The 48,293-nt window shown below is 47.3% G+C and carries 42 protein-coding genes and 2 tRNA genes (1 of these 44 only partly in view); 21 read left to right on the top strand and 23 right to left on the bottom strand.

What is annotated here, in order from left to right; translation table 11 throughout:
- Positions 1-240 precede the first annotated feature (240 nt).
- Both V7051_RS07070 and V7051_RS07065 read left to right on the top strand, forming a co-directional pair.
- A complete protein-coding gene (locus tag V7051_RS07070) occupies positions 241-465 on the top strand; it encodes an addiction module protein (protein WP_333874238.1) in 225 nt (74 codons plus the stop codon).
- Positions 466-994: 529 nt separating this feature from the next.
- Positions 995-1,471, top strand: coding sequence for an REP-associated tyrosine transposase (locus V7051_RS07065; protein WP_333874237.1), 477 nt, complete (start codon positions 995-997; stop codon positions 1,469-1,471).
- A 220-nt stretch (positions 1,472-1,691) separates the two neighbouring features.
- Here V7051_RS07065 and V7051_RS07060 read toward each other — a convergent pair whose 3' ends face one another.
- Both V7051_RS07060 and V7051_RS07055 read right to left on the bottom strand, forming a co-directional pair.
- Entirely contained in the window at positions 1,692-3,263 is a 1,572-nt protein-coding gene (locus V7051_RS07060; RefSeq protein ID WP_333874236.1) for an LTA synthase family protein, read from the bottom strand.
- A 484-nt stretch (positions 3,264-3,747) separates the two neighbouring features.
- Positions 3,748-3,957 carry a hypothetical protein gene (locus V7051_RS07055; protein ID WP_333874235.1) on the bottom strand — a complete coding sequence of 70 codons (210 nt, stop codon included), beginning with the start codon at positions 3,955-3,957 and terminating at the stop codon, positions 3,748-3,750.
- A gap of 295 nt (positions 3,958-4,252) precedes the next feature.
- On the opposite strand from V7051_RS07055, the gene V7051_RS07050 reads away from it, so the two are divergent.
- The 4 genes from V7051_RS07050 (at position 4,253) to V7051_RS07035 (ending at position 6,291) form a co-directional block, all read left to right on the top strand.
- A complete protein-coding gene (locus V7051_RS07050; RefSeq protein ID WP_333874234.1) occupies positions 4,253-5,077 on the top strand; it encodes a helix-turn-helix transcriptional regulator in 825 nt (274 codons plus the stop codon).
- Between the two features lie 181 nt (positions 5,078-5,258).
- Entirely contained in the window at positions 5,259-5,618 is a 360-nt protein-coding gene (locus tag V7051_RS07045) for an SRPBCC family protein (RefSeq protein WP_334181129.1), read from the top strand.
- A gap of 194 nt (positions 5,619-5,812) precedes the next feature.
- The gene (locus V7051_RS07040; RefSeq protein WP_333874232.1) at positions 5,813-5,986 is read left to right on the top strand and encodes a hypothetical protein; all 174 of its coding nucleotides are present in this window, start codon (positions 5,813-5,815) and stop codon (positions 5,984-5,986) included.
- Positions 5,987-6,096: 110 nt separating this feature from the next.
- On the top strand, positions 6,097-6,291 hold the full coding sequence (locus tag V7051_RS07035) for a hypothetical protein (RefSeq protein WP_333874231.1): 195 nt from the start codon (positions 6,097-6,099) through the stop codon (positions 6,289-6,291).
- 176 nt (positions 6,292-6,467) lie between these two features.
- Here the strand turns inward: V7051_RS07035 and V7051_RS07030 are convergent, their stop codons facing one another.
- Both V7051_RS07030 and V7051_RS07025 read right to left on the bottom strand, forming a co-directional pair.
- On the bottom strand, positions 6,468-6,881 hold the full coding sequence (locus V7051_RS07030; RefSeq protein WP_333874230.1) for a hypothetical protein: 414 nt from the start codon (positions 6,879-6,881) through the stop codon (positions 6,468-6,470).
- Positions 6,882-7,426: 545 nt separating this feature from the next.
- Positions 7,427-7,912 (bottom strand): septal ring lytic transglycosylase RlpA family protein, encoded by a 486-nt coding sequence (locus V7051_RS07025; RefSeq protein ID WP_333874229.1) that lies wholly within the window; start codon positions 7,910-7,912, stop codon positions 7,427-7,429.
- A 660-nt stretch (positions 7,913-8,572) separates the two neighbouring features.
- On the opposite strand from V7051_RS07025, the gene V7051_RS07020 reads away from it, so the two are divergent.
- From V7051_RS07020 to V7051_RS07005, 4 genes are all read left to right on the top strand, one after another.
- Positions 8,573-9,343: an EF-hand domain-containing protein gene (locus V7051_RS07020; RefSeq protein ID WP_333874228.1), complete on the top strand. Its 771-nt coding sequence runs from the start codon at positions 8,573-8,575 to the stop codon at positions 9,341-9,343.
- A 373-nt stretch (positions 9,344-9,716) separates the two neighbouring features.
- Positions 9,717-11,513, top strand: a complete 1,797-nt coding sequence (locus V7051_RS07015; RefSeq protein WP_333874227.1) for a GGDEF domain-containing protein — start codon at positions 9,717-9,719, stop codon at positions 11,511-11,513.
- Positions 11,514-11,596: 83 nt separating this feature from the next.
- Complete coding sequence (locus V7051_RS07010; RefSeq protein ID WP_333874226.1) at positions 11,597-13,975, top strand: methyl-accepting chemotaxis protein; 2,379 nt, start codon at positions 11,597-11,599, stop codon at positions 13,973-13,975.
- A 97-nt stretch (positions 13,976-14,072) separates the two neighbouring features.
- Entirely contained in the window at positions 14,073-14,594 is a 522-nt protein-coding gene (locus V7051_RS07005) for a hypothetical protein (protein ID WP_333874225.1), read from the top strand.
- Positions 14,595-14,725: 131 nt separating this feature from the next.
- Here V7051_RS07005 and V7051_RS07000 read toward each other — a convergent pair whose 3' ends face one another.
- From V7051_RS07000 to V7051_RS06930, 15 genes are all read right to left on the bottom strand, one after another.
- A complete protein-coding gene (locus V7051_RS07000; RefSeq protein ID WP_333874224.1) occupies positions 14,726-16,534 on the bottom strand; it encodes a c-type cytochrome in 1,809 nt (602 codons plus the stop codon).
- A 557-nt stretch (positions 16,535-17,091) separates the two neighbouring features.
- Positions 17,092-17,736, bottom strand: coding sequence for a response regulator transcription factor (locus V7051_RS06995; RefSeq protein ID WP_333874223.1), 645 nt, complete (start codon positions 17,734-17,736; stop codon positions 17,092-17,094).
- Positions 17,733-19,073: a sensor histidine kinase gene (locus V7051_RS06990; protein ID WP_333874222.1), complete on the bottom strand. Its 1,341-nt coding sequence runs from the start codon at positions 19,071-19,073 to the stop codon at positions 17,733-17,735. The genes V7051_RS06995 and V7051_RS06990 overlap by 4 nt, the downstream gene beginning before the upstream one ends.
- A gap of 166 nt (positions 19,074-19,239) precedes the next feature.
- Positions 19,240-20,196: an ABC transporter substrate-binding protein gene (locus V7051_RS06985; RefSeq protein ID WP_333874221.1), complete on the bottom strand. Its 957-nt coding sequence runs from the start codon at positions 20,194-20,196 to the stop codon at positions 19,240-19,242.
- A gap of 274 nt (positions 20,197-20,470) precedes the next feature.
- On the bottom strand, positions 20,471-20,980 hold the full coding sequence (locus tag V7051_RS06980) for a hypothetical protein (protein ID WP_333874220.1): 510 nt from the start codon (positions 20,978-20,980) through the stop codon (positions 20,471-20,473).
- A 186-nt stretch (positions 20,981-21,166) separates the two neighbouring features.
- Positions 21,167-22,147 carry a vWA domain-containing protein gene (locus V7051_RS06975; protein ID WP_333874219.1) on the bottom strand — a complete coding sequence of 327 codons (981 nt, stop codon included), beginning with the start codon at positions 22,145-22,147 and terminating at the stop codon, positions 21,167-21,169.
- Between the two features lie 159 nt (positions 22,148-22,306).
- Positions 22,307-22,867, bottom strand: a complete 561-nt coding sequence (locus V7051_RS06970; protein ID WP_442919635.1) for an MxaK protein — start codon at positions 22,865-22,867, stop codon at positions 22,307-22,309.
- Positions 22,864-23,844: a vWA domain-containing protein gene (locus V7051_RS06965; protein ID WP_333874217.1), complete on the bottom strand. Its 981-nt coding sequence runs from the start codon at positions 23,842-23,844 to the stop codon at positions 22,864-22,866. Before V7051_RS06965 ends, V7051_RS06970 begins: the two co-directional genes overlap by 4 nt.
- Positions 23,841-24,716, bottom strand: coding sequence for a nonribosomal peptide synthetase MxaA (locus tag V7051_RS06960; protein ID WP_333874216.1), 876 nt, complete (start codon positions 24,714-24,716; stop codon positions 23,841-23,843). The genes V7051_RS06965 and V7051_RS06960 overlap by 4 nt, the downstream gene beginning before the upstream one ends.
- The gene (locus tag V7051_RS06955) at positions 24,713-25,549 is read right to left on the bottom strand and encodes a DUF58 domain-containing protein (RefSeq protein ID WP_333874215.1); all 837 of its coding nucleotides are present in this window, start codon (positions 25,547-25,549) and stop codon (positions 24,713-24,715) included. The genes V7051_RS06960 and V7051_RS06955 overlap by 4 nt, the downstream gene beginning before the upstream one ends.
- A gap of 325 nt (positions 25,550-25,874) precedes the next feature.
- The gene (locus tag V7051_RS06950) at positions 25,875-26,891 is read right to left on the bottom strand and encodes an AAA family ATPase (RefSeq protein ID WP_333874214.1); all 1,017 of its coding nucleotides are present in this window, start codon (positions 26,889-26,891) and stop codon (positions 25,875-25,877) included.
- A 210-nt stretch (positions 26,892-27,101) separates the two neighbouring features.
- Positions 27,102-27,386: a methanol dehydrogenase [cytochrome c] subunit gene (locus V7051_RS06945; RefSeq protein WP_333874213.1), complete on the bottom strand. Its 285-nt coding sequence runs from the start codon at positions 27,384-27,386 to the stop codon at positions 27,102-27,104.
- A gap of 13 nt (positions 27,387-27,399) precedes the next feature.
- Positions 27,400-27,876, bottom strand: coding sequence for a cytochrome c(L), periplasmic (gene moxG, locus V7051_RS06940; protein WP_333874212.1), 477 nt, complete (start codon positions 27,874-27,876; stop codon positions 27,400-27,402).
- A gap of 15 nt (positions 27,877-27,891) precedes the next feature.
- Positions 27,892-28,740 carry a methanol oxidation system protein MoxJ gene (moxJ, locus tag V7051_RS06935; protein WP_333874211.1) on the bottom strand — a complete coding sequence of 283 codons (849 nt, stop codon included), beginning with the start codon at positions 28,738-28,740 and terminating at the stop codon, positions 27,892-27,894.
- 60 nt (positions 28,741-28,800) lie between these two features.
- Positions 28,801-30,615 (bottom strand): methanol/ethanol family PQQ-dependent dehydrogenase, encoded by a 1,815-nt coding sequence (locus V7051_RS06930; RefSeq protein ID WP_333874210.1) that lies wholly within the window; start codon positions 30,613-30,615, stop codon positions 28,801-28,803.
- Positions 30,616-30,935: 320 nt separating this feature from the next.
- Here V7051_RS06930 and V7051_RS06925 point away from each other — a divergent pair, with 320 nt between their 5' ends.
- Positions 30,936-31,592, top strand: coding sequence for a response regulator transcription factor (locus tag V7051_RS06925; protein ID WP_333874209.1), 657 nt, complete (start codon positions 30,936-30,938; stop codon positions 31,590-31,592).
- A gap of 464 nt (positions 31,593-32,056) precedes the next feature.
- Here the strand turns inward: V7051_RS06925 and V7051_RS06920 are convergent, their stop codons facing one another.
- Complete coding sequence (locus V7051_RS06920; protein WP_333874208.1) at positions 32,057-32,587, bottom strand: SRPBCC family protein; 531 nt, start codon at positions 32,585-32,587, stop codon at positions 32,057-32,059.
- A 234-nt stretch (positions 32,588-32,821) separates the two neighbouring features.
- On the opposite strand from V7051_RS06920, the gene V7051_RS06915 reads away from it, so the two are divergent.
- Together V7051_RS06915 and V7051_RS06910 are read left to right on the top strand one after the other, a co-directional pair.
- Positions 32,822-32,898, top strand: a tRNA-Arg gene (locus tag V7051_RS06915).
- A 15-nt stretch (positions 32,899-32,913) separates the two neighbouring features.
- Positions 32,914-32,989, top strand: a tRNA-Asn gene (locus V7051_RS06910).
- A 171-nt stretch (positions 32,990-33,160) separates the two neighbouring features.
- Here V7051_RS06910 and V7051_RS06905 read toward each other — a convergent pair.
- Complete coding sequence (locus V7051_RS06905) at positions 33,161-33,988, bottom strand: undecaprenyl-diphosphate phosphatase (protein WP_333874207.1); 828 nt, start codon at positions 33,986-33,988, stop codon at positions 33,161-33,163.
- Positions 33,989-34,469: 481 nt separating this feature from the next.
- On the opposite strand from V7051_RS06905, the gene aceE reads away from it, so the two are divergent.
- The 4 genes from aceE to V7051_RS06885 all read left to right on the top strand — a co-directional run bounded on the left by aceE (position 34,470) and on the right by V7051_RS06885 (position 43,013).
- Positions 34,470-37,199 (top strand): pyruvate dehydrogenase (acetyl-transferring), homodimeric type, encoded by a 2,730-nt coding sequence (gene aceE / locus V7051_RS06900; RefSeq protein ID WP_333874206.1) that lies wholly within the window; start codon positions 34,470-34,472, stop codon positions 37,197-37,199.
- Positions 37,200-37,213: 14 nt separating this feature from the next.
- A complete protein-coding gene (gene aceF / locus V7051_RS06895) occupies positions 37,214-38,518 on the top strand; it encodes a dihydrolipoyllysine-residue acetyltransferase (protein WP_333874205.1) in 1,305 nt (434 codons plus the stop codon).
- Between the two features lie 13 nt (positions 38,519-38,531).
- Positions 38,532-39,965 carry a dihydrolipoyl dehydrogenase gene (gene lpdA / locus V7051_RS06890; protein WP_333874204.1) on the top strand — a complete coding sequence of 478 codons (1,434 nt, stop codon included), beginning with the start codon at positions 38,532-38,534 and terminating at the stop codon, positions 39,963-39,965.
- Between the two features lie 414 nt (positions 39,966-40,379).
- Entirely contained in the window at positions 40,380-43,013 is a 2,634-nt protein-coding gene (locus V7051_RS06885; protein ID WP_333874203.1) for a glycosyltransferase, read from the top strand.
- 137 nt (positions 43,014-43,150) lie between these two features.
- Here V7051_RS06885 and V7051_RS06880 read toward each other — a convergent pair whose 3' ends face one another.
- Positions 43,151-43,762 carry an SOS response-associated peptidase gene (locus V7051_RS06880; RefSeq protein WP_442919634.1) on the bottom strand — a complete coding sequence of 204 codons (612 nt, stop codon included), beginning with the start codon at positions 43,760-43,762 and terminating at the stop codon, positions 43,151-43,153.
- 44 nt (positions 43,763-43,806) lie between these two features.
- Here V7051_RS06880 and V7051_RS06875 point away from each other — a divergent pair, with 44 nt between their 5' ends.
- The 4 genes from V7051_RS06875 to infA all read left to right on the top strand — a co-directional run bounded on the left by V7051_RS06875 (position 43,807) and on the right by infA (position 47,753).
- Entirely contained in the window at positions 43,807-44,709 is a 903-nt protein-coding gene (locus V7051_RS06875; RefSeq protein WP_333874201.1) for a 1-aminocyclopropane-1-carboxylate deaminase/D-cysteine desulfhydrase, read from the top strand.
- Positions 44,710-44,754: 45 nt separating this feature from the next.
- Positions 44,755-46,845: a polyphosphate kinase 1 gene (gene ppk1, locus V7051_RS06870; RefSeq protein ID WP_333874200.1), complete on the top strand. Its 2,091-nt coding sequence runs from the start codon at positions 44,755-44,757 to the stop codon at positions 46,843-46,845.
- Positions 46,842-47,378, top strand: a complete 537-nt coding sequence (gene def / locus V7051_RS06865) for a peptide deformylase (protein WP_333874199.1) — start codon at positions 46,842-46,844, stop codon at positions 47,376-47,378. Before ppk1 ends, def begins: the two co-directional genes overlap by 4 nt.
- 156 nt (positions 47,379-47,534) lie before the next feature.
- A complete protein-coding gene (gene infA, locus V7051_RS06860; protein WP_006889822.1) occupies positions 47,535-47,753 on the top strand; it encodes a translation initiation factor IF-1 in 219 nt (72 codons plus the stop codon).
- An 89-nt stretch (positions 47,754-47,842) separates the two neighbouring features.
- Here the strand turns inward: infA and clpA are convergent, their stop codons facing one another.
- Positions 47,843-48,293, bottom strand: partial view of an ATP-dependent Clp protease ATP-binding subunit ClpA gene (clpA, locus tag V7051_RS06855; protein WP_333874198.1) — the 3' end only. Its footprint extends 1,823 nt past the window's final position; the window shows 451 of its 2,274 coding nt (coding positions 1,824-2,274); the start codon falls outside the window, past its right edge; the stop codon is at positions 47,843-47,845.

Raw genomic sequence — 48,293 nt, 5'->3', positions numbered from 1 at the left:
TTGTCAAACTTTGTGAGTCCCCCAGCAGAGCTGGGGGTTTACCTTTGATTAATTAGTTTAAAAACCTATTCACCACGAAGGCACGAAGATCACGAAGAAAAAATAATTATTTAAACTCAATGTATTGAAAACTTCGTGTCCTTAGTGCCTTCGTGGTGAATGCTTTTGCTTTTATTCTAAAATGAATACTTTCACAGTCTCTGGAGCTTGGGAACCAGCGCATAAGATAGAGTTTCTACAATGAATCTTGCACAACTTGAATCTGAAATCTTTTCCCTGTCTATACAAGATAGAGCCTTGCTGGCGAAGCGGCTTTTATTAAGCCTTGAAGAAATATCCGAGTCGGAATTTGACAGATTGTGGGCTGATGTATCCGCGCACCGTGCTGCCGAATTTGATGCAGGCAGGGTGCAGGCCATTCCCGGCGAGGAAGTGGCAAAAAAAGTGCGCGCATTGATCCGCTGAACTATAGCTTCCTACCCGAGGCGGAAGCCGAATACATAGAAGCGGTTCGTTTTTATGAAGAGCAGCAAGCCAAACTTGGGGAATCGCTTATTCATGAGTTTGAACGAATTATCGCTTTAATTATTGAGAGGCCGGAAGCTTGGCGCTTAATTCATCCATCAGGAATTCGTAGTGTCGGGTTATTGCGTTTTCCTTATTCAGTGTTTTATCGGGTGATTCCTGATGGAGTGCAGATTACGGCGTTTGCGCATCATCGACGGCGTCCGGGATATTGGCTTACGAGGGTTGGATAAGTTGGGTTTGTATCCGAATTTTCATACATGATGAAAGCCTGGTAGGGGGCGCATCGCGCCCCATTTCGGAGTTCAATCGTACTGGAAATTTTGATCTCAAAAATGGCTGGTCTGTTGAAATGCTTAAAATAACCGGGGCATTTTAATATTTGTAAATGGGGCGCGATGCGCCCCCTACATCTGTCTCGATTATTCTGTATTTGGATTTGTCTAAAACTACATTGGGGGGCTGAATCATGTCGAATTACCGGCGATGTTATGTTCCTGGCGGCTCTTATTTCTTCACTGTGGTGACTGAACGGCGGGCGAAGATTTTGGGTAACGATCTTGCGATGGATTTATTACGCGCGGCGTTTCAGGACTGTTTTCAACGTTGGCCGCCGTTTCGTGTGGATGCGATGGTGATGCTGCATGACCACATGCACGCCATATGGATGCTGCCTCCAGATGATGCCGATTATCCAAAACGCTGGGCTGCGATTAAAAAACATTTCACTCAATCCTGGCTTGCGCTGGGCGGCTCGGAAAAACCCCGCTCGTCGTCCCGCATCGCCCATCGTCGGCGAGGTGTCTGGCAACGTTACTACGCAGAACATACTTTACGCGATGAAAGAGACTACCAACGGCATTTCGACTACATCCATTACAATCCTATAAAACATGGTTTGGTGGAAAGCCCCCGCGATTGGCCTTATTCGACTTTCCACCGCTGAATAAAACGTGGTGTGTATAATTCCGATTGGGGATGCCCACGACAAGAGATTCTGGATTTTTCTGACATAAACTCGACCGCAAGTGAAGATAGTAAGTTCCGGTATTCAGCTCTACAGCTACGCGTCGGGACGGCATGGCGCTTCGACTTTTTAATTGAATTGTGAGCAATTGTATCAAGAAGCATCAAAAGAGCCGGAGGCTATTAATCCATAGAAACTTCTAATAACCTCCCCCAAGCCTTAAGCGATGTAATTCTTTAAGTAAGGCGGAAGGCCTTGGTTTGGCTCCAATATATTGGGAATGATCCCCGTTTAAGTTAATGGTGTAATCTTCGACACCGCAATGGATGAATATATTGTCAGTGTTGTAACTGCGCTGAGTAAAAATACAACCAGGAACGTGAACGGCGGTCGGCAGGAAGATTCCTTGATCGGAACTAACACATTGCGCCCCCCTGCCCAGCCAATGGCGTAAAGACGGAAGCAAGTCAGATTGAGAAAAACTTGCCAGCTCCTCTTCACCGTTTAATCCATGACCGATGATCGTCAATGGAGTCCTGGCGTAAGCCCTGTCACCGTAGCGTGCTTTCTCGCTGTTACTCATGGGTACCATCGCACGGTGGTCACCCACGATTATCAAGTAGCCTTTGTCGAAGAAGCCGCTGGATTTCAGGTCATTTACAAACACGCCCAATTGATGGTCGGCATAGCGGAAAGTCAGCTTCTGTGAATGAATGCCGCTTGCAGGGTCAATATACGGATGATGAGTGGTGACAGTTTCCAAGGTCATGAAGATGGGGCGCCCTTTTTTGCGCTGCAGTTCCTGAAGTGCTCTTCCATAGAGCGCGTCGTCCGGCGCCGCATCGAAATTGAAACGCTTCATGCCTTGGTAATAAGGTGCATCGTGGCCTTCTGTATAGTCAAAGCCAATATCTTTGAGCCAATTCCCTTTGCCGAGGAAGCTTAGATTGCCAGTGGTGAGAAAGAGGCTATCGTATCCAAATTCATGAAGCATTTTCGGAACGGATTGCTTAGTGTCACGAAACTGTTCAAAGACAGTGATCGCTTGTTCGGTTGCCTTTGCAATCGGCGGTTCCCCGGTTAATAATGCGATTAATCCCTGCTCCGTGGTAACGCCGTTAGCATAGAAATTAGTGAATCGACGTCCTTTTTGACTAATGCTGTCAAACTCCGGCATCCAGTCGTTGATGCCGGAGAAGAGCGCACTCTGGTACAACGACAAAGACTCAACGACTAACAGGATCAGGTCCGGACGTGCGTCTTTCCCCTCATAGCAATAGTTTTTTTCAGTTACACCGGCCAGAATGGCTTCCTTGAATTTCTCAGTATAAGGGCGATTTTTGGTCTGCGAGTAAAGAAAAGCTTCCAGAGAATTTTGCAGATAAAGTGTGTGAAATTCGATGGGTTTCAGAAAAGTGGTTGCGATCAAGCCGGCACCGACGCAGGTAAACAATATCGGAGAAAACGAGGCGACGCGGTCGTGTCTCAGATAACGACTGAAAGTTAGCAGTGTCGACATCAGGGCCGCTACGGCAACTAGCGAATACCAGAAGCCGGAAATCGTCATATGCAAAAAATCTTTTAGCGCACTGAATTCGCCGCTAAATTTAATAAATTTCCGCATTGTGAAACGCACTAAGAATTGCTGAGTTATTACTATGTCAATAGCCATAACCATTAGCGCAGTAATTACTGCAAATCGCAGGGCAAAACGTAGCACGCGCCAACGGGGAAGCTCTGCCAATAAATGCAGGGCACCAAGCAGCATCATGAATTGTAATTCGTGAACTATTGCCTTATTCGTTAAACACCATTGGCAATCCAAAATAGATCTGGAGCTTATTTCCAGAAAATAGAGTTTGTAGAAGAAGAGTACAATATAAAATAGCAGCAATTGTAAGCTAGGCGAGAACCGAATATTCTTAAAAGATAAAATGAAATTCATGCGATTAAGGATAGAGTATTTATTACAAATAATTAGGGAGTATTCTCAATCAAATTTAACCGAGTGCTTCAACTGGCGTATTGTATCAGCAATTCAAAAACCTATCCGAACTCCGAATTGAGAGGAGGAACGGCTTGGCTTTTCTGTCCATGCGACCAACCTTTCAATATAAAATCGAGCAACTGCTCCCCACTATCAAACTAAACCAGCATCAGCAAACGCGAAAGCCATTGCCGAATTTGTAACATTGGAATGTCGGACATAAACAGCATGCCCGACCGGATTCGTTTTTGTAAGAAAAAACTTTAAATCAGAATGTTTGGTACGCAGGCGTACAATGAGAACAACCGGTAGCCTGCTTTCTCAATATTTCAGCGGCTTTTTTCACAGCGCTTTTAGTATTGCTGATCGAGCCTAAATATTGCATTGTTTCTTTGGAAGGAAGCAAAGAGCATTCAGAGATATGAACCACATGCTCATCATTGTCCTGAGCGTTTATTTCAACGTAAAACTCTGCCATAGTAATTACCTCGCTGTTAGAAGATTAGTTTAAAACCCAGTTCATCTGCAATACGATTCATTCTCTGTCAGCCATCAAACATTGAGTGTTAACGATGTAGTGAAAACGACAGAAACAACGCTGAATTCGCGTTACTTTTGAGCTTATCGAAATAGCAGCAAAACTTATACCAACTGGTCAAGTAGGAAATGCATGGGATAAAGCGGTGAGTTGTGCCGGTCATTGAGCATAGCGGAATAACGCAACCCGGTCATCGAAAGCCTGTCGATCGTTCAAAGAGTTGAGGAAGGTCATTTTGAGTTTGAGAACTTTTGCCCCCTGCAAGTTATTGGCGCCCTACGTTACTGCCATTTGGGATTATGACGATTTAACGGGCAGCGCTAATTCGGCGCTTTCGATCCTACCGGACACCGCAACGTATTTATGTTTTTTGTATGCGGATCTGCTTCAGACCACCCACAAAGACGCTATTTATACCACTCGCAGCGGACTCGCCGGTTTCCAAAGTTACCGAAGCGATCTGGGAGGTATAGGAAATATATCGGGCGTTTCTGCACGGCTGACTCCTTGGGGACTCAATGTTTTCCGTAGCGGTATAGTCAGGGATTGTGCTGAAAGGCGAGTAGATTGCAGGGATATTTTTCCCCGTTACGCGATAGAAAAAATCGAAGATAGTTTGTCGCGTAAGAGGACAGCCCAAGAGCGTGTTCAATGCGTAGAGAATTTTTTACTTACGCTATTGAACCGGAACAATGAGGATCTGCTAATTCAAAAAGCTTGCAGGGATTTAAGTCGTTCTAATGGAAATTATCCTATTGGGATGCTTGCTCGAAATCTCGGTTTAGCTGAACGTACCCTGGAGCGGCGTTTCCTGGCTCATGTGGGCGCTACGCCTAAAAAATATGCCCGCGTTGTGCGTTTGCGGAGCGCTATTTTCCAACGTAAAACACTATCTACCTGGGCCGATGTCGCCCATGCAGTGGGATACTATGATCAAAGCCACATGATTCGCGACTTTCAAGAACTTTATGGCATTTCACCGGAATCCCTGTACCCTCAAATTGATGTATCCCAAACGATACAGTTTTCCGGGTTGTTGAATTTATCTCAAACAGCGTAAATTCATCATTCGATGACAATCCCCTAAAATCATATCAATTCAAATTGTCGGTTTTTTCCAATACAACGGATAGACGTATTGTTAAAGTGAACTTAACAGTTCATTTGAAAACCTGTTAACGATTAAAACTTTTATTAATCAAGCTTCTATAAAAGCTTAAATTCTGAGTTAGGAGATACCGATGTTGACTAAGCAAGCGATTACAAAAAAATTAAATGTACCCTCAGACAAGGTATGGGACGCAATCAGCAAAATAGGAAGGCTCGATGTATGGTTTCCGTTTATCGAGACTTGTAAGGTGGAAGGTAATGGGCCGGGGGCATTGCGGTATATGACCATAGCTGATGGCGGTGGCGAAATAAAAGATACCATGAAGGAGTACAGGAAGCGTAACGTTAGTGGAGCGGCGTACGACGACCCCCGCGTAGCCGTAGCGGTCGGGCGTTTTGACGAAGTTGTAGCGATAGCGGAAGCGCAGTCAAAATGCAAGGCCATCCGACACGGCGTCAAGTCATTACGGGAGTCATGGCGCACAGCGTAGCAACGCGAAGTTGTGCGTCGTGACGGACGGAGGACGAACGCGGGCCGCCGAAGGCATTAATTGCCAGGTCATTTTTCGCTGCTAAAATCGGATGGATCCATTTTAGCTTTCGCGAAAAATCCTGGCGCGCTTATGAAGAAATCGATTCAAAAAACAAGAAGTTGGTATATCTTCGGCCAGTATCGCCATTCCCTGTGACTTATTACAAAGGCACAGTCGAAGTGTTTACCTCTTATGATGGTTTGGGCGTTGTTGTCTGGACAATTGATTTCGAGTCAAAGCCGGAAGATACTGCTTCAGTAGCGGAACTGGTACAAAGCGCTATCAGCTCAGGTATTGATGGTATGGAAACAGATTTAATGAAATAAACAGGAGGCTCCCTACGATTTATTACCGGCGGCTTTTCATGACTGTTTTCATCCTGGCCGCCGTTTCGCATGGATGCGATGGCGATGCTGCATAACCATATGCACATCATATGGACGCTGTCTATTCAAAACGCTGGGGTACTGTTAAAAAAACATTTTACCAATCCTGGCTTACTCTGGGTGGCGCGGAACAATTCCTGCTCGTTGGCGGCGAGGTGTCTGGCAAGGCCACTATGCAGAACCTAATCTATGCGATGAAAGAGACTACCGGCGGCATTGTGATGTCATCCATTACGATCCGGTAAAACAGGATTGATTCGATGGCATTGTCTGGCCATATTCTTTATTCTTTGGTTCTATGAATATGGCTACCACAGTTTACAGTCGCTTGAATGGGCTACCGTTATCACGAACATCAAAGTAATAACGGCGAATCGGGATAATCAATGGGTAAGGCATAACCCATGGCTTTAAGGCCAATCTAATGGTTATCCCCATTTTCTGAATCATCTTCCTGTTTTGGACTTTCGGCTTCGAACAACTCGGAGATAAGTTTAATTTCAGTTGCAAATTGAGGCATCGCTGGAATTTTCCAAGCTTTTCCGGTGATGCGGGATAATAAATTATTCAGCCAGATCCGGTTCGATCGTGCTTGTTGAATGATCAATTTATAGGCTTCCGCATCGCTAACAACGGCAAAGTCTTCCAGCCAAACTTCAATTGTTTCAGATTCACCGAGGAGCTGGATTTGAACGTATACTTTCCGCGCTTCAAGGTCGAAATTAAAATCTGTTAATTCTGCAATGTCTTTAAGCACTATATTAGCCGCCCATATAATCATCTTATTGGGTGTCAATTTTATTGCCATTTTGATTAAACCGGTTTTAAAACTCATTTTTAGCCTTTATCAGTTGTTAGGGTAAGTTCTTTAATTTAATTGTTTTTCTTATTAACTGATGTTACGCACGGACCGTATTTCTCCCGTTTGCCGCGCCGAGCACCGGAGCTTTTATCGAGAACAGCCCGTTAGGGGTGCGGCAGGGAGGCCGCACGTCAGCAGAGGGGCAGGAGCCCCTTCTGCTGACCCTCGATAAAAGCGAGGAGCGCAGGAAGCAAGCGGCAACCGGGCCGCCTTTTCTTTGGTTACTTTCTTTTGGCGGAGCAAAAGAAAGTAACTCGCCTTCGGGTGCGACAAACCCGATTCAAATAACCGTCGCGCTAGCGACACTTTTAATAAAATTGTTAGTACAGTCTTCTAAATTCGAATAACTGCGTAACATCAGTTATTAAACATAGCAAACTTCTAACATTTTTTACGATGTTCAAGTTAAGGCTATATTTGCCAACGATTATATCAGCCAAATAGATAATACCAACGTTGTACGGCTATGTGTGAGGACGGCATGGCGCTTCTTTAATCGAGTCATATTTCAGGGCCATTTATCTATTGGACAATACTTCTTTTTTACGGGTAGTTTTCGGCTTGCGTTTAGCAACTACTTTAACTCGCGCTTTACCTTTCTTTGTCATACCCAGTTTTTTGGCCGCTCCATGAGAAAGATCGAGGATTCGCTCGTTGGTATAGGGGCCTCGGTCATTAATACGTACTTCCGTTTTTTTGCCGTTATCCAGATTGGTTACCTCGGCTTTTGATCCTAACGGCAAATCAGGGGAAGCGGCGACCATTTTTTCGGGCTTGAAGGCCTCGCCGCTAGCCGTTTTCTGGTCTTCGAAGCCCGGTCCATACCAGGATGCCTCGCCGACTTTCTTAATCTCTTTGCCGGATGAGTCGGTGCCTGAGCTTTCTTTACTTGTCGATTTTGATGGTTGATTGGATTTGTCTGGTGAACATGCGCTCAAACCGCTAAAAGCTATTAGCGAAATCATAAAGAATCTAATAAAGAGGAAGTTTTTTAAGCTGTTCATGGTCAAATCCTCCGCTTTCAATGGAGTTAATCAGCTTGAATACTTGTCGGCAGCTAACGTCAAAATTAGTTGGCCGAATTACTAATAGTGTTTTAGCGAATATTTGCAAAGCAGGCCGCTGGGTATAGAGAATGCGAAACCGCCGATACAAATTAAGAGGTTTAACTTCTCCCATCAATAAGTACTGTTACCTATCAGATGGTTTCGCAAGAGGATAAATAAAACCCTATAAATAGGGCTAGCTCAGTCTGACCGTATGAGCCTCATTTTGGCTTTCGCCAAATCCTGGCGCTTTTACCCTATTGATATGCATTGATTATCTATCTTCGGCAATGCTATGCAGTAACCGGAGCCGACTGCTTGGTTTTAATATTCCGGCTATTGTGTGATACCGCACCGACTTAACGCATGTGTGGAATATATGCTTAATGTGGTTTGAATCCACCCTATTTTGGATTCGTGATTAAGCCGAACTCAGTTGAACATGGCTACGATGTCGTTTTCTATCTTAGTTGATGATCGCATGCCATTTTAATATTCATAAGTTTTGGGCGTGTATTAACAGTTAGCTCACAAGCGGACAATCAAGCAGGCATTACTGTTGAAATCAGTCTTGCGATGAAACTGATCCTTTAACTATACAGATACAAGGAAACAATTATGAAAACCAAAAAAGTCATACATGAGATATCTGACACCATCAATATGGACTCATTAGTTCCGATAAACTTTCATTTGTTTAAACTTTTCAGTTTGCCCATTTGGCTGGTTATTATAACTATTAGCCTTAGTTTCGTTACCAAGTCTGTAAGAGCCGGGACTGAAGATATGCATCAATATTTTCGATATGTCCCTTATGAAGGCCCAAAAAGTACAACGGGAACTGACAGCCAGCGGTCTAAGCAATCCTCAGGAGCGAATGATGCCGATGCTAAAAAAGCTAATGCCGCTGAACAGGCTACAAGTGGCGGTACACGAAACGAGGAAGCCCAAAAAACAAGTCCAAGCGAACCGGCTAAAAAAACCGATGAAAGTACCGGTCAAACATCTAAAGAACCATCTGCTGCAACTGGAAGTAGCGGCCAAGCACCAGCCTCAGGCAGCCAACCCACCAATACCCAGCAATCAGCTTCTAAGCATCCGGAGACTGAATGTCCAATGGCTGGTAACCAAAAATCCACCACGGATCAAAAAATTCCTCCTGTCAAGAGACCTGAAAAGGATACGGGCGAGTTCCCTTCAGGAGGATTTCCTTCATTTTGTCACGTTGATGTAAATGGCGACCATTATGTTACAAAAGATGAATTGCAGAACTTCCCTGAACTGCTAAAAGTTTTTGACAAGGTAGACGCCGGAAAAGATGGCAAGCTGGAACAACATGAATTCCAGAATTTGGAAATGGAAACCACACGGGAAGGAGAGATCTCATAATCGGGACTATCCGGAATGTGCATTCAATGCATCCGATAAACCTGCGAGGATTACAGGTTGCAACCGAATTAGCATTCTTTACACAAACTAAAACCACGAAGAGCACGAAGCTTTTGCCTTGATTTTTCTTTATGTTCTATTGCATTGGTGTAGCCGCTCGTGCCTTTGTGGTTTTACATCTTAAATGGATGGCCGCTATGCTGATGGAGGCCGGTTTTCATGACTGCGGAGCCGGATTTTGATACTGAACAATGTTACAAAACAACACCGGTATTTCCCTGATTGTCACATTACAATAATAAACTTGTCACATTGATGTAATAATTTTGTCATATTCTGGTCGGAATACTTATGAGAGTAGCCGGAATATTACATGTCAATCTTATACGATGAGCTAACAAAAATTCTTAATGGCAAGCAATTAACGCCTCATTTTCAGCCTATTGTTTCCTTATATAAAAAGGAAATCATGGGCTACGAAGCCTTAATCCGCGGTCCTTCCGATAGCCCTCTGCACAGTCCGTTTAATTTGTTTGATACGGCTGAACGTTTTGATTTAAGTACAAAGCTCGAATATATCTGCCGCGAAGTCACTATAAAACGCTACGCGAGCTTGAATGTTAAAGAGAAGCTGTTTATCAACGTCAGTCCTTCGGTACTGTTGCAACCGGATTTTAAAAAAGGGGAAACGCTTAAACTCCTAAGTCGATTTGGTGTTGATCCCCGTTCTGTCGTTATCGAGTTAACAGAACACCAACCGACGGATGATTTTCAATTAATGCGCGAAGCGATTATCCACTACCGAAGGATGGGTTTTGAAATAGCAATTGATGATCTCGGTGCAGGCTACTCAGGATTGAGGCTATGGTCTGAATTACAACCGGAATATGTAAAAATAGACATGCATTTTATACAAGGCATTCATAACGATCCGATCAAACTTAATTTTGTCCGGTCCATTCAAAACATTGCCAGCTCTCTTAATTGCAATGTTATAGCCGAAGGCATCGAAACAGAAGATGAGTTTAAAGTCGTAGAGCAATTGGGTATTACGCATGCGCAAGGCTATTACTTTGCCAGGCCAACGGCCATTCCTTTAGAAAAAGTCGATAAATCGTTATTTATCATCAGCGTTCAAGCCAATCAATTTAACGCTACCAAAGCAGCTCATATCGCTAAATTTATAATGCCGGTTTCATCGGAAACCGCAATCAGTGAAGTTATGCGTTTGTTTCATAGCGACAGTAACTTAACCATTCTGCCTTTGGTTGATGATAATGTGGCATCAGGCATTATTTTTCGCGACCATTTTCTGTTCAAGCTGTTTTCCAGCCGCTATGGTATTGAACTTTATGGCAAGAAACCGATAAAAACATTCATCGATAAAGCCCCGTTAAGCTTCGATCAAAACACACCGATTGAATCGGTTAGTAAACAACTGACCTCGACAATGCGCAATGATCAGGCTTTTATTATTACCAATGACGGGGCTTATATAGGCATAGGCACGATACTGAAACTGCTTGAAGAAATCACCCTTCAGCAAATTCACAATGCCAAACACTCTAATCCTCTAACCTTATTGCCGGGCAGCGTACCGATCAATGAGCAGATTGACCAATTACTGGCGGCCAAGGTGCTTTTCAGTTTCGGCTATTTCGACCTGGATCACTTCAAGCCTTTTAATGACGTTTACGGTTACAGTGCGGGCGACGATATTATCAAGGCCGTTGCCAATACGCTGACTCAACACATTCCTGCAGAGAGCGGTCTGGTCGGTCATGTTGGTGGCGATGATTTTATAGTTATTTTTACCGGTAATGACTGGTTACAGTGTTGTGAAAATATTTTACATAACTTTGAAAAAATCGTTCCAAGCTATTACAAGGATGAAGATATAAAAACGGGCGGTATCCATACTGAAAACAGAAAGGGAGAAAAATGTTTTTTTCCGTTGATAAGTCTGTCGGTCGGCTTGGTGGATTCAGCTTCAACCAGTCAGTGTCAATCCCATGTTGATTTAGCCGATTTAGCATCCGAAGCAAAAAAACAGGCCAAAAAAATTGAAGGGAACAGTTTCTTTATTAAACATCGAATAGCGGCAAAAAGTCAGGAAGACTTTCAACCTTTTGCTTATGGACCGGTTGCAAAACTGCACGCGGTTAATTAACGCTTAAAAACAGATACGCCATTTCTTTTTATTTCGATACGAAAGTCCGGGAACCAGGAAATAACATCTAAAAGGTTTTAAAAATGTTTGGTTATATAAGCTTCAAAATACGCATACTGTCCGGTTTTCTTGCCATTATAAGTTTGATGATAGGCATTGTTGCTGTGGTTTTGTTTAATTTTTCGCAGACTCAACGCGACGTGGCGAAAGTAGACGATACTTTCCTGCCCAATGCGCTGTTAGCGGAACGAATGGCGACTTATACCTTGCATATACAACAACTTTTTACCCAGGTTTCGCTTAACCGGGACCCGGATGGCTATCAGGATGCGGAAAGAGCCGCCGAAGATTTTAAACAGGGCATCGCACAGTTTCGCGCGCGTTTGGGTGGAGATAACCTGGAACAAACAGCAGAATTACCCGCGACCAAGAGTGGCAGTGTTACTTCGGTGAATAACACCAATTCGTCTTCGGCAAAACTGAAAGAATTGGCGGCTCTTGAAACCGGTTTTGACTGGTATTACAGCGAAGGCAAGCGCATGACCACCGTTTATGCGACCGAGGGCGTCGAGGCGGGCAACCTGGTCATGAAAGATTTTAATAAATTGGCGAAAAACTTACGGACACAACTAAATAGAATTAAAAACCAGCAAGTCAATGACGCAAAAAATAACACCCACGCGATCACGGAATCAACCCGTCATGCATCCAAGATCATGCTGGCCATATCGTTGACCGGCATTGGCTTGGGATTAGGCATCGCGATTTATTTAACGCGTTATCTAAGCAGACAATTGGGTATTGATCCTTACTTTGCAAAAGGAATTGCGATGGAAATTGCCGGAGGCAATTTAACCCAGGATATTCAGGTTAATCAAAAAGACAGCAGCAGTTTGTTATATGCGATGAAACATATGCAGCAACAATTGCTTGAGCGCATAACGGCGGAACGCAAAGCGGCGGACGAAACCCTGCGCGTCAAGATTGCGCTGGATAATGTCAGTACCGGCGTCATGATTGCCGATAACGACCGCAACATTATTTACGCCAATCAAAGGGTGACCAACATACTTGATAAGACCGACACGGAAACCAGCCGTCAATTGTCAAAGTTCTCGGCCGATAACCTGCTTGGCGCCAAGATGGATGATTTCCATCAAAACCCCGCGCATCAGGCAAACATACTCGCCGCTTTAAGCGGTAATTATGAGGCCGAGATGACAGTCGGAGGGCGTTCGATGGTAGTGATCGCCAGCCCGGTCATCAACGAGCAAGGCCAGCGCTTGGGCACCGTGGCCGAATGGCACGACCGTACCGACGAGGTCATCGCGGAGAATGAAGTCGCTACGATTGTGGAAGCCGCTGCCAGAGGCAACTTTAGTATGCGTTTGGATATGGAAGGCAAGGACGGCTTTTTGCGTCATCTGGGAGGCGATATCAACCGGCTTATGCAGACCAGCGAAGCCGGTCTCAATGAAGTTGCGCGCGTACTGAATGCACTGTCCCGCGGCGACCTGACCGAAACCATCACCAACGATTATTCCGGTACCTTCGGGCAGCTCAAGGATGACTCTAACACTACGGTGGAAAAGCTAAAAGATATTGTCAACCAAATCAAGCATGCGACTGATGGTATTAACACAGGGACTAAAGAAATCGCTTCCGGCAATAATGACCTGTCGCACCGCACCGAACAACAAGCGGCCAGCCTGGAGCAAACCGCCGCCAGCATGGAACAACTGACTTCCGCGGTGCAGCATAATGCCGCAAACGCCCAACAGGCCAACAAGCTCGCCGTTGACGCATCCGACATAGCGGGTAAGGGTGTTGAAGCGGTCGGTCAAGTCGTCATGACCATGGATGATATCAGCGAATCTTCAAGAAAAATCGGGGATATTATTTCGGTGATAGACGATATCGCTTTCCAGACCAACATACTTGCGCTCAATGCGGCGGTAGAAGCGGCCCGCGCCGGTGAACAAGGCAGGGGTTTTGCCGTTGTAGCGATAGAAGTGCGCAATCTTGCGCAGCGCGCCGCGACGGCGGCCGGGGAAATCAAAGGCCTGATCAGTGAGTCGGTGATCAAGGTCGCCGAAGGCAGTAAGCTGGTTACCCAGGCAGGGCTAACCATGGAGGAAATCGTGGCTTCGATCCGCGGCGTTACAACCATGATGGCCGAAATAACCGCCGCCTCCGCAGAACAAAGTTCCGGTATCGAACAGGTTAATCTGGCTATCGCTCAAATGGATGATGTAACCCAACAAAATGCGGCTCTGGTAGAACAAGCCGCAGCTGCTGCGGAATCGCTGGAAGAGCAGGCGCAAAATCTGGTAGTTACGGTAGGCAGTTTTAAAGTCGATGGTAGCTTAAACAGTTCTTACAGCCTTATCACTCATACAACGCTACCTGTAACCAGACATAAAACTTCATTGGTAAGTGCTGATCATTGGGACGAATTTTAAAAAAAACCGTGAAAATTCAACTTTTATCTGGGATAGCTTGAACGCCATAATCCAGTATACTTTGTAGTAACAACACTATGAATAGCTGGGAGGTTTTATGAATCGCACAAGTTTGTTTACGCTACTGCTGATTTTGAGCGGTTTTGCAGTGACCGGCTGCGAACAAGAGAAAAAAACGGCTAAGGTAAGTCAAGCCGTGGTAAAAAAATATACGCAGGCTACTACCTTAGAGGGGACGGTCAGCAATAACAAAGGTGTGGTTAAAACCGGCACGGTAGAAGCGACCGATGAAAACGGTCATGTTATTACTCATGCAGCTGTGGACAATGGTCATTACAGCGTGGAAATTCCAGCCAATACGGTTTTACCGATTCTGTTGTCGTTTGCTTCCGATGCGGGCGCGGAGAAATTAGTGGTCGCAGTCATTCATGACACAATTACGAAATACGAAATAAATCCGTCAACGACGGCGGTCGCTAAAGCCGCAAAAGCGATGGGTGGCTATACGCATGCCAATATGACCCGTGCGGCGGCAGATACCGTACATACTCCCGATGCCAATAAAACCACAACCGGTTGGCGCGGTGATCCGACTACGCAATACGGCGGTTGGCATTAAGTTCTTCATTATTTCCGTAACCGGCTCAATATGTGCCGGTTCGGCGACAGTTTTATCTGCAGGCTAAGGCCTTTTTTCTGGCGAGTCGCGCATGGATAAACCATGCGCGACTCGCCAAGCTTCATTGAAATCTACAAAGTCTTCAAATATTCGATAATCGCCATTGCTCCGGCTTTATCATTAGACCAATCCAGTTTGAAAGTCTTGTCGCCATCCTGGATATTCCGGTCATGGCCGGTATTGCTGAGGGCGGCGGACAAAGCTGTGTTTAACAGATAGCCTTCTTTTCGGTCGGGGCTGGGTTCGATATTCGGATCCCAGGAAAATCCGACTTTTTCCTTGTCGAAATCCAGGCGGCTCTTGACGAAATGAGCGGGGCGTTCACTGGGCACCAGCATATGGTACAGGGTTGGTATGGAGCCGTTATGCAGATAAGGCCCTTGCGCCCAGATGCCGATCAATGGCAGCGCATTGTAGCCATCATGCTGCCTGGGGGATGTCATGGACAGTTCCTTTTTACCCTCCAAGGAAACGCCTTTATAGTCGGCGCAAGGCTGTTCGGGGGTACCATTCATATCCACTGTCAGGGTTGGGGAGCAAACCTTGGTAAAGCTGTTTTGAGCGCCTAGAGTAATCAAAGTGCCGGCTATTTTGGCGCGGCCTAAATGGGTGCCGATATTTCTATAGACTTTGCCGTTATTAGGTTGGTGACACGCAGCGCAGTTATCGGCAAACAGTGCTTTGCCTTTGTTGGCCAATTCCACGTCAACAGAAAAGGGATAGGCGGGGGCGGGGAGCTTGTCCAGTAATTGGTCGGAAAAAGCGGAGACGCGAACATCGATATTTTCAAAACCGATGGTTAGTTGCGCGGCAATATTTTTATAGATCGGCAAAGGAATATGCCCGTTCCATTGACCACCGCCGTTGATCAGGTCGGTTTTGTCCGGATTCCAGCGAGGATTGCGGGTATCCTGGTTCCATACCGCCATAATGTCGGTCACCCCTGCATGGGAGGGCAATGCGAGAGGGGCAAACAGCGTGGTTAACGGACTATTCTTCAGCGAAAAGTAGGCGTTCGCCGCATTGAACGCGATGGCGTCTTCGGTGCCGGGATAGCCTTGCATGATTTCCTTTTTAATTTCGGGATAGACTTTGTCAACGACTATGCCCCAGCCGCGGTAGACTTGTTCGGCGGTGTGGATGAATTTGGGGATGACGGTATCGGCTTGCTTTTTGAACAGGTCGATCTGGGCTTGTTCGTAAGCGGCGTCAAACTTCCGGTTTTCGTAACTGTAATTACTGTAGAAAAAGTTGGCGTCTTTCCGGTGGGCGGCATCCAATGCGGCAAGAAAGGTATCGATGACCCGTTTTTGTTGCTTGGCCGGATCTGTTTCACCTTGGTAGATTTTTGCCAAGGTTTGGGTAACTCTCTTGCGGAAGCCGATAACATTGAATTCCGCGTTGATGCCGCCATCCAGGTATTTAATGCTGCCGTCATCCAGTCGCACCCGGCCTATATGGCAACCGCCGCAGGTAAAAGAGGCAAAGTCGATATTGCCTTGCAGATCTTTCCGGGATAAGCCGCTAAATCCTATTCCACGCGGCACCGGATAGCCTGCCAGTCGCGTATCGTTGAATAAGCCGATTACATCAAGGAAGTTTTCTTTACTGCCCCAGAATTCCGGTGCTACCTCTGGGAATAGCTTGAGAATAATAAAAGGAATGCCATCGGTTTCACTGACGGGGAAATTGGCAAACCGGTCATAGGCGACTTGGTGCTGTTGAATATGTGCGTCAATGGCTTGGGTTCTTTCCTGCTGCGCCACTTGCCAGTCGGCCGGCACGTCATGAACGAGAGCAGGGGGTTTTGGCGCTTCCAGTTCGGCGCCGTCGCAAGCGGTGAGCAAACCGGTCAGAGTAAAAATATACAGGTATTTCATATGCACTCTCTTTTTATTATTGATGAAGAACTATGGAGTCTTGAATTAAAGCCGTCTGTTCGAATTTGCCTATGTGCCGGTGCTTAAGCGTCCTGAAGGCATCATTTCAGTAGCGTCAATGGTGTAGCTGCATACAAAACCGGTATTCATTTGGGCTGGGCCGGCTCAATCCTGCAAGCCTTGTTTTATGCGCAAATTTTATTATGTAGGCGTAGCCATTCATGCATTCAGGACGCGGGGTCGACAGAAACCGGATTGCAAAAATGATGGAGATTTGAAGACGTTTGCTTAAGTTTACCTTTCCTTTTCATTAGAAAGCAAATGATAGCCGTTAAACTTGACGCTTGTTACAAGTTTATATGCTTAAATAAATCGCTATTAAAAATAAAGACGTCTGTTATTTCAGGCTCTATTAATGACGACTTAAGGGCAATAATCGTCATTAATAACCTACAAGTTAAACTCAGCGTGCAGGACGGCTAGGATTTTGATCGCGCATTTTTTCTGGATTGAGCGGCCGTTTATAAATGCGCTTTAGATGATGTGGCGGTAAATGCTCAATTTTTCATAATTCCCAAAACCATCGCAATATGCGCCAACTCGGCGACGGTCGAAACTTTAAGCTTGCTTCTTATTTGCGTGCCGTAATTGGCGACGGTTTTATAGCCCAGACACAGTTCGTCGGCGATTTTATGGACGGTTAAACCTTTTGCCAGCAGCAGGAAAACGTCGAATTCCCTGGGAGACAGGGTATCGACAATGTTTTGGTAATCGGCCTCGCTGTTTTGCGGGGGCATGTTTTTCATCAGGCCCTGTTCTATATAAATCTTGCCTGCGGCTATTTTTTGTATTGCTTCCACCAGAATGCCGGGGGCGCTGTTTTTGGTGATGTAGCCTTTTGCACCGGCATTCATGGCCCTGTCCACATAAACCATTTCGTCGTGAACGCTAAACACCAGTATCTTGGCGTTACTGTCGCGGTTGCAGATGCGACGTATGCTTTCCAGTCCGCCGATGCCGGGCATGGATAAGTCCAGCACCACCACATCAGGCTGCTGGTCGAGGTACAGCTGACAGGCCGCTTCGCCCCGCTCGGCTTCGGCGATTACGTCAATATCGGCTTCGGCCGATAACAGCATCCGGAAACCGGCGCGCACCACGGCATGGTCGTCGACCAGTATGACTTTTATCTTGTCTTTCATGGCAGTGGAATCGTTGCGATGATGCTCATGCCTTGCTGCGGCCGGGTTTGTATGGTGAATTCGCCGCCCAGGCTATTGATCCGTTCCCTCATGCCCAATAAGCCGAAACCGGTCTTAATCTTGTCGACAGCGCAGCCTTGGCCGTCGTCGCTGACCTGTAGCCGCAGCGTTTTTTTAGGCTGATGCTCGACTTCCAGGCTGATGTCCGCTTGCCTGGCCTGCGCATGACGAACAATATTGGTCAGGCATTCCTGTACGATTCTGAATATTTGAATGGTGATTTTTTGTTCCAGACTATCGACTTCGTCGGGGCAGGCGATGGTAAGCTTTAATTCCGGGTTCCTGACCGACCAGTGGTTTAACAGGTCTTCCATCGTGGCTTTCAGGCCCAGTTCGGTTAATACGAGCGGGTGCAGTTGATGCATCATCGAGCGCACCACAGCCATTAAATGATCGCAGATGGCGACAATGGAATCGGTGGTTTGCTTGATGTCGACTTTCGCGCCCACAGCTCCGGCTTGGGCGCGCCCGGCAGTTACCGCCATGACTTTAATCGCAGTCAGTGATTGGCCCAGTTCGTCATGCAACTCCTGCGACAGTCGTTGCCTTTCGTCTTCCTGTATCTCCAGCGTGTGCTGGGTTAATGCCCGGTTTTCCTGCCGGCTTTTATCCAGCTCGCCGGTCATGTGATTGATCGCTTTGGCGATGCTGTCATATTCCTGAATCGAAAAATAGGGCAATTTTTGCTGATACTGACCGGTTTCAATGAGTTTCAGCGCGTCAACAATGATTGCAATGGATTTGAGCGCCTTATTAAAAGCCAGGTTAACGGCCAAAAAGGTAAACAGCGTCAACAGGAAAATCGAACTGAAAAAGGAAATGCTTTCTTGCCAGACTTCGGTAATTTCATCCAAGGGGTTGGCCTGGATGATCAGGGTGATTTGTTCGCCGCTGGAACCGGTAATTTGATGTTCAACTTTGGGGTAATGCACTGTCACCAGATTGATAAACCATTGCGGCGGTTTTTCGTCAGTATCGGTTTGCTGGTTTTTGTGGGGAAAGCTGATGATTTGCCCTGAAGGCTCTTTCAGTTGAATACTTAAATGGCGGGTTTGATTCAGCGAGTTAAGCTTCGGCAGCCAGTCGGTCTCATGAAACGGGGTCTTGGATGCTTGCGAGAAGCCGAACGTTATCAACTGCACCGCCAGGTTGATCGACGAATCGACTTCTTTGCTGACTGCGTCACGCGCTTGCCAGATGGCTATCGAACCGCCCAGTACCAGAATGCACAGGGAAGAAATCAAGATTCGCAGGTTGATTTGGTAACGCAGGCTCATAGATTTTGAAAATTCGGATTACTGGCAACATCGGGCTGATGGTATGCAAAACCCCGTCATTATTCATCTATGGAGATTTAATCGCTATAGGAAAAATTCTTTTTTTGTAATGCCCGTATTTTTTATTAAAAACAACTTGTAAAAAAATACGGGCGCGAATGCCCGGTTAGCGGAAGAAAGTACCCGCTTGCAGTTGTTCCGACTTGCCTGTCAGGGCTTGTTTGCTCTGCTTATGCAACAGTAAATAAACTTTCCCTGCGGCTTTTTGTTCGGCCTCTCCCCAATGCTCAATATTGCCGGCACAATAGTTTTGGTGCAGATGCTTCCGGGTTGTTTCGTCGTCTATCTTGGTTAATGGAATGATTTTTTGCCACGCAGCATCGGAACTGCACAACGTTTGCTTGGCTTGTCTGCCGGCGTCTAAAAACTGTTTGAGCGCCTGTTGATGCCGGTCCGCCCAACTTTGTTTAAATACATAACCCAGATTTGCGACAGATTCTGAAATGCCCAAGCCCTGTAAAATACTGCGGCCGTCAATCAGCGTCCGATAGCCTTCGGCCTCAAGCCTTGCCGCAAAATGCCAATAATTAAGCACCGCATCGATCCGGCCTTGCTTAAGTTGCTCGTTAAGCAGCGAAGGCGCGCCGAATACTTTTTCCACCGACGCATCAAGATCGATATCCTGCTGTTGTTTAGCCAAGGCTTGCAGCAACAGCCAGTTTTTATCCAGCTCGCCACCGGCAATGCCCAGGCGTTTGCCTTTAAGATCCTGTAGGGAATGAATGCCGCTATCGCTCGGCACTATCAAAGCCCCCGAAATATCGGAATAAGGATAAAAGGTAAAATCAGCCCCTTGTTCGCGCAAGCCGGACACCCAAATCCAGTCGGAAACGATGATGTCTACCTCTCCGGATTGCAAGGCGATCTTGCCGGCTTCAGCATTGGCAACATGCCGAATGTCCAGCTGAAAATCGGCATGTCCGGCTTTTAGCGCATCCTGCAACGCGGGCAACTCCCACTCCACTGTGCCGCCCGACTGAACGCCGATACGGATAAAGGTTGGTTCCGCCGCAAAGCTGCCGGTAGACAGCCATAGGCTTAACAGTAAGATTTTAAATTTCATGATTACAATCCTGCTTAAACAAAAATAATAGGTGACTGGCGTTCATTTTTATGTCGGTTACCAAGGTCCTCATTTAGTAACCGGAACGTGGGTTGTTAATGATCCGTAACTACTCCGCGCGAAGCACAAATTCCCTCTCCAGTGGGAGAGGGTAGGGTGAGGGGGAATCAAAAAAGGTCTTTTTGCTTATCTAATTCTCCTCTCCCCAGCCCTCTCCATCAGGAGAAGGAGTGAGTTCTCCGCGATTTTCGATTCGCTGAATAGTTACAATGATTCAAACCGTACCGGTTTGGCTATCAGCGGATTGCCGGTAATGGCTGTAAACAAGAGCAGCTGCGGCAAACGCGCTTAACTGCCAGAGATAACTGTCGAAAAAAGCGACGCAGACGGTTATCAGGCCGAGAAATATTCCGGTGAAAATACAGCGCCATCCTCTTTGGACGCCATCCAGGTAAGTCGTTAACGCCACTATTAACAGCACGATCAAGCCGGTTTCTTCGTGGAAGATTCTGCCCGAACTGTGATAGGCGTAAACCACAATACCGGCACATAAACCGCCGCTCCAATGCATGATGTCCCGGGTCAGTTCCTTGAGGTTATCGCGATGCTGCCTGAATCGATAATAGCCGGGCGCGATTGCGATAACGGTAAACAAAAACATCATAACCAGCCAATAATCGTGGCTCACATCCCGATAGCTAGTGCCAATGTAGGCGCCGAGAAGCGACAACAATAAGCGCAGCGTAAAAAGATTATGAGTTGACAGCAGTTTTTGTTTATTCATGGATGATTTCTCAAAAAAATAGATAACGAAAGGGAGTTACCGACACCCAAATCGGAGAGACTGTGAAAGTATTCATGTGGGAGGGGCTTTAGCCTCGACCTTCGGGGCTAAAGCCCCTCCCACGATCAATAAAACAATGACTGACAAGTCACTAAAATATTATGTGTCATATTTTCAAGAATACTTTCACAGTCTCCGGAGCTTGGGAATCAGCGAAAAAAATCGACGGAATAGATAGGCTATTGGCAGATAGGCAAGGCTTATCAGCAGCAATGCCGACAGTGCAGGTTGCCAACGAATATCGGTTTGCACCAGTTTTTCAGTCGCCAGTTTCGGGTTTTGTAATGCCTTATTCAGGTTTTGCAGGTCGGTCAACCGGGAGTAAGCCAAGCCGGATTCCGCGGCCAGTTTTTCCAAATAGCTTTCGTGCAAAGCGGTCAAATGTTCGTTGCCGACGGCGGCTTCGCTGCCGAACGGGGCGTTACGCGCGTTGTAGCCTTTGATTTGCGACGGGTCCAAATTGGATTGTCCGAACGAAGAGCGGTGCGGCACATCGTCCTGGTTATAAAAGCCGGTTTGTTTGCCTTGACTGTCGAACTTGGGGATAGGCACGGCCTGCAAGCCGCCAACGCCGACAATCATGCCTTTGGCTTGGCCTTTTATCGATGAAAAATCGCTTCGATAGTTGGGATTAACAGGCGGTGCCTCCTGTCCGTCGGTTATGAAAATAACTGAACTGTCGCTTTTTTTCAGCATGTCCAGCGTGCTCAACAAGCCTTTGGCGATATTGCTGTCTGCGGCCCAAGCCATGCGCCAGTCGACTTTACTGATGGCGGTGTCTATTTCCGTATAAGCGGAGCAAACCTCCAGCGGCTCGAATAACAAGGTCGAACGCCTTTCAGTAAACAGGCCTAGCCCGACTTTGGATTCGCAAGGTAGTTTTTGCAACAGTTCGCGCAAGGTTTCCTTGACAAAATTCAGGCGGCTGACGGCCTGATTATCTTGCTGGTAGTCGGTTGCATTCATGCTGCGGGTAATGTCGATAATAAAGGTGTAGTTATAGGTCGGGCTTTTTTGCAGCTTGCTGGGGTAGATGAACAGCACCAGCATCGCTAAAGCCGCCAACAGCAGGCACCAGGATCGATAATCTTTTAATGTATGGCTCATTGTTTTTTCGTTTATGTTTTATTTGTTCCCAAGCAACGTGTCACGGGTTGTAGGAGCGGGCCGCGCCCGCGATGAAGTAGTTATTGCTTTGCAATCGCTGCTCAAATGTCGCGGGCGCGGCCCGCTCCTACAGTGTCTTCGCGGTAAAAGTGTCTAAACTCAAGGCAAACCACGCGGAAACCCCGGCACCGTTGTCCACAACTGCGATTTCTGGTTTGTGGGTTCATCATCGGGCATGTCGACCCTGTCCATTTCCGGCAGTAAGCGCATCGCGACTTCAAGGTTGTATTTGGCGTCCCAGTTGCCGCTGCCCAATGCCAACGATTGCCGGTAGGCCTGTTTCGCCAAACCCAGCAAGGGCAGGGCCTCATTGATATGCGTGGCTTTTACCTGCTGTATGGCTTGCTCCAGATATAGGTTGCCGAGGTTATAGCGGGCTTTGGCCTGGAATTTTTGATCGCCTTTATCCATAACCAGGCTGAGGGTCGATAACGCTTCATCGTAACGGTGTTTTTGCTTGAAATAAAAAGCCCGCGCCAGCCGTAATTCCGGTTCTCCGCTGATCACTTTATTAACGGCCACGTCCTTTCCCGAGGTTAATTGCCTGATTAACTCATTGTCTTGGTGAATGCCGTACAGCATAGCCGCGCTATACACGAAAACCGTTAAAGCAAGCGCCAATAGGGCCCACAATGTCATATGCCTGATTGTTCTTATCATCGTTTGATCTCACAAAATTTTGCGCCCAGCAGAAGCAGCAACAATAGCGTCGCTACGCTGTAGCAGGCCGCCGATAAGTCCTGCTTGGGGATGCGTTCGACATAGTGCATGGGCAGGTTTTCCAGCCGGTTGATGTCGGCAATCGCCTGTTTTAACGCGTCCGGGCTTTCCGCTTCATAAGCTTGATAGGGACTGCCCAGTCCTTGAAAAAACTTGTGCAGATACAGTTCGGGCATGGCCCCAGCGTTGTCGTCCCGGCTGTCTTCAGGCTGATCGAAAATGCCGGGGCTGCCCGCAGTGCGCAGGAAAATCCAGTACAGCCGGACTTGTTGTTTTCTAAACCATTCACGCAATTTCAGTCCGCTGTCGTGATCGATCGCCGCCGCACCGTCGGAAACCAGCAGCACAATGCGCGAGCCGGTGACGGGTTGTTGTTCAAAAAACGAGATGGCTAGCCCTAAGCCTTTGCTGACATGGGTAAAACCCAGCGCCGGTGTCGCGGTCGCTGCAATCGCTGCCTGCACCGCGTTTTTGTTTTCGGTCAGCGGCATTACAAACAAGGGCGAGGTGCTGTATTCCGCGACTCCGATCAAATCGGTTTGCCGATGCTCGACAAAATCGGTCAATAAGCGCCGCGCCGCGGTAGCCTTGGACTCTTCTACACCGTTCGGTGCACGTCCGGCAAAGCTGTTATCCATGCTGCTGCTGCGATCGAGCAATAATACGATATGCGCGCCGTGGCCTATCCTTTCCCGGCTTTGTTCGGTGCGATGCAGGCCCGCCATGCCCAGCACCAGCCCGGCGATTGCCGCGACGGCGCATACCCGCAAACAACAGACGATAAAAACCGATAGCGTATCGGCGGGTATCAAGCTCAGCCACGGAGCGGGGCTTGGGCGCATACCGCTGTTGAACAGCGGCAACAGGGCGAATAGCAGGCCTGACAAGAACCACGGGGTATCGACCGTCAAATTCATCGGCTGCCCCGTTCGATTTTCCGGCAGCACTCGCAGAAGTCTTTTAGTTGTTGCAAATCTTGGGTTACCGCAATCATACCGTCGGAAAAAAAATAGCGGTTGGAGTAGTTGAAAAACCAAGCCAATTGGGAACTTACCTGAAGATACTGCGGATTACGCCGGTAAAAATCGCTCAAGCGGTTAGCAAACAGCGGCTGCCCGTTCAGGCTGTTCAAGGCCTGATGGACAAGGGTCAAGGCTTGCTCCATGTCGGCTTTGGACAAGCTCACCAATTTTCGCAACGCCCGCTTGAACACGGTACGTCGCGACATGCCGGGAAAGCAAGCGTATAAATAACCCAGGTATGCCGCTATCGGCGCAGCAACGCTCAGACTGGCGGCCAATCCATACAACGCCCAGTCATTCGCCAATAACGACGGCGGACTGTCGGGGCGCATGTACTCGCCCTGTTCGGTTTGGCGTACGACCAGCTCCCTTAAAGGGGACAGGGTAAAAGACCAGGCCGGTATGCTTTTGCCGACGCTTTTTTCACCCTGGCTGAGCTGCACGGTGAAGCCGGGCAGGGTTAATGATTTAACCTCCAGCGGGGCGTAAAAAACCTGGTAGCGCAAGTCGATTTGATAACGCTGTCCGCTTTGCTTAACCGTAATCTGGTTCAGGTTAAGCCAGCGGTTGATTTGTCCTTTGGCCGGTAAGCTGCCGGTTTGTAATGTGATACCTGAACGGGTCTCGATAATGATGCGCTGGGGAATTTCATCGCCGTTAACGTAACCGAACGGGCGGGGCGTTTCGACGTTAAAGTAGCTGACCGGCTCGTCAATCGAGCCGGAACAGCCCAGCAGCGAAAATATCAGGATTAATGCGATTCTCATGCGACCCTCTGCTGTAAATGACGATTAATAGTTTGGGTGCTGTAGCGTTCGGTAATAAACAAAGGCTCAGTGCCAAAAGCCCTGAAGCTGTTTTTCAAGTCGCGTTGGCGCTGTTGGTAGGCGGCCATTATTTTTTGTCGTAATGACGGGCGCATGAACAGCGTGCGGTTCGCATTGTTTTCCATATCCTGGAAGGAAATCAGGCCCCAGTTGGGCAGGGTGGCGTATTCATCCTGATTCCATAGTACAAGCGGAATCACATCGTGACCTTGCAACGAACCCAGCACGGCACGCAATTGAGCGAGCGGGAAATGGCAGTCGGATAACAAAAATACCAGCGAACGTTCGGCAGGCAGAAAGGCGGCGGCGTTTTGCAGCCCGTTTGCGCTGCCGCTAAAGGTCAGGCCTTGTAGTTGTTTTGCCAGTGCCGATACCCGTCCCAAGTGCTGGCCGGCGGGAAGCAGCCAGCGGTGTTCAATACGCTCGCTGCAGCCGATAAAGCCGAATTTGTCGCCGTAATCGAAAGCAGAATTGGCGGCGGTCAACAAAAACCGAATCAAGGTTTGTTGTTTATCGGCGTAGCCCATCGATGCCGACATATCGGCAAGCAGATAGACGTTGACGGTGCTTTGCTGCTGATAGACGCGCACCCGATAGCCTGAAAACGGGTCGAGTACACTGGCGCGCAAGTCTATGCGTCTGGGGTCGGGACTGGCAATTAGCGGTTCATGGCGTTTGAACAATTGTCCTGCACCGACCATTTGTCCGGGATGCGCTCCCGGATAAACGGAGCTTGATTGCCAGGGTAAGCGGTAATGTAGCGTTTCGGTCATGGGTTGGTTTTTTACGATTTGATGTTTTTATGTTGTCCACGAAAACCACGAAATAAAGCAATGGATGTTGTATTTTCTGGTTCCCAAGCTTCAGAGACTGTGAAAGTATTCATGTGGGAGGGGCTTTAGCCCCGAAAGTCGGGGCTAAAGCCCCTCCCACGATCAATAAAACAATGACTGACAAGTCACTAAAATAGTATGCGTCATATTTTCAAGAATACTTTCACAGTCTCTGAAGCTTGGGAACCAGCAAAAATATTTTCGTGTCTTTCGTGCTTTTCGTGGACTATCTGTGTAGGCCTTCCTAAAGAAGATGGAGCACGTTTCAAGGCGCAGCCACCTGGTCCAAAATTCCCTTGATCAATTCGGGCAGCAGCTGCTCTTTCCTATAGGCATACATCGGGTTTAAAAACAGCCGGTGCGTCATACAAACCGCGAAAACCGCTTGCAAATCTTCAGGCAATACATGATCCCGGTTTTCCAGCCAGGCGCGGGTTTTGGCCGCGCGGATTAAATAACTCATCGCGCGCGGGCTGGCTCCGGCCATTAATAATTGCGGCATTTCGACATCGGTCAGTTGAACGCCGTAGTGTTGCGGCCGATGCGTGGCTTTCCATAAACTCAGCGCGTAAGCATGGAGTTTTGGACTGGTTTGTATATGCTGTTGCAGTGACTGCGCCAGTTCATTGAGCCGGTAATAAATGCCGCTGTTACTGATGCCGCTGATGAGCTGGTCGGTATCGTGAAAGCGCGGGTTAAACATCAGCTCATCCAACACCGTATCCGAATCGGGCATATCGATGTGGATTTCCATCATGAAGCGGTCTTTGGCGGCCGCGGGCAACTCGAAGGTTTCTTCTTTTTCGACGCGGTTGCGGTCGGCAAAAACCTGGATATGAGGCAGTGCATAGTCGCGGTTAAACGCGTTGATGTTGCGTTCGGCCATTGCCCTTAACAGCAGGGCATGGACTTGCGGGCGGGCGCGATTGATTTCGTTAAAGAAGAAGGTGGCGAGTGTGTCGCCGTGTTTCAGCAAAGGCCCCGGATCGACGCACGGACGGCCTTGGTCGTTTAAATAGGTGTAATAGATCAAGTCGGCGGGCATCAGGTCAATGGTACCTTCAATCCGTTGATAGTCACCGCCCAAGCCTTGCGCAACCGCTCTTAACAGCGTGGTTTTGCCGACGCCGACATTGCCTTCCAGCAAGACATGGCCTCTGGCGAAAACGGCCAGGACGATATTCCTGACCGCAGGTTGCAGGCCGATAACGGTTTGGTTGATTTGCTGTTCAAACTGTAACGCTTGGTTACGCCAGTCGGTGAGTTGGGTGTCTGTGTTCATTGGCTATATAAAAAATCTGAATTTATCTGTGCGGCGAGATTGTGTAGGAGCGGGCCATGCCCGCGACCGATGCCTGAACCCCACAACTGTTTCCAGAATATCGCGGGCGCGGCCCGTTCCTACATGGCTGCAAAGAAAAAAGGGCATAAAATACAAACAGACTCATAAGGGGACGGAAGGGGTTGGAATGTATTTATGCCCAAACAATGATTACTCGATATCGTCTACGTCATAAACAAACTTGCCGGTTTTGGCCAAATGTTCCTGGCGTTTTTTGTTGCGCTCTTCCATTTCTATAACCGATTGAGCTTGTTTATTCAGTTCATTGACATCATGTTTCGGGTCGTACTTGCTGCCCGCCACTTTTTCCGGGTAACCCGGTTTGGGTTCCCAGCAAACACCCGGTTCGCTGCAATTTTGACCGTCGTAAGCGATGGCCGAATAGGACAACGCCGCCAACACGACGCCTGCATTCATTAAAAGCATTTTTTTCATGAGTTTTTCCTCTCTATTTTTTTAACCATTTGGCTTTTTTTGGATCGCCTTTGTAGATGTCCCGTATCCAGGACATAATCAACAGCATTTCATCGGTCGATAAATTGACATACTGCGGCCCCATCATGCCGTTAGCACCGCCGAACAGCACTTCGAACAACCCCTGATCGGTAGCGGCCGATGGATAGGTCCAGTAATCGTCAGCCAGTCCCGGCCCTAATTTACCTTCGGCTTCATGACCGTGACAGCCGGAGCAAGCGGGCATAAACAGATCGTGGCCTTTTTGTATGGCTTCTTTATCGCCGTTGTAGGGGTTCTTGCCTGTCTCCTTAAATTGATTGAAAACAGCCTCGTTACCGCCCGATTTGGCGACGCTCATATCCAGCGGTGCGCCGGTAATGGTATTGCGAAAGGTTATTTCCGCTAAAGCCGCCGTACTGATCAACGCAATGCTGACAGCCGATACGACGAGTAATTTATTTTTCTTCATGTTAAAACCTATTTTTTATGATTTCTCAGGCGCATTGGGCTCAGGAACTAAAGGGATGCCTTCTGCTTTCAGCAGCTCTGTTATTTCATCTTGATGATCTTCAATAACCTTATTCAGCTGAGCCAGTAAGGCCGGATCGTTTTTTCGAACGCCCATTGAAGTACTGTAATGAGAGCCGACTTTTTGACCATCCGCACGAACGCTATCGTCTGGGATCATTGTCATCACCAGCGGTGTTGACGATGCTTTAACATAACGCGCGGCAGACGGCCCCCAAAGGGCGGCAACCTCGGCATGGCCCGATGAAATTTCAGAGACCAGTTTCGATGTTTCATATTTGATGTACTGGTTGCGTGCAGATTTAAAACCCACCAGCTCCTGAGAATAATTGAACATATCGTTGTAACGCCCGATAGCCTTCATCATCACTTCCGGCGGTGTGCCGGGTACAAAAGCGATGCGTTTTACCTTGCGTAAAGCTTCGCTATCCCAATTAAGCAAATCCAGATGATCGGCTTCGCGCGAGATAAAAACATAGCCGGAACGGTAATAAGGCTGGGTGGTTAAAACCCTGGGATCGCCTTTATCGACGCCTATCGCCACATCGCACAGTCCTTTATCCAGCGTGTCCCGTATGTAGTAACGCGGATCACTCCAAGTAAGGTATTTGACTTTTTTGCCCAGTGCTTTGCCGACCAATTCCGCCAATTTATTCTCGAAGCCTTCGCCTGCCTTATTGGAATAAGGCATTTCGTTTTCCGCAGCGCAGACCTTTAACGGTTTGTTTTCTTCAGCGCTGGCTTGGGTTACGGCTAAGCTTGTCCCCAGACATAAGGCTGTTATGAAAAACTTGTTTTTATGCATATTTACTCTCATTAATGCCGGTTTAAATAGGTGCGGATAAATCCGCACCTATATGTGGTTTTAATAGCCCAATGCAAAGACCATCACACCACCGCCTTGTTGCGTGTAGTGAGCCAGTTCTTTAAACGCACCGACTGCGCCCAAACCTGCGGTAGGATCTTGCAAGTCGAACACTAAACCAACGCCGGGCCAGCCGCCGACACCGTAGTAAATCGCCACATATTGTTTGCCTTTGTGTCCGAAGGTAATCGGGTGACCGATAACGCCGGAGGGTAGTTTGAATTTCCACAATTCTTTGCCATTGCGTGAATCCAAGGCTTTGATGTAACCGTCCAAAGTACCGTAGAAAACCAGGTCGCCCGCGGTTGCGGTGGTGCCGCCCCAGACTGCGAATTTTTCCTTGATTTCCCATTCGAATTTGCCGGTCACGGAGTTCATCGCTTTAACTTGTCCCAAGGTGCCTTTAGGTCCCGGATACATGTTCAGCGTCGCGCCGACAAAGAACTGGCCTGCGCGGTAAGGCAGCATGAACGGTTCCCAGTCCATGCAGATATGGTTGGTGCCCATGAAGAACAGTTTCTTGTTCGGATCGTACGATTCGATGCCCTGGTTGTGGTAACCCATCGCGGACGGACAAATGCCTTTGGCTTCGTGATCCATGTGCGTGGAAAACTCGGGATCGCGAACCGGCAGGCCGGTTTTCAGGTCGACTTTTTTAACCCAGTTGACGGTATCGTCGATTTTAAACGCGTTGACCAAGTTGCCGTTTTCACGGTTCAGCGTATAAACCAAGCCGTTGCGGTCGGGGTGGGTCAGCAGTTTGGTCATTTTACCGTCAACCAGCTGCTCCGATAAGCCCATGTAGTTGACGCCGGCGTAATCCCATTCGTCATGCGGCGTTTTTTGGTAACCGAATTTGGCTTCGCCGGTATTGACGTCGCGGCCCCAGATGGTCATTGTCCATTTGTTGTCGCCGGGGCGCATGGTTTCATTCCACGGCGCCGGGTTGCCTGAGCCGTAATAGAGCATGTCCAGGTCGGGATCGAACGCATACCAGCCCCAGTTGGTGCCGCCGCCGATTTTCCAGGCATCGCCTTCCCAGGTTTTAAGGCCCAGGCCGAATTGGCCGTAATGCGGGTTGGCGCTGTTAAAATCCTTGGCCAGTTTGATGTCGGCGTCAGGGCCGGTGGCGTAAACGCGCCATGCCTGTTTGCCGTCTTTGATGTTATAGGCGGTGGCATAGCCTCTTACGCCCAATTCCGCGCCTGAGCTACCGACAATGACTTTATCTTTAGCGACAAAAGGCGCGACGGTCAGTGTGGAGCCCATCGCGATGTCGGAGTTTTCCATTTTCCACAACAACTCGCCTGTTTTCGCATTTAACGCAACGATATGGCCGTCCAGTTGATTTTGGAAAATAGTGGCCGGATAACCGTCACCGGCGGGCGCGTAGGCCAAGCCCCTGTTGACTACGTCGCAACAGGCTACGGCACGGGCAGCGGGATTTTGTTTAGGCTTGTGCTCCCATAAAATTTTGTCCGGCTGATCCAGGTCGATTGCGAAAATATTGTTAGGGAACGGCGTATGCACATACATAATGCCGTCAACGACCAGCGGCCCGCCTTCATGCCCGTTCAGAACACCTGTAGAAAACGACCAGACCGGTTGTAGATGCTGGACGTTGTGCGCGTTAATCTGGGTCATTTCACTAAAGTGGGTTGCACCGTAGTCTTTGGTCTGCATGACCCAGTTAGTATCTTCTTTTGACAGTCTATCCAGGGCTTTGTTGGCTTGTGCCGGTATCGAAACCGATAATAAGGCGCCGCTACAAACAGCGGATGCGACAGCAGTGCGGGTGAATTTGGAAATCCGCATAGTTCCTCCAGGGGTTATGATTGTTGTACTTATATGAAGCCAGCCCGTGCGCATCAATAAAGTTTAAGTAAGGTAACCAGCTTTCTTGATCAAAACGTTTGCAATGCTTTATTGAGATGCAGGGCTGAACAGGCGGTCATGGTACGGGAGCGGTTGCTTACAGCGTTACGGAATAAGCCCGGAAAAATACGGGAAAAATACCCGAAATAAACCAAGAAAACTTCCTTGTCTATTCGTGGTATAGAACAGGAAAAGCTCCTATCGATTTAGCGTTTATAAACAGGCATGATGTCTGTTTTGACACGTTATGGGATAAAGTAATGACGGGGAAGATTAGTGTTTTATTGGTGGATGATCATGCCGTGGTTAGAACGGGTTACAAAGCCTATCTTGCCTTATCCGAAAAAATCGGCCAGATTTATGAGGCGGATCGCGGGGAAGTCGCCTGCCAAATTTACAATCAGCATCAACCCGATATTGTGGTGATGGATTTATCGATGCCGGGCATAGGCGGTTTTGAGAGTATCAGAAGGCTGATTAATCGTAATCCGCATTGTAAAATTTTGGTATTCAGCATTCACAATGAACTGGTGTATGTGACGCGCGCGCTGATGGCCGGAGCCAAAGGTTATATCACCAAAAACAGCGCGCCTGAAACGCTGGTTACGGCGGTCTATAAAATTGCCAAGGGCGGTACTTATGTCGATCCTGATATTGCCCAACAACTGGCTGTTTCTATGGTTGGCGAACAGGACGAATCGGAAAAAATAAAAACGCTTTCTCCGAGGGAGTTCGATGTATTCTGTTTGCTGGCGAATGGCTATACGGTCCGCAAGGCGGCGGAAAAGCTGTGTTTAAGTTACAAAACGGTATGCAATCACGGTACCGTGATTAAGGAAAAAATGGGCGCGGAGACACTGGCCGAACTGACCTTGCTGGCAAGCAGGCAAGGTCTTATTGAAGCGCACGAAAATTAAAGGGGAGAAGAATCTCTTGCGCTTCATATCCACACTGTAAATGTATTGATTAATTCACCACGAAGACAAGCGCGCCAGGATTTTTCGCGAAAGCTAAAATGGATCCGTCCGATTTTAGCAGCGAAAAATGACCTGACCATTAATGTCTGCGGTGGCCCGCGTTCGTCCTCCTACCGTCACGGCACACAACTTCGCGTTGCTACGCTGTGCGCCATGACTCCCGTAATGACTTGGCACCGTATCGGATGGCCTTGTATTTTGACTACGCTTACTCTAACGCTACAACTTCGTCAAAACGCCCGGCCGCTACGGCTACGCGGGGGTCGTCGTACACCGCTCCACTAGCGTTACGCTTCCTGTACTCCTTCCACGAAGTTCACGAAGAAAAAACAAGATAAAAACTTCGTGAACTTCGTGTCTTCGTGGTGATGTCTAAAGTTGACGCCTGTGAGAGGCAATCAGTCTTATTTTTCCAGTTTTTGCTTCAGTCCAGCCAGACCGGTCTTGAAAAACTCATTCATCGCTTTAACTGCCGCCGCATCATTCAGGGATTCAGGCGGTGTATTGCCGGTGTCGCCGCGGTAGAAGCGGCTTTTTAGCGTAACCACGCTGGTATTGGCATCGGCTCCGGCTGTCACTTGAATATTGATGGTGTAGGAGCTGGCCGGAAACGCGGTTACATTTTCTGTTTTAAGGCGGTAGTTATATTCATGATCCTTGTCGCTGTAAAAATCCAGGTTTTCCACCAGTTGACCGCCATTTTTCAGGGTAATGGTCCGGGTGCCGTCGGAGGCGTTTTTTCCGTCGCCCGAGCTGGCTTTGACATCGGGGTGCCAGCTTGCAATATCGTCGAATTGCTTGATTGCGTTCCAGGTCGTATCGACCGGTGCATTGATAGTGATGCTTTCTTTGGCTTTTTGCGGGGTAGGGCCGTGAGCAATTGACGCAATGGGGAATAATAGGAAGCTCAATAATGTTAAGGTTAAACGGTTCATGTCATTAAATATCATTAGTTAAATAATCCATTATTCATAAATCCAGGCGAAAGGTATTGGGTAACTTTCCTGATAACGGCAGGGAAATTTCCGTTTTTTAAGACTTTGATTTTTTGCTGAATACTGAATAAAAATTAATAATCTAAAATACTCGTTCATCTGAATATTTACAGACTGTTTAAATTTACGCTTGACATGAATGGAAGAGGTGAGCATAATACGCCTCTCAGTACGGCGCCCGTAGCTCAGCTGGATAGAGTACTCGGCTACGAACCGAGCGGTCGGGAGTTCGAATCTCTCCGGGCGCGCCATACTGAAAAAATTATTCCCCTGTAGCTCAGTCGGTAGAGCGGATGACTGTTAATCATTAGGTCGGCGGTTCGAGCCCGTCCGGGGGAGCCAAATAAAAGAAAGCCTTACATGCAAATGTAGGGCTTTTTTTATGCCTGCTGTTTTTTATGTCAATAACATCAGCGTGTTTTGCTAAATGCCCTTTGTTGGCACTTCGATCAATCAATTCCAGTTGGTAATGCGGTAATATCTTTTTTGGTCGGTTATTTTGGATAACCGGTATTAATCAACAGTCCATTGCACCAAACCGCTATATGAAGTCGCAATAACAATCAGGCCGAAGACGATACGGTACCAGGCAAAAACAATGAAATCATGATGACTGATATAGCGTAATAACGCCTTGATTGCCAACAGTGCGCTGAGAAATGCGGCAACCAGTCCTGCGGCAAAATAGGGGGCGTCGGTTGCCAAGTCTAATAAATCACGATGTTTATATAAGTCATAAAGACTGGCAACAATCAACGTGGGGATCGCCAGAAAAAAAGAGAATTCAGTTGCGGCTTTGCGTGAAAGCCCGAATAACAAACCGCCTATAATAGTAGCGCCGGAACGAGAAGTTCCCGGAATCAACGCGAAAGCTTGTGCGATACCGAGTTTTAAAGCATCTAATGGGGTCAAGTCTTCAACTTCCTGGATGCGGATTTTATGTTCCCGTTTTTCCGCCCAGATAATCACCAAAGCACCGACGATAAATGCCAAGGCCACAGGAATGGGCTTGAACAACACGGCTTTGATGTATTTGCCGAACAGTAAACCCAAGCTTGCCAATGGAATGAAGGCAATAATCAGGTTATAGGTGAATTTTTGTGCCTGCTTTTGGCTTGGTAAGCCGATAACAACGGCGGCGATTTTGGCTCGGTATTCCCAGCACACCGCCAGGATAGCGCCAACCTGAATAACAATTTCAAATAACTTGCCCTTGTCATCATTAAAATTCAGCAAGTCGCCAACCAGGATTAAGTGCCCGGTACTGGAAACCGGCAAAAATTCGGTCAAGCCTTCAACAATGCCCAAAATGATAGTTTTAATTAATAATATAAAATCCATATTTTATTTAGTAAGGTGAGTGATTCGGTGGGTGAAAGTGCATCCTGCTGTGACGTGGAGCAGCTCACCTATAATAAACCGCCATCTTATAAAAAAACAGACATCCGCTCAGTAAAACTCGAATTCGTCGTCGCGTTTTCAGTAGTAATATGACTAAAACGGGTGTATTGCTCTCTTCGCATTGTTTATACTATGCGCAATAATTAGAGCATTTCTGGCCTTGCTTTCACTATTTCAGTAAAATATTGAGTTTATGACGGCTGGACAGATCAATTTCTGCATTCTTCGCATCCATCTGGAGTATGTAGAACATAGAGTGCCGAAATAGGCGCTTTACGACTGCATGGACGCAGGAGTTGGAGCAATGCAGGAGCTATTGCCGAGGCGACGCAAGACGCAATTGCGATGCTACGCTCTTTTGCCCTATGGGCCCCAACCTACATTTTTAATCCATGCATATTCGCCGTAACAGGATCAATCAATGACCAATAGCTTAATCTCAAAAATCACCGGACAGAATGACATCGATCCAGCAGAAACCAGGGAGTGGATTGAAGCACTGCAAGCCGTGCTGGAACACGACGGCAGCGAACGTGTGCATTTCCTGATTGAGCAATTGGTTTCGGTAACCCGAAAAGCGGGATTCGATATCCCTTTCAGCGCCAATACCCCTTATGTTAATACCATTCCTGTCGCACAACAGGCGCAGTTTCCGGGTGACGTTACCATAGAGCACAATATCCGCGCTTATGTGCGCTGGAATGCAATGATGATGGTGTTAAGGGCGAATAAGCACACCAACGTCGGCGGTCATATCGCCAGTTTTGCATCGGCGGCTACTTTATATGATGTCGGCTATAACCATTTCTGGCGTGCGCCTTCAGAGCAACATGACGGCGATCTTATTTTTACCCAAGGCCACTTAACACCGGGAGATTATGCCCGTGCATTTTTGTTGGGACGATTAACGCTGGAACAGATGGATAACTTTCGTCAGGAAGTGGACGGTAATGGTTTGCCGTCTTATCCTCATCCCTGGCTGATGCCGGAGTTCTGGCAGTTTCCGACGGTTTCTATGGGGCTTGGGCCGATTATGGCTATTTATCAGGCACGTTTCATGCGCTATTTAGATGGGCGTGGCCTTGCTGATACTTCGGGTCGTAAGGTCTGGAGCTTTCTAGGCGATGGCGAAACTGATGAACCCGAATCGTTGGGCGCCATCGGCATGGCCGGACGGGAGAAACTGGATAATCTTATTTTTGTTATCAATTGCAACCTGCAACGTCTGGATGGGCCGGTGCGCGGCAACGGCAAGATTATTCAGGAACTGGAAAGTGAATTTCGCGGTGCCGGTTGGAATGTGATCAAACTGGTTTGGGGGCAGCGCTGGGATGCGTTGCTGGCTCGTGATAAAGATGGACTGCTGGCGGCTCGCATGATGTCCTGCGTCGATGGCGATTACCAAACCTTCAAGGCTAAAGACGGCGCTTATGTGCGCGAACATTTCTTTAATACTCCTGAATTAAAAGCCATGGTGTCCGACTGGTCCGATCGCGACATCTGGGAACTTAACCGCGGCGGACATGATTCAGTTAAAGTTTTTGCCGCTTTCCATGCAGCGGTACATCATAAAGGGCAGCCCACCGTCATTTTGGCTAAAACCATTAAAGGTTACGGCATGGGTGCATCGGGAGAAGCCCAGAATATTTCTCATCAACAGAAAAAAATGAGTGCCAGTTCGCTAAGTAACTTTCGCGATCGCTATGCATTGCCTGTTAATGATGAAGAGCTACAAAATTTGCCTTATCTCAGCTTTGCTGAAGGTTCAAAGGAACTGGCCTATATGCAGCAGCGGCGCACTGAGCTGGGCGGCCACCTGCCTGCCAGAAGAACAAAATCTTATGCGTTGGATGTTCCTATATTGAGCGATTTCAAAGCGTTGTTGGAAGCCAGCGGTGAAGGCCGCGAGATCTCCACGACTATGGCTTTCGTGCGACTGCTTAATATTTTGGCCAAAGATAAAAATATCGGCAAACGTATCGTGCCGATTGTTCCTGACGAATCAAGAACTTTCGGTATGGAAGGCATGTTCCGGCAGCTGGGCATCTGGTCACAAGTTGGACAGCTTTATACGCCGCAAGATGCCGACCAATTAATGTTTTATAAGGAAGACAAGCACGGACAAGTTCTACAGGAAGGCATTAATGAGGCGGGCGGTTTGTGCGATTGGATTGCAGCAGGCACCTCGTACTCAACCCATAACGTACCGATGATTCCGTTTTTTATTTATTATTCGATGTTCGGTTTTCAGCGGGTTGGCGATTTAATCTGGGCAGCTGCCGATCAACGCACCCGGGGCTTTTTAATGGGCGGCACGGCAGGCAGGACTACGCTGAACGGCGAAGGGCTGCAGCATGAAGACGGGCACAGCCACTTGATGGCGGCGACGGTACCTAACTGCGTATCTTATGATCCGACCTATGCCTATGAGCTGGCAGTGATTATTCAAGACGGTTTACGGCGAATGTATGTCGAACAGGAAGATGTTTTTTATTACATCACCGTGATGAACGAAAACTATGCCCATCCTGCGATGCCTAAAGGCATGGAGCTGGATATATTGAAAGGCATGTACAGTTTCAAGAAAGGCGCTAACGCCGCACCTGTTCCCGACAGTCCGGCGGCATACACTCCGTCCGTGGAGATAAAGAAAGCCCCTCGCGTACAATTATTGGGGTCGGGAACAATTTTCCGTGAAGTCGAAGCGGCGGCTGAATTACTGCGCAACGACTGGGGCGTTGAAGCCGATTTATGGGGCTGCACCAGTTTCACCGAACTGGCCAGAAACGGTCAGTTTTGCGAGCGCTGGAATCGTCTCCATCCGACCGAAACCCCCAAACAATCTCATGTCGCGCATTGCTTAGCCAATGCGGAAGGACCGGTAATCGCCGCCAGCGATTATACCCGTGCCTTTGCCGAGCAGATCCGTAGCCTTATTTCCGCTCCTTATACAGTGCTGGGCACCGATGGTTTCGGCCGTTCCGATACGCGCGAAAATCTGCGCCGGTTTTTTGAGGTAGACCGCTACCATGTAACGATTGCAGCGTTAAAGAGCTTGGCAGACTTAGGTCAGTTCGATGCCGCTAAAGTGGATGTGGCTATTGCCAAATACGGTATAAACCCTGATATAGCAGCTCCCTGGCTAATTTAACGGAAGGACACAAAATGGCGTTATTAATTGAAATCAAGGTTCCTGATGTCGGCAATGTTGCTGATATCGATGTAGTAGACGTATTGGTTAAACCGGGTGATGAGGTAAAACTGGAACAAACCCTGGCTGTGCTTGAAACCGATAAAGCCAGCATGGATTTACCTTCCAGTGCGGCAGGTACGGTGCAGGAATTATTTATCAAGCCCGGCGATAAAGTTTCTGAAGGGACCTTGATTGCGACGGTATTGGCAAGCGCCGAAGCGGATAGCGCTGAACAACCGGAACAGCCGGCAGTAGAAGCATCTGCGCCGGTGGAAAAAGCACCGGAGCCGGTCAGTGAACCCGTTGCTGTTAAACCTGAACCGGTGGCTGCCAAACCTGAGCCCATATCGGAAACCCCAGCTGGCAATATCTCTGATCATGCTGCTCACGCGACTCCCGCTGTGCGCCTCTATGCTCGTGAGCTGGGCGTTGAAATACACAAAATAACAGCCGGTAGCGGCCGCAAGGGACGTATTTTAAAAGACGATGTGAAAAACTTCGTCAAGAAAGTTATGGCTGAAGGCGTAGCGCAAAGCGGTTCCGGGATTCCGGCAATGCCGACCGTCGATTTTTCGCAATTCGGTGAAATAGAAGAGCAGAAGCTTAATAAAATCAAGCGTCTGACCGGACAAAACCTGAGTCGCGTATGGCTGAACCTGCCGATGGTCACGTACCATGAGGAAGCGGATATTACTGAAATGGAAGCGTTCCGCAATGCGCTGAATGCGGAGAAGTCCAAAGATGACATAAAAATCACCGGTTTGATATTTATTATCAAGGCGCTGGTTGCCGCGTTGGAACAGTTCCCGCAGTTTAACGCGTCGCTGTCTGCCGATGGCGAAAAATTGATATTAAAGAAGTATTTTAATATTGGTATCGCAGTCGATACGCCTAATGGCTTGGTAGTGCCGGTGTTACGCAATGTTAACCGCAAAGGCATCAATGAATTATCTGCCGAATTGGCTGAAACAAGTAACAGAGCCCGCCTGGGAAAGTTGATGCCTGCTGAAATGCAAGGCGGATGCATCACTATTTCCAGTCTCGGCGGTATCGGCGGTACGGCTTTTACACCTATCGTCAACGCTCCTGAAGTGGCGATACTCGGCGTTACCCGGGCCAAAATGCAACCGGTATGGAACGGCAATGAGTTTGTGCCGCGGCTGATGTTACCGCTTGATCTGACATACGACCATCGGGTCATTGACGGTGTGGAAGGCGCTCGTTTCATGGCCGCCATCAAACAATATTTGGGCGATATCCGCCGATTGTTACTTTAATCAGGAACATAATATGGAAGCTAATCCAGCGATTAATGAGTCTACGATACATGCGAAAGTTCTGGTATTAGGCGGTGGTCCCGGCGGATATACGGCGGCATTCCGTGCTGCCGATTTAGGCAAGCAAGTGGTATTGGTCGAACGCTATCCGGTTCTTGGCGGAGTCTGTCTTAATGTCGGTTGTATTCCGTCCAAGGCTCTGCTGCATGTCGCACAAATTATTCACGAAGTTGATGAGTTCGAACAACACGGTCTTAATTACGGTAAACCGAGCTTTGATATAGACAAGATTCGGGCCTGGAAAGAGAGCGTTACCAAAACATTGGTTGGCGGTTTGGCCCAATTGGTAAAACAGCGCAAAATAACCTTAATCCAGGGCACCGGGCAGTTTACCTCGCCTAATACGCTTGAGGTGCAAACCGAAAACGGTATAAAAACCGTCAGCTTCGACCAAGCGATTATTGCTGCCGGTTCGCAGGCTACCAAAATCCCGGTTTTCCCGAATGATGATCCGCGCTTATGGGATTCGACCAATGCGTTGGAATTAAAAGAAATTCCCAAAAAACTGTTGATCGTCGGCGGCGGCATCATAGGTCTGGAAATGGCCACGGTTTATCATGCGTTTGGCTCTGAAATCAGCGTGGTTGAGTTGATGGAGCAGATTATTCCCGGCTGCGATAATGATTTGGTTACCCCTTTATTCCGGCGTATCAAAAAGCAATATAAAAATATCTGGCTGGAAACACGGGTTACTTCCATTGAAAAACAAGACGACGGCCTGAAAGTGTCTTTCGAAGGTAAAAGTGCACCGGGGGCGGCGGTATTCGATGCAGTCTTGGTTGCTGTTGGACGTAAACCTAACGGTAAGTTGATCGGTGCCGAGCTGGCAGGCGTTAATGTCGATGACCTCGGTTTTATTGCTGTCGATAAGCAGCAGCGCACCAATGTTCCTCATATTTTTGCGATAGGCGATATAGCCGGTAATCCGATGCTGGCTCACAAGGCTTCACATGAAGGCAAAGTTGCCGCCGAAGTTGCGTCCGGGTTAAAAGCAGGCTTTGATGCGCTGACTATTCCAGCTGTTGCTTATACTGATCCTGAAGTAACCTGGATGGGCCTGACTGAAAATCAGGCTAAACAACAAGGCATAGAATATGATAAAGCTGCATTTCCTTGGGCGGCCAGTGGACGCTCCTTAAGTTTGGGGCGCAAGGAAGGCCTGACAAAGATACTCTGCGAAAAGGGAACCGGCAGAATTCTCGGTGCAGGCATGGTCGGTCCCAACGCCGGTGAGTTAATCGCCGAAGCGGTGCTGGCCCTGGAAATGGGTGCCGATGCCGAAGATATCGGTTTGACTGTCCACCCACATCCAATGTTATCGGAGACTTTCGCCTTTGCCGCCGAAATGATCACAGGTTCAATTACTGATCTTTATATTAAAAAATAAGACTTAAAAGTATTAACTCCTGTTATTGTTTCTGTGTCGCGTACTGTTAAGTATTCTACTATAGACGATCCGGCCTTATGCAATATCAGCATTGACCTCCATGGATGGAGGAAATGCCGCAAGATTGCATGGAGCAATTGCGGACACCATATCCATGCTGGCATGTAATTAGGGTGTTGGTGCTTTTAAATGTTGACTTTTGCTTTAGCAAATAGCTGAATTTTCAACGGCCTTGACCGGATAAATAAATTCTTATTGGTTTTAGAACCTGTGTAAAATATCAATCAAGTCTGTATCTTCTTGCTTACATGGCGGTAGGCCGGGGAGCAGAAGTTTACAGTACGAGCCGTACAAATTTTTAATCCTCAAATCCAATATTATTTCCTCAGTCCAGCAGAATAACCGAGCACCTAAATGAAAACCAAGATAGTTACTGTCATTGCACTCGCTCTACTCGTATTCATTAATTTCAGCATTTGGAGTTATGTTAACAATCCCTTGCAATTGCAACCTTGGACCAAAACTACGATGGGCGTCACCTTCGACCCTATGAGAAAGCAGGATACACAAACAAGCAATACTTTTCCCAGCGAAGCCGATATTGATCATGACTTGAGTCTGCTTGAGAATAAGGTTCACGCCGTTCGTACCTATAGCGTACTGAAAGGGCTGGATAAAATTCCCGAATTGGCCGCCAAGCATAATTTGAATACGACAGTCGGAGCATGGATTGATGGTAATCTTGAAAAGAATCGGCAAGAAATTGAAACTTTAATCAATGTCAGTAAGCAGAATAATCCCAATATTGTTCGTGTTATGGTGGGCAACGAGGTTCTGCTCCGCGCCGAAATTCCACCCGAACAACTGATCGAATATATCCGGGAGGTAAAGAAAAACACTTGGCGCCCGGTTAGTACATCCGAAACATGGGCTGAATGGATGAAGCATCCTGAGCTTGTTAACGAAGTCGATTTTATTGCTGTGCACATCTTGCCTTACTGGGAAGGCATTGCTGCGGAAGATGCGGTGGATTATGTTTTTGACCGTTATCATGCCGTGCAACAAGCTTATCCTAATAAGCCTATTGTGATTACCGAGGTCGGTTGGCCTTCGGATGGTCAACCATTCAAGCACGCTACTGCATCGATATCTAACCAAGCAAAATTTTTACGCGAATTTCTCAATCGAGCCGATGCTGAAAAAGTCACTTATTATATTGTAGAGGCGTTTGACCAGCCCTGGAAAATGTCTTTGGAGGGTTCGGCGGGGGCTTATTGGGGCATTTTTAATGCGGATCGGCAGCCCAAATATCCAATGGATAGCGACGTTATAACTATGCCTAATTGGGAACATTGGGCAACGGGCGCGGCTGTTTTCAGTATCGTTTTAATGTTTTTGTTTTTATTTACCCGCAGCAGCTTAAAACTGCCCGGTTTACTGTTTTTCGGTTTAATTGCCAACCTTGCGGCATCAACAATTTTCTGGTCTGTGTCGATTGGCGCCCAGCAATACCAAACCAATATTACCATGGTGTTTTGGGGAATCTTGATATTGATGCAGGTCATGGCGGCCGTCATCTTATTAATAGAAAGCCTGGAAATAGCCGAAGTTATCTGGCACCGGAAAACGGCCAGGACTTTTCAGCCGCTTAAGCCATCGCCTGATTTCAAATATCCGAAGGTATCTTTACATTTACCCATCCATAATGAGCCGCCCGAAATGGTGCGTATGACGTTGGAAGCTTTGGATAGGGTGGATTATCCGAATCTGGAAGTATTGGTGATGGACAATAACACCAAAGATCCGGCTATCTGGGAACCGGTCAAAGCCGATTGTGAACGGTTAGGTCCAAAATTCAGATTCTTCCACTTGGAAAACTGGCCCGGCTTTAAAGCGGGAGCAATCAATCATGCGCTCGAGCAGACTGCTCCTGATGCCGAGATTATCGCTGTTATCGATAGCGATTATATCATCTCGCCCGACTGGTTGAACTGTATGGTGCCTTATTTCGACAATGAAAATGTCGGTTTTATTCAGTCGCCCCAGGATTACCGCGACCGCGATCAAAGCGCCTTTAAATCCTTTTGCTACTGGGAATATGCCGGCTTTTTCAATATCGGCATGGTGCAAAGAAACGAATATAACGCCATTATCCAGCATGGCACGATGACTATGATCAGAAAGTCTGCATTGCTGGAAGTAGGTAAATGGTCGGAATGGTGTATCTGTGAAGACAGTGAGTTAGGCTTGCGTCTGTATGAAGCAGGGTATGACTCGGTTTATGTCAAAGATTCGTTTGGACGCGGGGTTATGCCCGATACCATGTCAGGCTACATGACTCAACGCTATCGTTGGGTTTATGGTGCCATGCAAATTATCAAGGCGCATTGGCGCAACTTTTTGCCGTCTAAGCAGCCGAAGTTGACACCTGCCCAAAAGTATTATTTTATTGCCGGATGGTTGCCGTGGTTTTCAGATGCGTTGGCGTTGGTATTTACCATGACCAGTTTGATCTTAACGGCGGTGATTCTTTACGATCCGATACACAGCGAACTCCCAGCCAATGCTTTCTTATTGCCGACTGTCGGTATATTCAGTTTTAAGATTATTCGTGGCTTATGGTTATACCAAGCCCGTGTACCCTGTTCGGTTTGGCAATCGTTAGGCGCGTCGCTGTCAGGTTTATCCTTGACGCATACCGTCGCCAAAGGAACGCTGCAAGGCCTGTTTACGTCCGGTAAACCGTTTATGCGTACTCCGAAGTTTGAACAACACAGTCCTTTATTCGTTGGGTTGGTTACCATACGGCAAGAATTGCTATTGTTGATCTTATTGAGTGTGGCTATTGGAATGATGGCTTCTTTAGAGCATTTTGACAATTTTAGCGGAAAATTATGGATAGCTATTCTTTCGGTACAAGCAGTTCCTTATGTTGCGGCCTTGCTGACATTATTGATCAGTATTGCGCCAGATTATAAATCCTATAAGTCCGACCTGGTTGTCGAGGAAATAGCTGATAAATCCACCTCTAAAAAGAAAAAAGCTTAGTCTCAAAATAACGCCGATAACTCTTGCCTGCATTGCCTATGCAAATAGAAATGCGGGTAAGAGCATAAAGTGCAGGAAGGGACATAGCTCATTCCGTCGAGATGTGGCGTTTTAAGATGATGATGTGGAGCGATACTTTAATGCAAACAACCTTCATCATTATGCATAGGATTGTTGACCCGTGTGCTGATTGGAGTAATCAGCATGTCATGGTAAGCATCGGCGGCTAAAAAATCAGCTATCTTAACAATTGCGGTTTTCTTGTCCAGCCAACGACTGTAATCATCGGATGTAATAATAACCGGCATTCTGTCATGAATAGACGATACGTTGTCGTTGGCAACGGTGGTAATGATAGTGCACGAATAAACCGTTTCCTGATCATGTTCCCAATGCTCCCAAACACCTGCAAAAGCGAATAAGGCATTATCCGGTTTGTGTATATGGTAGGGCCGTTTGCCTGTTTGGGTGGATTGCCATTCAAAGAAACCGGTAGCCGGAATCAGGCAGCGTCGATGCCGGTAAGCGTTTTTAAACGATGGTTTTTCAGTCAGGGTTTCAGCTCTGGCATTAATCAAATGTTTGGAAATTGCACGGTCTTTCGCCCACGATGGAATCAAGCCCCAATGCAGATTAACGGCTCTGTTGCTAGCGTCTTCCAGTTGCACGACAGCGAGGATTTTTTGTCCTGGCGCAATATTGTAGTCAAGATTGTCTGTAGGTAAACTCAACAATCTGAAATGGTCCATAATCTGCTGCCCGGTTGCGATCAAATTATAACGTCCACACATATATGCACCTCGAACTGGTAAAACTGGAAAAAGTTTTTAATCCGTCGATTCTAACAAAGATTCATGATCCGCTACTTGCGCAATACCAAATCGAATTGTGGATGAAACGGGATGATTTATTGCATCCTGTGATTTCCGGCAATAAATGGCGGAAGCTTAAATATATACTCGATCATGCTTTGTCGGTAGGGGCGAATACCCTTATCAGCATGGGTGGCGCTTATTCCAATCATTTACATGCTTTAGCTTATGCCGGCAAGGTGTTAGGATTGAAAACCATTGGCTTGGTTCGCGGCGAGCAACCGGAAATATTGACTCCGACTTTGCAGGACATGACAAAGTGGGGGATGAGCTTGGAGTTTGTATCTCGTACTGAATACAGGCAGCTTAGGCGCTATAAAAATTGGCATGATTTGCCCGGCTTAAAGCCTTGGCAATATTGGCTGCCGGAAGGCGGTGCGCAGACATTGGCATTGAAAGGTGTAGGCGAACTGGTTACCGAAGTAGAGATTCCATACGACACAATTTGCGTGCCCTGTGGAACAGGAACGACTTTGGCCGGTATTATTGAAGCCGTTCCGGAACAAACGTCAGTGTTGGGATTTGCAGCGTTAAAAAACGCCGGTTTTTTAACGGAGGAGGTTAGAAGCGTGCTGTCACAATCTTGTAATAACTGGCAGATAAACTTGGATTACCATTTTGGCGGTTTTGCCAAAATCAATGCCGGGCTAAACGCATTTATTGAAGACTTTGAATTAAAAACTACAATTCCTCTTGAACCTATCTATACCGGCAAAATGATGTATGCCGTCTACGATTTAATCAAAAAACACTACTTCAGGCCCGGTCAGCGTATTATTGCTGTACATACCGGAGGCTTGCAGGGGAAAAGAGGATTTAGTTAATACACATAAATATAATATCAATTGATTTTGAATCTTGAGCACAACATGGACATAAACGAAGCAGAAGCGATAATCGATCTTCAAAAACCGGAACTTTATATTAATCGTGAGCAGAGCCTGCTGGAGTTCAACAAGCGAGTTCTGGCTCAGGCGAAAGATGAAAAAGTGCCGTTGCTTGAAAGACTTAATTATATGTGCATCTCCTGTTCCAATCTGGATGAGTTTTTCGAGGTTCGTGTAGCCAGCGTTATTCAGATGGCTGCCATTGATCCAAAAGCCGTCGGTCCGGATGGCTTGACGCCTAATGAACAACTGGAGTTGATTTCCGTTCATGCTCATCAACTGGTTGATGAGCAATATAAAGTCCTGAACGAAATTCTGATTCCGAAACTTGCCAGCGAAAATATTCATTTCATTCGTCGTAAGGAATGGACCGAAGCACAGCAAAAATGGCTGGAAGCCTATTTTAATGATGAGCTATTACCGATTTTAACGCCGGTTGGGCTGGATTCCGCTCATCCTTTTCCGCGCATCCTCAACAAGAGCTTAAATTTTATTATTTCCTTGACTGGAAAAGATGCATTCGGCAGAAATAGCGGGCGGGCTATTTTGCAGGCACCCAGGGCGCTACCGCGCATTATTCAGTTGCCTGCTGAGGAAACCGGTAGCGGCCCGGCGGATTTTGTGTTTTTATCATCGATTATTCATGCTTTTGTTGATCAGCTGTTTAATGGCATGAATGTTAAAGGCTGCTATCAATTCAGGGTCACCAGGAACAGTGATTTTTTTGTCGATGATGATGCTATTGATGATTTATTGCTTGCAGTGGAAGGCGAGCTGGCCATGCGTAATTACGGCGATGAAGTTCGTCTGGAAATTGATGCCAAATGCCCTGATGAAACAGTCACGTTTTTGCTGGATCGTTTTGAAATGAGCCGTGACCGTTTGTTTTTGGTTGATGGGCCGGTTAATCTGAATAGAATTCAGGAAATTAATGCCTTGGTCGGTCGGCCCGACCTTAAATTTCCTTCCTTCAAGCCCGTTGTACCGCAACAGCTCGAGCGTAGCAAAGACATATTTGCAGCGATTAAGCGCCATGATATCTTGCTGCATCACCCGTTTGAGTCCTTTTCCCCGGTCGTTGAGTTTGTTCGTCAGGCAGCAGTTTCCCCTGATGTGCTGGCTATCAAGCAAACGCTCTATCGTACCGGAGCCGATTCGCCGATTGTAGGGGCTTTAATCAAGGCGGCGAGAGCAGGCAAGGTAGTGACGGTCGTTATCGAACTAAGGGCTCGATTTGATGAAAAAGCCAATATCGATTTGGCCTCCAAATTACAAGAAGCCGCCGTGCATGTCGTTTATGGTGTGGTGGGTTATAAAACTCATGCCAAAATGTGTTTGGTATTAAGACGGGAAGGCAAGCAGCTGCGTAATTATGTGCATTTGGGTACCGGCAATTATCATCCTAAAACAGCGCAGATTTACACGGATTATGGATTGTTTTCCTGCGATAAAGAATTAGGTGAGGATGTCCGGCGCGTATTTGCTCAACTGACCAGTTTGGGGAAAGTTACCAAGTTGAATAAATTATTACAATCGCCGTTCACCTTGCATAGTGGGTTGATAGATAAGATTGAGAGGGAAATACTTCACGCTAAAAATGGAAAGCCGGCAAAAATAATTATTCAAGTGAATGCTGTTGTTGAAGAGCAGTCTATTCGAGCTCTTTACCGTGCATCGCAGGCCGGAGTTGAGGTTAAATTAATTGTCAGGGGCGTGTGTTGTTTAAAGCCCGGCGTTCCCGGCGTATCTGAAAATATAGAAGTGCGATCCATTATTGGGCGATTTTTGGAGCATGCACGGGTTTATGCGTTTGAAAATGGCGGTGACAGGGAGGTCTACGCGTCCAGCGCAGATCTAATGAATCGCAATATGTTCAGGCGTGTTGAAATTTGCTTTCCGATTGAAAACAAGAAATTGCAAAGCCGGATTTTGCAGGATCTGAATTTGTATTTAAAAGATAATACCCAGGCTTGGCTTTTACAGTCTGATGGCAGTTACCAGCGCTTAAAGAAAACCGATGATGCAGAAGAGTCGGTTCAAGCCCAAGCTGTGCTTATGCACGAATTTCAATGACCATGATGCGCGAGATTGCCCAGCTTGGGGCTAAGGTACTCAGACAAAAAGCGGAAGCCGTTGTTGATGTGCATGACATTGAAATTCGGGAAATAATCGAAGCAATGCAAAGCACTCTGGCAACGACTTCGGGCGTTGGTATTGCCGCTCCCCAGATCAGCGAATCCAAACAGATTATCATCATTGCGTCGCGGCCTACACCTCGTTATCCATCGGCACCGTTGATGGAGCCTACAGTGATGATTAATCCTTGTTTTCAGATTTTGTCGGAAACGCAAGAGAAAGGCTGGGAAGGTTGTTTAAGTATTCCCGGAATACGTGCTTTAGTGCCTAGGTATCAGGAAATAATGGTTCACTATACCGATCAACAGGGCGACTTGGTGGAGTTAAAGCTGAGTGGGTTTGTAGCGAGAATCTTCCAGCATGAAGTTGATCATCTGGAAGGTAAAACCTATCTGGACAGGGTTGAGAGTAATCTGGATATTTTCGCAGAAAGTGAGTTTGTTAAATTGATTGATGGCACGCAAGCGTGAAAGCTTCATTTTCTCGGCAGTGTCGCACCTGAAATGCATCTATGTTTGGTGTATTTAGTTATATGAAAAACAAATGTATTATCATCTTTACACACTTCTGTTGTTAAAAACGCGCTTATGGTATCATTGGCGGTTTTAATTACCTGGATTATTTAAATGGCTAAAGAAGATCAAATTGAAATGGAAGGCAAGGTGATAGACACTTTACCTAATACCATGTTTCGTGTCGAACTGGAAAATGGTCATATTGTGACTGCACATATTTCAGGAAAAATGCGTAAGCACTACATTCGTATTCTTACCGGAGATAGTGTTAAAGTTGAAATGACACCTTACGATTTAACCAAAGGTCGAATCACGTTCCGTATGCGTTAATCCTGTACTAACAGGATTAACGCAGGTTCCTTAAACACCTAGTACGGCTCGATTGCCGTATTAAAAACCAATCGCTGCAGTCCGCCGAATTAAAAATTGGCTTCAGGAACAATCTGTTCAGCGCTTTCTATAGCAAAGTTCAGTTCATTATCCTTCACGTAAATTCGCACATGCCCTCCGTGTGCCAAATCGCCGAACAACAAGTCGTTAGCCAGAGGTTTTTTGATTTTCTCCTGAATGAGTCGCGCCATCGGTCTGGCTCCCATTTTTGGGTCGCAGCCGTTTTCAGCCAGCCATAATCTGGCATCGACATCCAATGCCAGCGTTACATGCTTGTCTGCCAGCAGGGCTTCCAATTCAAAAATGAATTTATCGACCACATGTCCGACAATTGAAATATCCAATGGCTTGAATTGAATAATCGCGTCCAGACGGTTGCGGAATTCGGGCGAGAAGCCTTTTTCGATAACCTTCAGACTGTCGGTCGCATGATCCTGTTGGGTAAAGCCGATAGAAGCGCGACTGCCTTCTTCCGCTCCC

The organism is Methylobacter sp. (assembly GCF_036845245.1).
Taxonomy (GTDB): domain Bacteria; phylum Pseudomonadota; class Gammaproteobacteria; order Methylococcales; family Methylomonadaceae; genus Methylobacter_A.
This window is presented reverse-complemented; position numbering and strand designations above follow the sequence as displayed.

What these genes read in the sequence shown, in the direction of transcription:
- V7051_RS06925 (WP_333874209.1), top strand. Translation starts at nt 30,936, where the DNA reads ATGACGGGGAAGATTAGTGTTTTATTGGTGGATGATCATGCCGTGGTT.
- V7051_RS06920 (WP_333874208.1), bottom strand. Translation starts at nt 32,587, where the DNA reads ATGAACCGTTTAACCTTAACATTATTGAGCTTCCTATTATTCCCCATT.
- V7051_RS06985 (WP_333874221.1), bottom strand. Translation starts at nt 20,196, where the DNA reads ATGAAATTTAAAATCTTACTGTTAAGCCTATGGCTGTCTACCGGCAGC.
- V7051_RS07025 (WP_333874229.1), bottom strand. Translation starts at nt 7,912, where the DNA reads ATGAACAGCTTAAAAAACTTCCTCTTTATTAGATTCTTTATGATTTCG.
- V7051_RS06995 (WP_333874223.1), bottom strand. Translation starts at nt 17,736, where the DNA reads ATGAAAGACAAGATAAAAGTCATACTGGTCGACGACCATGCCGTGGTG.
- V7051_RS06990 (WP_333874222.1), bottom strand. Translation starts at nt 19,073, where the DNA reads ATGAGCCTGCGTTACCAAATCAACCTGCGAATCTTGATTTCTTCCCTG.
- def (WP_333874199.1), top strand. Translation starts at nt 46,842, where the DNA reads ATGACCATGATGCGCGAGATTGCCCAGCTTGGGGCTAAGGTACTCAGA.
- V7051_RS07060 (WP_333874236.1), bottom strand. Translation starts at nt 3,263, where the DNA reads ATGATGCTGCTTGGTGCCCTGCATTTATTGGCAGAGCTTCCCCGTTGG.
- lpdA (WP_333874204.1), top strand. Translation starts at nt 38,532, where the DNA reads ATGGAAGCTAATCCAGCGATTAATGAGTCTACGATACATGCGAAAGTT.
- V7051_RS06980 (WP_333874220.1), bottom strand. Translation starts at nt 20,980, where the DNA reads ATGAATAAACAAAAACTGCTGTCAACTCATAATCTTTTTACGCTGCGC.
- V7051_RS07030 (WP_333874230.1), bottom strand. Translation starts at nt 6,881, where the DNA reads ATGAGTTTTAAAACCGGTTTAATCAAAATGGCAATAAAATTGACACCC.
- V7051_RS06950 (WP_333874214.1), bottom strand. Translation starts at nt 26,891, where the DNA reads ATGAACACAGACACCCAACTCACCGACTGGCGTAACCAAGCGTTACAG.
- V7051_RS06880 (WP_442919634.1), bottom strand. Translation starts at nt 43,762, where the DNA reads ATGGACCATTTCAGATTGTTGAGTTTACCTACAGACAATCTTGACTAC.
- V7051_RS07020 (WP_333874228.1), top strand. Translation starts at nt 8,573, where the DNA reads ATGAAAACCAAAAAAGTCATACATGAGATATCTGACACCATCAATATG.
- moxG (WP_333874212.1), bottom strand. Translation starts at nt 27,876, where the DNA reads ATGAAGAAAAATAAATTACTCGTCGTATCGGCTGTCAGCATTGCGTTG.
- V7051_RS06975 (WP_333874219.1), bottom strand. Translation starts at nt 22,147, where the DNA reads ATGAGCCATACATTAAAAGATTATCGATCCTGGTGCCTGCTGTTGGCG.
- aceF (WP_333874205.1), top strand. Translation starts at nt 37,214, where the DNA reads ATGGCGTTATTAATTGAAATCAAGGTTCCTGATGTCGGCAATGTTGCT.
- V7051_RS07065 (WP_333874237.1), top strand. Translation starts at nt 995, where the DNA reads ATGTCGAATTACCGGCGATGTTATGTTCCTGGCGGCTCTTATTTCTTC.
- V7051_RS06970 (WP_442919635.1), bottom strand. Translation starts at nt 22,867, where the DNA reads ATGATAAGAACAATCAGGCATATGACATTGTGGGCCCTATTGGCGCTT.
- V7051_RS07010 (WP_333874226.1), top strand. Translation starts at nt 11,597, where the DNA reads ATGTTTGGTTATATAAGCTTCAAAATACGCATACTGTCCGGTTTTCTT.
- V7051_RS07000 (WP_333874224.1), bottom strand. Translation starts at nt 16,534, where the DNA reads ATGAAATACCTGTATATTTTTACTCTGACCGGTTTGCTCACCGCTTGC.
- V7051_RS06945 (WP_333874213.1), bottom strand. Translation starts at nt 27,386, where the DNA reads ATGAAAAAAATGCTTTTAATGAATGCAGGCGTCGTGTTGGCGGCGTTG.
- moxJ (WP_333874211.1), bottom strand. Translation starts at nt 28,740, where the DNA reads ATGCATAAAAACAAGTTTTTCATAACAGCCTTATGTCTGGGGACAAGC.
- V7051_RS06960 (WP_333874216.1), bottom strand. Translation starts at nt 24,716, where the DNA reads ATGAGAATCGCATTAATCCTGATATTTTCGCTGCTGGGCTGTTCCGGC.
- V7051_RS06885 (WP_333874203.1), top strand. Translation starts at nt 40,380, where the DNA reads ATGAAAACCAAGATAGTTACTGTCATTGCACTCGCTCTACTCGTATTC.
- V7051_RS07005 (WP_333874225.1), top strand. Translation starts at nt 14,073, where the DNA reads ATGAATCGCACAAGTTTGTTTACGCTACTGCTGATTTTGAGCGGTTTT.
- V7051_RS06930 (WP_333874210.1), bottom strand. Translation starts at nt 30,615, where the DNA reads ATGCGGATTTCCAAATTCACCCGCACTGCTGTCGCATCCGCTGTTTGT.
- V7051_RS07045 (WP_334181129.1), top strand. Translation starts at nt 5,259, where the DNA reads ATGTTGACTAAGCAAGCGATTACAAAAAAATTAAATGTACCCTCAGAC.
- V7051_RS06965 (WP_333874217.1), bottom strand. Translation starts at nt 23,844, where the DNA reads ATGAATTTGACGGTCGATACCCCGTGGTTCTTGTCAGGCCTGCTATTC.
- V7051_RS06875 (WP_333874201.1), top strand. Translation starts at nt 43,807, where the DNA reads ATGCACCTCGAACTGGTAAAACTGGAAAAAGTTTTTAATCCGTCGATT.
- V7051_RS07015 (WP_333874227.1), top strand. Translation starts at nt 9,717, where the DNA reads ATGTCAATCTTATACGATGAGCTAACAAAAATTCTTAATGGCAAGCAA.
- V7051_RS07055 (WP_333874235.1), bottom strand. Translation starts at nt 3,957, where the DNA reads ATGGCAGAGTTTTACGTTGAAATAAACGCTCAGGACAATGATGAGCAT.
- V7051_RS07070 (WP_333874238.1), top strand. Translation starts at nt 241, where the DNA reads ATGAATCTTGCACAACTTGAATCTGAAATCTTTTCCCTGTCTATACAA.
- V7051_RS06955 (WP_333874215.1), bottom strand. Translation starts at nt 25,549, where the DNA reads ATGACCGAAACGCTACATTACCGCTTACCCTGGCAATCAAGCTCCGTT.
- V7051_RS06905 (WP_333874207.1), bottom strand. Translation starts at nt 33,988, where the DNA reads ATGGATTTTATATTATTAATTAAAACTATCATTTTGGGCATTGTTGAA.
- V7051_RS07035 (WP_333874231.1), top strand. Translation starts at nt 6,097, where the DNA reads ATGGACGCTGTCTATTCAAAACGCTGGGGTACTGTTAAAAAAACATTT.
- infA (WP_006889822.1), top strand. Translation starts at nt 47,535, where the DNA reads ATGGCTAAAGAAGATCAAATTGAAATGGAAGGCAAGGTGATAGACACT.
- aceE (WP_333874206.1), top strand. Translation starts at nt 34,470, where the DNA reads ATGACCAATAGCTTAATCTCAAAAATCACCGGACAGAATGACATCGAT.
- ppk1 (WP_333874200.1), top strand. Translation starts at nt 44,755, where the DNA reads ATGGACATAAACGAAGCAGAAGCGATAATCGATCTTCAAAAACCGGAA.